The organism is Synechococcus sp. GEYO (assembly GCF_900473955.1).
Lineage (GTDB): Bacteria > Cyanobacteriota > Cyanobacteriia > PCC-6307 > Cyanobiaceae > Synechococcus_C.
Genome location: NZ_UCNL01000011.1, coordinates 97,668 through 143,316, shown reverse-complemented (window position 1 = coordinate 143,316; position 45,649 = coordinate 97,668). Strand labels below are relative to the sequence as shown.

Annotated in this window: 70 protein-coding genes; 41 read left to right on the top strand and 29 right to left on the bottom strand. The window is 54.2% G+C overall.

Going from position 1 to position 45,649, the window contains the following annotated elements:
- Nucleotides 1-296 precede the first annotated feature (296 nt).
- Nucleotides 297-620: a Nif11-like leader peptide family natural product precursor gene (locus DXY37_RS11840; protein WP_115126841.1), complete on the bottom strand. Its 324-nt coding sequence runs from the start codon at nt 618-620 to the stop codon at nt 297-299.
- 292 nt (nt 621-912) lie between these two features.
- On the opposite strand from DXY37_RS11840, the gene DXY37_RS11835 reads away from it, so the two are divergent.
- The 3 genes from DXY37_RS11835 to DXY37_RS11825 all read left to right on the top strand — a co-directional run bounded on the left by DXY37_RS11835 (nt 913) and on the right by DXY37_RS11825 (nt 4,814).
- Nucleotides 913-1,965, top strand: coding sequence for a helix-turn-helix domain-containing protein (locus DXY37_RS11835; RefSeq protein ID WP_244277124.1), 1,053 nt, complete (start codon nt 913-915; stop codon nt 1,963-1,965).
- A gap of 56 nt (nt 1,966-2,021) precedes the next feature.
- Complete coding sequence (locus DXY37_RS11830; protein WP_371638168.1) at nt 2,022-2,912, top strand: helix-turn-helix domain-containing protein; 891 nt, start codon at nt 2,022-2,024, stop codon at nt 2,910-2,912.
- A 672-nt stretch (nt 2,913-3,584) separates the two neighbouring features.
- Nucleotides 3,585-4,814 carry a HEAT repeat domain-containing protein gene (locus DXY37_RS11825; protein WP_115126840.1) on the top strand — a complete coding sequence of 410 codons (1,230 nt, stop codon included), beginning with the start codon at nt 3,585-3,587 and terminating at the stop codon, nt 4,812-4,814.
- Between the two features lie 35 nt (nt 4,815-4,849).
- Here DXY37_RS11825 and gap read toward each other — a convergent pair whose 3' ends face one another.
- A complete protein-coding gene (gene gap / locus DXY37_RS11820) occupies nt 4,850-5,854 on the bottom strand; it encodes a type I glyceraldehyde-3-phosphate dehydrogenase (RefSeq protein ID WP_115126839.1) in 1,005 nt (334 codons plus the stop codon).
- Between the two features lie 106 nt (nt 5,855-5,960).
- Between gap and DXY37_RS11815 the strand changes: the two genes are divergently transcribed.
- Nucleotides 5,961-6,434 (top strand): HIT family protein, encoded by a 474-nt coding sequence (locus DXY37_RS11815; RefSeq protein ID WP_244277122.1) that lies wholly within the window; start codon nt 5,961-5,963, stop codon nt 6,432-6,434.
- A gap of 24 nt (nt 6,435-6,458) precedes the next feature.
- Here the strand turns inward: DXY37_RS11815 and DXY37_RS11810 are convergent, their stop codons facing one another.
- From DXY37_RS11810 to nth, 7 genes are all read right to left on the bottom strand, one after another.
- Nucleotides 6,459-6,683, bottom strand: a complete 225-nt coding sequence (locus tag DXY37_RS11810; protein ID WP_115126837.1) for a hypothetical protein — start codon at nt 6,681-6,683, stop codon at nt 6,459-6,461.
- A 17-nt stretch (nt 6,684-6,700) separates the two neighbouring features.
- Entirely contained in the window at nt 6,701-7,540 is an 840-nt protein-coding gene (locus DXY37_RS11805; protein ID WP_115126836.1) for a PfkB family carbohydrate kinase, read from the bottom strand.
- Between the two features lie 4 nt (nt 7,541-7,544).
- Nucleotides 7,545-8,051: a hypothetical protein gene (locus DXY37_RS11800; RefSeq protein ID WP_115126835.1), complete on the bottom strand. Its 507-nt coding sequence runs from the start codon at nt 8,049-8,051 to the stop codon at nt 7,545-7,547.
- A gap of 81 nt (nt 8,052-8,132) precedes the next feature.
- Nucleotides 8,133-8,402 carry a hypothetical protein gene (locus DXY37_RS11795; RefSeq protein ID WP_115126834.1) on the bottom strand — a complete coding sequence of 90 codons (270 nt, stop codon included), beginning with the start codon at nt 8,400-8,402 and terminating at the stop codon, nt 8,133-8,135.
- Nucleotides 8,403-8,476: 74 nt separating this feature from the next.
- Nucleotides 8,477-8,713 (bottom strand): high light inducible protein, encoded by a 237-nt coding sequence (locus tag DXY37_RS11790; RefSeq protein ID WP_067093010.1) that lies wholly within the window; start codon nt 8,711-8,713, stop codon nt 8,477-8,479.
- Between the two features lie 49 nt (nt 8,714-8,762).
- On the bottom strand, nt 8,763-9,581 hold the full coding sequence (thiD, locus tag DXY37_RS11785; protein WP_170951891.1) for a bifunctional hydroxymethylpyrimidine kinase/phosphomethylpyrimidine kinase: 819 nt from the start codon (nt 9,579-9,581) through the stop codon (nt 8,763-8,765).
- Complete coding sequence (gene nth, locus DXY37_RS11780; RefSeq protein WP_115126833.1) at nt 9,581-10,234, bottom strand: endonuclease III; 654 nt, start codon at nt 10,232-10,234, stop codon at nt 9,581-9,583. The genes thiD and nth overlap by 1 nt, the downstream gene beginning before the upstream one ends.
- Nucleotides 10,235-10,312: 78 nt before the next feature.
- Here nth and DXY37_RS11775 point away from each other — a divergent pair, with 78 nt between their 5' ends.
- The 3 genes from DXY37_RS11775 (at nt 10,313) to DXY37_RS11760 (ending at nt 12,064) form a co-directional block, all read left to right on the top strand.
- Nucleotides 10,313-10,519 (top strand): hypothetical protein, encoded by a 207-nt coding sequence (locus DXY37_RS11775; RefSeq protein ID WP_115126832.1) that lies wholly within the window; start codon nt 10,313-10,315, stop codon nt 10,517-10,519.
- A gap of 147 nt (nt 10,520-10,666) precedes the next feature.
- Complete coding sequence (locus tag DXY37_RS11770; RefSeq protein WP_115126831.1) at nt 10,667-11,125, top strand: hypothetical protein; 459 nt, start codon at nt 10,667-10,669, stop codon at nt 11,123-11,125.
- Nucleotides 11,126-11,728: 603 nt separating this feature from the next.
- A complete protein-coding gene (locus DXY37_RS11760) occupies nt 11,729-12,064 on the top strand; it encodes a hypothetical protein (RefSeq protein ID WP_115126829.1) in 336 nt (111 codons plus the stop codon).
- Nucleotides 12,065-12,146: 82 nt separating this feature from the next.
- Here the strand turns inward: DXY37_RS11760 and DXY37_RS11755 are convergent, their stop codons facing one another.
- Together DXY37_RS11755 and DXY37_RS11750 are read right to left on the bottom strand one after the other, a co-directional pair.
- Nucleotides 12,147-12,590 carry a hypothetical protein gene (locus DXY37_RS11755; protein ID WP_136975614.1) on the bottom strand — a complete coding sequence of 148 codons (444 nt, stop codon included), beginning with the start codon at nt 12,588-12,590 and terminating at the stop codon, nt 12,147-12,149.
- Between the two features lie 308 nt (nt 12,591-12,898).
- Nucleotides 12,899-13,108, bottom strand: coding sequence for a hypothetical protein (locus DXY37_RS11750; RefSeq protein WP_115126827.1), 210 nt, complete (start codon nt 13,106-13,108; stop codon nt 12,899-12,901).
- A 140-nt stretch (nt 13,109-13,248) separates the two neighbouring features.
- On the opposite strand from DXY37_RS11750, the gene DXY37_RS11745 reads away from it, so the two are divergent.
- Together DXY37_RS11745 and DXY37_RS11740 are read left to right on the top strand one after the other, a co-directional pair.
- The gene (locus DXY37_RS11745; protein ID WP_115126826.1) at nt 13,249-13,551 is read left to right on the top strand and encodes a hypothetical protein; all 303 of its coding nucleotides are present in this window, start codon (nt 13,249-13,251) and stop codon (nt 13,549-13,551) included.
- A 38-nt stretch (nt 13,552-13,589) separates the two neighbouring features.
- Complete coding sequence (locus DXY37_RS11740) at nt 13,590-13,838, top strand: hypothetical protein (protein ID WP_067093021.1); 249 nt, start codon at nt 13,590-13,592, stop codon at nt 13,836-13,838.
- On the opposite strand, the gene DXY37_RS11735 is transcribed toward DXY37_RS11740, so the two are convergent.
- On the bottom strand, nt 13,823-14,359 hold the full coding sequence (locus DXY37_RS11735) for a rhomboid family intramembrane serine protease (RefSeq protein ID WP_115126872.1): 537 nt from the start codon (nt 14,357-14,359) through the stop codon (nt 13,823-13,825). The genes DXY37_RS11740 and DXY37_RS11735 overlap by 16 nt on opposite strands.
- A gap of 139 nt (nt 14,360-14,498) precedes the next feature.
- Between DXY37_RS11735 and DXY37_RS11730 the strand changes: the two genes are divergently transcribed.
- Both DXY37_RS11730 and DXY37_RS11725 read left to right on the top strand, forming a co-directional pair.
- A complete protein-coding gene (locus tag DXY37_RS11730; RefSeq protein ID WP_115126871.1) occupies nt 14,499-16,034 on the top strand; it encodes an NAD(P)/FAD-dependent oxidoreductase in 1,536 nt (511 codons plus the stop codon).
- Nucleotides 16,035-16,138: 104 nt separating this feature from the next.
- Nucleotides 16,139-16,804 (top strand): methyltransferase domain-containing protein, encoded by a 666-nt coding sequence (locus tag DXY37_RS11725; RefSeq protein WP_115126825.1) that lies wholly within the window; start codon nt 16,139-16,141, stop codon nt 16,802-16,804.
- On the opposite strand, the gene DXY37_RS11720 is transcribed toward DXY37_RS11725, so the two are convergent.
- Both DXY37_RS11720 and DXY37_RS11715 read right to left on the bottom strand, forming a co-directional pair.
- Complete coding sequence (locus DXY37_RS11720) at nt 16,790-17,032, bottom strand: TIGR02450 family Trp-rich protein (protein ID WP_371638163.1); 243 nt, start codon at nt 17,030-17,032, stop codon at nt 16,790-16,792. The two genes, DXY37_RS11725 and DXY37_RS11720, sit on opposite strands and share 15 nt — an antisense overlap.
- Before the next feature lie 71 nt (nt 17,033-17,103).
- The gene (locus DXY37_RS11715) at nt 17,104-17,772 is read right to left on the bottom strand and encodes an SDR family oxidoreductase (RefSeq protein ID WP_115126824.1); all 669 of its coding nucleotides are present in this window, start codon (nt 17,770-17,772) and stop codon (nt 17,104-17,106) included.
- Between the two features lie 282 nt (nt 17,773-18,054).
- On the opposite strand from DXY37_RS11715, the gene DXY37_RS11710 reads away from it, so the two are divergent.
- Together DXY37_RS11710 and DXY37_RS11705 are read left to right on the top strand one after the other, a co-directional pair.
- Nucleotides 18,055-18,255, top strand: coding sequence for a hypothetical protein (locus DXY37_RS11710; protein ID WP_067093164.1), 201 nt, complete (start codon nt 18,055-18,057; stop codon nt 18,253-18,255).
- 226 nt (nt 18,256-18,481) lie between these two features.
- A complete protein-coding gene (locus tag DXY37_RS11705; RefSeq protein ID WP_115126823.1) occupies nt 18,482-19,606 on the top strand; it encodes an NAD(P)-binding protein in 1,125 nt (374 codons plus the stop codon).
- A 349-nt stretch (nt 19,607-19,955) separates the two neighbouring features.
- Here DXY37_RS11705 and DXY37_RS11700 read toward each other — a convergent pair whose 3' ends face one another.
- Entirely contained in the window at nt 19,956-20,186 is a 231-nt protein-coding gene (locus DXY37_RS11700; RefSeq protein WP_115126822.1) for a hypothetical protein, read from the bottom strand.
- A 173-nt stretch (nt 20,187-20,359) separates the two neighbouring features.
- Here DXY37_RS11700 and DXY37_RS11695 point away from each other — a divergent pair, with 173 nt between their 5' ends.
- The gene (locus DXY37_RS11695) at nt 20,360-20,548 is read left to right on the top strand and encodes a hypothetical protein (RefSeq protein ID WP_115126821.1); all 189 of its coding nucleotides are present in this window, start codon (nt 20,360-20,362) and stop codon (nt 20,546-20,548) included.
- 568 nt (nt 20,549-21,116) lie between these two features.
- Here DXY37_RS11695 and DXY37_RS11685 read toward each other — a convergent pair.
- Nucleotides 21,117-21,551: a DUF1499 domain-containing protein gene (locus DXY37_RS11685; protein ID WP_244277120.1), complete on the bottom strand. Its 435-nt coding sequence runs from the start codon at nt 21,549-21,551 to the stop codon at nt 21,117-21,119.
- A gap of 91 nt (nt 21,552-21,642) precedes the next feature.
- Between DXY37_RS11685 and DXY37_RS11680 the strand changes: the two genes are divergently transcribed.
- Nucleotides 21,643-21,993, top strand: coding sequence for a hypothetical protein (locus tag DXY37_RS11680; protein WP_115126819.1), 351 nt, complete (start codon nt 21,643-21,645; stop codon nt 21,991-21,993).
- A 29-nt stretch (nt 21,994-22,022) separates the two neighbouring features.
- On the opposite strand, the gene DXY37_RS11675 is transcribed toward DXY37_RS11680, so the two are convergent.
- A complete protein-coding gene (locus tag DXY37_RS11675) occupies nt 22,023-22,955 on the bottom strand; it encodes a bestrophin family ion channel (RefSeq protein ID WP_115126818.1) in 933 nt (310 codons plus the stop codon).
- Between the two features lie 130 nt (nt 22,956-23,085).
- Here DXY37_RS11675 and DXY37_RS11670 point away from each other — a divergent pair, with 130 nt between their 5' ends.
- Nucleotides 23,086-23,355, top strand: a complete 270-nt coding sequence (locus tag DXY37_RS11670) for a cupin domain-containing protein (RefSeq protein ID WP_067093031.1) — start codon at nt 23,086-23,088, stop codon at nt 23,353-23,355.
- 33 nt (nt 23,356-23,388) lie between these two features.
- On the opposite strand, the gene DXY37_RS11665 is transcribed toward DXY37_RS11670, so the two are convergent.
- Nucleotides 23,389-23,637 carry a DUF1651 domain-containing protein gene (locus DXY37_RS11665; RefSeq protein WP_115126817.1) on the bottom strand — a complete coding sequence of 83 codons (249 nt, stop codon included), beginning with the start codon at nt 23,635-23,637 and terminating at the stop codon, nt 23,389-23,391.
- A gap of 249 nt (nt 23,638-23,886) precedes the next feature.
- Between DXY37_RS11665 and DXY37_RS13520 the strand changes: the two genes are divergently transcribed.
- From DXY37_RS13520 to DXY37_RS11655, 3 genes are all read left to right on the top strand, one after another.
- Nucleotides 23,887-24,057: a hypothetical protein gene (locus tag DXY37_RS13520; protein WP_170951890.1), complete on the top strand. Its 171-nt coding sequence runs from the start codon at nt 23,887-23,889 to the stop codon at nt 24,055-24,057.
- An 11-nt stretch (nt 24,058-24,068) separates the two neighbouring features.
- On the top strand, nt 24,069-24,305 hold the full coding sequence (locus tag DXY37_RS13515; protein WP_170951889.1) for a hypothetical protein: 237 nt from the start codon (nt 24,069-24,071) through the stop codon (nt 24,303-24,305).
- 104 nt (nt 24,306-24,409) lie between these two features.
- Nucleotides 24,410-24,640, top strand: a complete 231-nt coding sequence (locus DXY37_RS11655) for a hypothetical protein (RefSeq protein WP_244277118.1) — start codon at nt 24,410-24,412, stop codon at nt 24,638-24,640.
- 125 nt (nt 24,641-24,765) lie between these two features.
- Here DXY37_RS11655 and DXY37_RS11650 read toward each other — a convergent pair whose 3' ends face one another.
- Nucleotides 24,766-25,047, bottom strand: a complete 282-nt coding sequence (locus DXY37_RS11650; RefSeq protein ID WP_136975613.1) for a hypothetical protein — start codon at nt 25,045-25,047, stop codon at nt 24,766-24,768.
- Between the two features lie 160 nt (nt 25,048-25,207).
- Between DXY37_RS11650 and DXY37_RS11645 the strand changes: the two genes are divergently transcribed.
- Entirely contained in the window at nt 25,208-25,942 is a 735-nt protein-coding gene (locus DXY37_RS11645) for a peroxiredoxin-like family protein (protein ID WP_115126814.1), read from the top strand.
- A gap of 13 nt (nt 25,943-25,955) precedes the next feature.
- Nucleotides 25,956-26,516 (top strand): pyridoxamine 5'-phosphate oxidase family protein, encoded by a 561-nt coding sequence (locus DXY37_RS11640; RefSeq protein WP_244277116.1) that lies wholly within the window; start codon nt 25,956-25,958, stop codon nt 26,514-26,516.
- Here DXY37_RS11640 and DXY37_RS11635 read toward each other — a convergent pair.
- Nucleotides 26,506-27,039, bottom strand: coding sequence for a hypothetical protein (locus DXY37_RS11635; RefSeq protein ID WP_244277114.1), 534 nt, complete (start codon nt 27,037-27,039; stop codon nt 26,506-26,508). The two genes, DXY37_RS11640 and DXY37_RS11635, sit on opposite strands and share 11 nt — an antisense overlap.
- Here DXY37_RS11635 and DXY37_RS11630 point away from each other — a divergent pair.
- Nucleotides 27,025-28,275, top strand: coding sequence for a glutathione S-transferase (locus DXY37_RS11630; protein WP_115126812.1), 1,251 nt, complete (start codon nt 27,025-27,027; stop codon nt 28,273-28,275). The genes DXY37_RS11635 and DXY37_RS11630 overlap by 15 nt on opposite strands.
- 416 nt (nt 28,276-28,691) lie before the next feature.
- Here the strand turns inward: DXY37_RS11630 and DXY37_RS13510 are convergent, their stop codons facing one another.
- Nucleotides 28,692-28,973, bottom strand: coding sequence for a hypothetical protein (locus DXY37_RS13510; protein WP_170951888.1), 282 nt, complete (start codon nt 28,971-28,973; stop codon nt 28,692-28,694).
- A gap of 187 nt (nt 28,974-29,160) precedes the next feature.
- Between DXY37_RS13510 and DXY37_RS11620 the strand changes: the two genes are divergently transcribed.
- Both DXY37_RS11620 and DXY37_RS11610 read left to right on the top strand, forming a co-directional pair.
- The gene (locus tag DXY37_RS11620; RefSeq protein WP_115126810.1) at nt 29,161-29,460 is read left to right on the top strand and encodes a DUF2811 domain-containing protein; all 300 of its coding nucleotides are present in this window, start codon (nt 29,161-29,163) and stop codon (nt 29,458-29,460) included.
- Between the two features lie 432 nt (nt 29,461-29,892).
- The gene (locus DXY37_RS11610; protein WP_115126867.1) at nt 29,893-30,747 is read left to right on the top strand and encodes an NAD(P)-dependent oxidoreductase; all 855 of its coding nucleotides are present in this window, start codon (nt 29,893-29,895) and stop codon (nt 30,745-30,747) included.
- 20 nt (nt 30,748-30,767) lie between these two features.
- On the opposite strand, the gene DXY37_RS11605 is transcribed toward DXY37_RS11610, so the two are convergent.
- Entirely contained in the window at nt 30,768-30,983 is a 216-nt protein-coding gene (locus DXY37_RS11605; protein ID WP_115126808.1) for a chlorophyll a/b-binding protein, read from the bottom strand.
- A gap of 129 nt (nt 30,984-31,112) precedes the next feature.
- Here DXY37_RS11605 and DXY37_RS11600 point away from each other — a divergent pair, with 129 nt between their 5' ends.
- Both DXY37_RS11600 and DXY37_RS11595 read left to right on the top strand, forming a co-directional pair.
- Nucleotides 31,113-31,487 carry a nuclear transport factor 2 family protein gene (locus tag DXY37_RS11600; RefSeq protein ID WP_115126866.1) on the top strand — a complete coding sequence of 125 codons (375 nt, stop codon included), beginning with the start codon at nt 31,113-31,115 and terminating at the stop codon, nt 31,485-31,487.
- Nucleotides 31,488-31,729: 242 nt separating this feature from the next.
- Nucleotides 31,730-32,251 (top strand): DoxX family protein, encoded by a 522-nt coding sequence (locus tag DXY37_RS11595; protein WP_115126807.1) that lies wholly within the window; start codon nt 31,730-31,732, stop codon nt 32,249-32,251.
- A gap of 18 nt (nt 32,252-32,269) precedes the next feature.
- On the opposite strand, the gene DXY37_RS13505 is transcribed toward DXY37_RS11595, so the two are convergent.
- A complete protein-coding gene (locus DXY37_RS13505; RefSeq protein WP_170951887.1) occupies nt 32,270-32,425 on the bottom strand; it encodes a hypothetical protein in 156 nt (51 codons plus the stop codon).
- 47 nt (nt 32,426-32,472) lie between these two features.
- On the opposite strand from DXY37_RS13505, the gene DXY37_RS11590 reads away from it, so the two are divergent.
- From DXY37_RS11590 to DXY37_RS11570, 5 genes are all read left to right on the top strand, one after another.
- On the top strand, nt 32,473-32,655 hold the full coding sequence (locus tag DXY37_RS11590; protein WP_115126865.1) for a hypothetical protein: 183 nt from the start codon (nt 32,473-32,475) through the stop codon (nt 32,653-32,655).
- A 15-nt stretch (nt 32,656-32,670) separates the two neighbouring features.
- Nucleotides 32,671-33,312 carry an SOS response-associated peptidase gene (locus DXY37_RS11585; RefSeq protein WP_115126806.1) on the top strand — a complete coding sequence of 214 codons (642 nt, stop codon included), beginning with the start codon at nt 32,671-32,673 and terminating at the stop codon, nt 33,310-33,312.
- A gap of 222 nt (nt 33,313-33,534) precedes the next feature.
- Nucleotides 33,535-33,786, top strand: coding sequence for a hypothetical protein (locus DXY37_RS11580; protein WP_136975612.1), 252 nt, complete (start codon nt 33,535-33,537; stop codon nt 33,784-33,786).
- Nucleotides 33,783-34,007, top strand: coding sequence for a hypothetical protein (locus tag DXY37_RS11575; RefSeq protein ID WP_115126804.1), 225 nt, complete (start codon nt 33,783-33,785; stop codon nt 34,005-34,007). The genes DXY37_RS11580 and DXY37_RS11575 overlap by 4 nt, the downstream gene beginning before the upstream one ends.
- A gap of 256 nt (nt 34,008-34,263) precedes the next feature.
- The gene (locus DXY37_RS11570) at nt 34,264-35,766 is read left to right on the top strand and encodes a SagB family peptide dehydrogenase (RefSeq protein ID WP_115126803.1); all 1,503 of its coding nucleotides are present in this window, start codon (nt 34,264-34,266) and stop codon (nt 35,764-35,766) included.
- On the opposite strand, the gene DXY37_RS13500 is transcribed toward DXY37_RS11570, so the two are convergent.
- Nucleotides 35,763-35,933 carry a hypothetical protein gene (locus DXY37_RS13500; protein ID WP_170951886.1) on the bottom strand — a complete coding sequence of 57 codons (171 nt, stop codon included), beginning with the start codon at nt 35,931-35,933 and terminating at the stop codon, nt 35,763-35,765. The genes DXY37_RS11570 and DXY37_RS13500 overlap by 4 nt on opposite strands.
- The gene (locus DXY37_RS11565) at nt 35,933-36,442 is read right to left on the bottom strand and encodes a hypothetical protein (protein ID WP_115126802.1); all 510 of its coding nucleotides are present in this window, start codon (nt 36,440-36,442) and stop codon (nt 35,933-35,935) included. Before DXY37_RS11565 ends, DXY37_RS13500 begins: the two co-directional genes overlap by 1 nt.
- A gap of 111 nt (nt 36,443-36,553) precedes the next feature.
- Between DXY37_RS11565 and DXY37_RS11560 the strand changes: the two genes are divergently transcribed.
- The 4 genes from DXY37_RS11560 to DXY37_RS13490 all read left to right on the top strand — a co-directional run bounded on the left by DXY37_RS11560 (nt 36,554) and on the right by DXY37_RS13490 (nt 38,186).
- The gene (locus DXY37_RS11560) at nt 36,554-37,360 is read left to right on the top strand and encodes a prohibitin family protein (RefSeq protein ID WP_369818414.1); all 807 of its coding nucleotides are present in this window, start codon (nt 36,554-36,556) and stop codon (nt 37,358-37,360) included.
- A gap of 88 nt (nt 37,361-37,448) precedes the next feature.
- A complete protein-coding gene (locus DXY37_RS13495; protein WP_170951885.1) occupies nt 37,449-37,625 on the top strand; it encodes a hypothetical protein in 177 nt (58 codons plus the stop codon).
- Nucleotides 37,626-37,738: 113 nt separating this feature from the next.
- Entirely contained in the window at nt 37,739-37,912 is a 174-nt protein-coding gene (locus DXY37_RS11550; RefSeq protein ID WP_074160695.1) for a Nif11 family protein, read from the top strand.
- Nucleotides 37,913-38,027: 115 nt separating this feature from the next.
- Nucleotides 38,028-38,186 (top strand): hypothetical protein, encoded by a 159-nt coding sequence (locus DXY37_RS13490; RefSeq protein ID WP_170951884.1) that lies wholly within the window; start codon nt 38,028-38,030, stop codon nt 38,184-38,186.
- Here DXY37_RS13490 and DXY37_RS11545 read toward each other — a convergent pair.
- On the bottom strand, nt 38,177-38,554 hold the full coding sequence (locus DXY37_RS11545) for a DCC1-like thiol-disulfide oxidoreductase family protein (RefSeq protein WP_115126800.1): 378 nt from the start codon (nt 38,552-38,554) through the stop codon (nt 38,177-38,179). The two genes, DXY37_RS13490 and DXY37_RS11545, sit on opposite strands and share 10 nt — an antisense overlap.
- 141 nt (nt 38,555-38,695) lie before the next feature.
- Here DXY37_RS11545 and DXY37_RS11540 point away from each other — a divergent pair, with 141 nt between their 5' ends.
- Nucleotides 38,696-39,007, top strand: coding sequence for a TIGR03894 family protein (locus tag DXY37_RS11540; RefSeq protein ID WP_115126799.1), 312 nt, complete (start codon nt 38,696-38,698; stop codon nt 39,005-39,007).
- A gap of 139 nt (nt 39,008-39,146) precedes the next feature.
- Nucleotides 39,147-39,455: a hypothetical protein gene (locus DXY37_RS11535; protein ID WP_115126798.1), complete on the top strand. Its 309-nt coding sequence runs from the start codon at nt 39,147-39,149 to the stop codon at nt 39,453-39,455.
- Nucleotides 39,456-40,162: 707 nt separating this feature from the next.
- Here the strand turns inward: DXY37_RS11535 and DXY37_RS11530 are convergent.
- The 3 genes from DXY37_RS11530 to DXY37_RS13485 form a co-directional block, all read right to left on the bottom strand.
- Complete coding sequence (locus tag DXY37_RS11530; RefSeq protein ID WP_115126797.1) at nt 40,163-41,611, bottom strand: glycosyl hydrolase family 57; 1,449 nt, start codon at nt 41,609-41,611, stop codon at nt 40,163-40,165.
- Nucleotides 41,612-42,234: 623 nt separating this feature from the next.
- Nucleotides 42,235-42,435, bottom strand: a complete 201-nt coding sequence (locus DXY37_RS11525; protein WP_115126796.1) for a hypothetical protein — start codon at nt 42,433-42,435, stop codon at nt 42,235-42,237.
- A gap of 273 nt (nt 42,436-42,708) precedes the next feature.
- Entirely contained in the window at nt 42,709-42,867 is a 159-nt protein-coding gene (locus tag DXY37_RS13485; protein ID WP_170951883.1) for a hypothetical protein, read from the bottom strand.
- 137 nt (nt 42,868-43,004) lie between these two features.
- On the opposite strand from DXY37_RS13485, the gene DXY37_RS11520 reads away from it, so the two are divergent.
- From DXY37_RS11520 to DXY37_RS13480, 4 genes are all read left to right on the top strand, one after another.
- On the top strand, nt 43,005-43,259 hold the full coding sequence (locus tag DXY37_RS11520; RefSeq protein WP_067093057.1) for a hypothetical protein: 255 nt from the start codon (nt 43,005-43,007) through the stop codon (nt 43,257-43,259).
- Nucleotides 43,260-43,326: 67 nt separating this feature from the next.
- Entirely contained in the window at nt 43,327-44,271 is a 945-nt protein-coding gene (locus DXY37_RS11515; RefSeq protein ID WP_115126795.1) for an N-acetylmuramoyl-L-alanine amidase-like domain-containing protein, read from the top strand.
- A gap of 250 nt (nt 44,272-44,521) precedes the next feature.
- Nucleotides 44,522-45,346 carry a peptidoglycan recognition family protein gene (locus tag DXY37_RS11510; protein WP_115126864.1) on the top strand — a complete coding sequence of 275 codons (825 nt, stop codon included), beginning with the start codon at nt 44,522-44,524 and terminating at the stop codon, nt 45,344-45,346.
- Between the two features lie 70 nt (nt 45,347-45,416).
- On the top strand, nt 45,417-45,593 hold the full coding sequence (locus DXY37_RS13480; protein ID WP_170951882.1) for a hypothetical protein: 177 nt from the start codon (nt 45,417-45,419) through the stop codon (nt 45,591-45,593).
- Nucleotides 45,594-45,649 lie beyond the last annotated feature (56 nt).

The window sequence follows — 45,649 nt, the reverse complement described above, 5'->3', positions numbered from 1 at the left end:
ACGATTCAGGTCAACTGAATCGGAAAGCCCCCTCTCACGAGGGGGCTTTTTGCTGCTTGTTCTTCAGGAAAGACACTGCAGCATCAAGGACTGCTTTTCGCTCATAATGACGAGCTAGATGACTAGCTATAAGAGCACTTCAGTTTTCGCAAGCGGTGAAGTTCAACGCTTTGACTAAGACAATTGTGGTTTTAGTCTAAATAACAAGCGACCAGAACAAGCAGAACATTAGCAACGATCTGCTTATGATAAATGAATAGATTGTATTGTTGGACCGTATTGAGGAATGCGGCTATTTAGTATTTTTTGCCGGATCTGAAATCGTGCTCTTCTTCTTTTAATTCAGATGAACTGCAGGTTGATTGTGCATAGTGGATAAGGTTTTGATAACCTTCTGGCACTAACCCAGGGCAAAGAATGCCCACTTCGATTGCCTGTGGGCAGAAATAAACACCAGCCCAGCGATTGATAAAGCGACCCTTGATTTCATCGGAAAAGACAAAGCCGCTTTGAGCTGCAAAATCAATGATCTCTTGAGGCCCGAGCTCTGACAATTGATCTCTGAAAGATTGATCGGCTCTGGCTCTGTCGATGAAAGCGTGTAATGCTGCCTTGCTCATCGAACGATGGCTTCTTCTATATCTCTACTTGGAAAAGCGATTCCAATGGATGGCTAATCGTAGAATTACAGTTATTACTGGCGTTAGTGCGCATTTATGAATTCTGCTCTTGCGCTGTAGCTTCTGATGGTCTGCAAGCGTCTTTTCGCCTAAAACCCCTTTCCTTAACAACTGTAACGCATGGGTTGCTTGCTGAGGTCGCGTCTTCTATTTGCTCTGGCTTGATTTCAAGGTTGACTCAATGATTGACGACTCAAGAGATTTATTATAGATTTATCTCAATGAATTTTATTTGAATGGCTTAGAGTTAGATATGAAGGCAAGGAAGGCAAAAGAATATGTGTTTGGCGATTTGCTTGGCATGGAAACACATTGCCAGAATCATTACGCTGAATATTTTTCAAAGTCTAATTTCTCTTGTAATGTCACTCAGTTGAGTAAAGGAGAACTTTTAACAAGTTCAATTTGTGCACCAATTAAGAATGTCCACTTAGAGGTCTTTAAGTCGAATCAGACACTGCTTTACGAAGAGGATGCTAATCAGAATTCAGTGGCATTCTGCTGGATTAAAGGGCAAGACACGATGTCGGGTTCCAGTACAATTATTGGCGGCCATAAGATGCGCAGCCCAAGTATTGCAGGATTCAACCGCTTGAATAAAGCGGGTGGCAATACTTGGGACATTGTTGGTGCTCATACAGTGTTATGCTGTATGAGCTTGAAGTGGGAGAAATTAAAGGATCAGATTGATCAAATGAATGCCTATAACGCTTATGCTCGTTTGGAAGAGTGCATCGGAATTGACACTGAGAGTGATTGTACTCATCAATTAAGGCGTCTGTTTGAACAGCATTTTGAGTTCGGGCTGAAATGTGGGCAGGCTTTTTACGATCTGGCGATTGCAACGCTTGAAGAATCTTCTGATAATGAAAATCTCATCACGGAACGATCTGACCAAACTGATCTGATTGAGGATCTCGTTAAGTTGTTGCATGAAGATCGATTGGGCTTGCCTCCCTTGAGGATTGGGGAGATTACAAAATTCCTGAATGCAGAAGAGAAGTCATTGAGTGAGGTGTGCCGGTCAAATTTTGATATGAGCATCCTTGAATTGATTAAGAGTATCAGGCTTGAGCAAGTTAAAAAATCATATTTGAATTCACATGTTCCAACAGGACTGCGATATTTCACGATGAAAAAAAATGCTGAATATTATGGATTTAAAAATTGGAATACCTTCGAACGATTGTATTTTAGAACTTTTTCCCAAAGTCCCGAGGAAACGATTGAGAAGGCAAGTAAGTCAACAGTCTTTGTTTCGGATTTGTTGAGGTCTAGAAGTTGATAGAATTATCTCTTCCTTATTCAGACCCTCTTCAGATTTCGGAAACACTGAATGAGATGGGTCAGTTGACCAGAATCACGCAGTTTGATTCTGGAGCTGGAAACTACAGCATGACTCATTCCATGGTGTCTGGAATTTCAATCGCAGAAATTAAGGCATCAAAAACACTTCTTTATGAGGGATGGGGGACTGATTGGTCCGTTGACTTTAATTGGATTACACCGCTGAAAAACTCGCTTGCTCCAATGGGGATTTGCGAAGGTTATGAGATGAAAGCCAATAGCCTTGGAGGTTTTAATACGTATAATGGATCGACGGGTGGTTCATGGGGAAAGTATTCTCCACTTTGCTCTTCTACGGCTTGCATGCTTGACAAAGCCTCGTTAATGGAGGCAATGATTGCTTGTAATGCTCATGTAGGTATTGACAACTTGACCAGCAACAAGGGACTGGAAGTATCGGATCAATTGAGTCATCAGCTTAAAAGACTAGCAAGGAAAGATCTCCAAGCCGGAATATCTAACCCCTCGAAGTATTATGATCTCATTATTTGTTGTTTAGAAGATGGTAAGCCTCGTGCTTACAAAAAAGGTGAAACTAAAAATCATGCGCTCTTGTCAGAGATTGTTCGCTTGTCTCACGACACGAAGAAAATGTCCTCTCCTATGACATTGGCTGATGTCTGCCAATTCCTGGATACTGGCCAAGCATCACTCTATAGAGTTTGCCAGAAATATTTTGGCATGGGAATTATTGAGATGATGATGCAAGTCCGTCTTGAAGAATCAAGACGTGCTTTATTGAGATGTCAGGATCAGTCGGCAGCTGAAGAAAGCATGATTCGTGAAGTGGCTATTCAATATGGCTTCAAGCATGCAGGACGCTATGCCCGTAGATACTTCAACAGCTTCGGAGAATTACCCAGTCAGACTCTGCTAAACGCATAGTGCGCCTTGATCCAGCTTGGTTTTTGCTAATTGCGTCAGGCCTGCTCTCAGGCTTTCCTTTTCTTGTGATTCATTCGTGTCGTCTTGAGGAAAGGAGGCTCGATCCATGCGTTATCGCTGTTTAGCTTTGTAAACTGAACGATCGCCGGTATCCATTTCTTATCAAAAGATCTAAAATGGGTGCAAATCGGGTTTTGTCGTGTCTCGCGCTCTCTTCGTGACAGTTGTCTGCAAATGAAAAGAGTCACGTTTGAGCTTAGCGAGGAACTCCATAAGAAGCTAAAGCTCCTTTGCTATACCGAATCTGTTTCTATTGGTCATATCCTACGTGAGTGTGTTACTGACTTCTGTAATAAGCATGATGCCCATCTTATTGAATTGATTGACCGCCGCTCCAAGTAGTCGTTTAAGTCAGCTGATTTAATAGTTCTGCTTTCAGTCCTGGCTGCTGCAGTTTCTTGTGGGATGACTACGCGGGCAAAGGATTTGATGCTTTTGTGCAATTGTGTTGCTATGAATTTTGTTGCTCTGTTGGTCGCTTTGCTGCAGTTATGAAGCGATGTCTTACTTCTATTTGCGGTTGCGAGATGAGTAAAAGTGATTATATCAGTTGTATTTTTGCGTGATTTTGATTTTTATTTTTGATAGCTTCTTTCAAGCCTTTGTTGAGACATGGCAGAACGTTTTGATGTTTTAGTGCAAGGTATATCAGAGGCTGATGCCCTGTCGCTGATCTTTGCGGATACAGCTTCTGTTGAACGACCCTCAGATCGCTATTTTGCTGCGACTCGGTTAGGGCTTTGTGATTGCGATAAGACCCTCGAGGCTTTAATTCGAGCTACACATGAGCTCAAAGTCGATGAATTGTTTGATCGAATCACTAGGCGTAAGGTTGTTGAGGCTTTAGGTCGCAGAAAAGATCCAAGGGCCATCCCTGCTCTTGTTGATGTTCTGGGTTGTAGTGATACTGAGGCCGTGATTAATGCGCTGTCGGCTTTGACCAGAATTGGCTGGCGTCCGGGCGAGGTGGAAGAAGATTGTCTGCTTGGATTGTTGAATGGGGAAGTGACACAAATACGTGCAGTCATTCAAACATTCACAAGGCTTGGAATTCAGAGTCCTCGTTCGAAGTCTTGCATCATGGATTGTTGTGATCACAAAAGTCTGCTTGTCTCCGGTGCTGCAAGGGCTTACATGGCTTCGCTTTATGGCGAATGTGACTTAATGAAGCCATTAGTGGCGTCTCTTACAGATCTAGTTGCTGGTAAGAGGAGATCTGCAGTGATTGATATTGGTGATTCCGGTGATGAAAGCCTGCTGCCTATTTTAGTTCGCGCGCCGGTATCCATGTCTCTTCGAGCTAAAAGCTTCTTGCAAATCGTTGATGGTAACCAGTCTCTCTCGAAACCTGAAAACCAGGCTTTGTTTGAGCAGCTGCTCCGCGATGATCCTTTGTTGTTAGATATTCGATCGGAGTGGGAATGTGGATCAGATCCTGATGAGATCGAGCGGAATCTCAGCCATCGTGATGAAGCTCGACAGTATGGTGCTGCAGCGAGTTTGATGCGGATTGATCGCAGCGAATGCCTTGCAGTGATTGAAAGTATGCAGGAAAGACTCTGGTCTGATTATGTCACTCACTATTATCTAAGTTGTCTTGTTGGTTTGCGAAAGTTCAGCGAAAAGAGTGATCTTGTCAGGTCTGCTCTTGCCGAAACTACGCCCCAATATACGAAGTCGAGAATTGCAGCTGCCTGGGCTTGCGTTGAACTGCAACTTGATGACCAAATGGATCTTTTGTACGAGCTTTCTTCATCGGCTCCTTGGGTTCCGTTGCGTTGGACATGTCAGCAAGCATTGGCACGCTTGATTGAGATGCAACAGCTCGAAAGGACGTTATGAGATCTCTTGGCTGAACGATTTTTGCTCTCGATTGCTTAAGCAGAATGCTTGGCCATGTGCTGCATCAGGTCAATGCATTTGCAGCTGTAGGCCCATTCATTGTCGTACCAAGCCACCAGTTTCATGAACTGATCGTTGAGCGCCATGCCTGCTCCAGCATCAAACACTGAGGTGCAGCTTTCTCCCAGAAGATCATTGGACACGATCGGATCTTCGGTATAACCAAGGATGCCAGAAAGGCCGTTCTGTGATGCTTCTTTCATGGTTGTCTTGATCTCTTCGTAACTGGCTGGTTTGGCCAGATTCACTGTCAGGTCGACGACGGAGACATCAGGAGTTGGTACCCGGAAAGCCATGCCTGTGAGTTTTCCATTCAGTTCCGGAATCACACGACCCACGGCTTTGGCAGCACCCGTTGAGCTGGGAATGATGCTCTGCCCCGCCCCTCGTCCACCTCGCCAGTCTTTGAGTGAAGGGCTATCCACTGGCTTCTGGGTTGCCGTGGTGGCATGCACGGTGGTCATCAGACCGCTGACGATTCCGTAGTGGTCGTTCACGACCTTGGCGAGTGGTGCCAGACAGTTCGTTGTGCAGCTGGCATTCGACACGATGTCTTCTCCTGCATAGGAGTTGTGATTCACTCCCATGACGAACATCGGCGTGTCGTCTTTGGATGGAGCGCTCATCACCACGCGTTTGGCGCCGGCCTCAAGGTGTTGGCGGGCGGTGTCGGCGGTCAGAAAGAAGCCAGTGCTTTCCAGCACGTAGTCGGCTCCCACTTCACCCCAGCGCAGCTGGCGGGGGTCTCGTTCGGCCGTGACGCGAATGTGACTGCCATTTACCATCAAGTGGCCATCCACAACCTTGATTTCACCTGGGAAGCGGCGATGCGTTGAGTCGTAACGCAGCAGGTAGGCGAGGTAGTCGAGTTCGATCAGGTCGTTGATGGCAACCACCTCCACGTCGGGGCAGGCCATGGCCTGTCGGAAGGCCAGACGCCCGATGCGTCCGAAGCCATTGATGCCAATACGGATGGACATGAAGGCGAGCCCTTCTGCTTCCCTGACTTATAGAGCCCATTGCAATCGAAAACCCCCTCCTTTTCTGGGACGCAGACAGAGTGAGCTCAGGTCGTTGCCGATGCCCATGGTTTCTCCTCCAGCCGAAGCCTCTTGCCCCATCTGTGCCCTGCATGGCGATCAGGCTGAGCTGACGGCTCATGAGATCTGGCGCAATGATCTCTGGCTGCTGCGACACCATCCGCGCCCTGCTCCGTTGGCCGGTTGGTGCCTGCTGGATTCGCGTCGACACTGTGGTGGTCCAATCAACTTTGTCCCTGAGGAAGCGCAGGATTGGGGCGTTGTTGTCCAACGTGCCTCCCAGTTGGTGCGTGCGGTCACAGGCTGCGAACGGGTCTATGCCATCGCCTTCGGTGAGGGAGCCCGACATCTGCATCTGCATTTGATCCCACGTTCTGCTGATGATCCACGCACCAGTGCCTGGAAGATTGCTGATCTTTATCGCGATGTCGAAGCGGGAATGGTCAATGCAGCGTCTGCTGACTGTGTAAATGAATGGGTGTTGCGCGCCAGAGATTTGGCCTCAGCCGTTCTGGATTGACACAGGTCTTTGTAATTGCACAGCTCACCGATGCCAGTCGTCTCCAGTCACGCTTTTGTAGCGATCAAGCAGCATTTGCTCGGTTTGCTTGAACCGGTTGATGTTGTTCGTCAGTTCCTGCTCATTGTGTTTGAGATAGGCGTGATGACCCACTTTCCATAAAGTTCTGGCTTTTTTCCAGCGAACCTGTGCTTGCTTCGCAGCAGCAATTAATTCGCTGAACTCTTCGTTTGAGAAGTCAAATTTCATCCTTTGCATGGCCTTGATCAGTGTTCGCCGTAAGGCCCGAAGCGCGTTGCGCAGGCAGCACCGCAGCTCGCTCCCAGCGCGACCGCCTGTTGGGTGCTCCAACCTGCGCTTAGTCCAGCGGTGACGCCTGCGGCAAAGCTGTCGCCACATCCATAGGACTCCACCATCGGGCCTGGCAGTTGAACAGCATCAAAACGGCCGCCTGGAATCAGCACGCCTCCGGCCTCACCCTCCGTGGCGATTCGAACTGTGGGTGCTGGATTGAGACAGTTTTCGGGAACCTGTTCGCCGGGGTCCAGTGCGCTGCCGATCAGGGCGTCCAGAGGTACTGAAGCCTGCTGCAACACGGCGAGTCCGAGTCGTGGTGTTGCACTCAGAATCCTGGCCTGGCGTGCCCGACGCAGGCCATCGCAGTCGGTGGCCGAGACGAACACGCCGTCGCAGTCTGCAAGTCGTTCCCAGTTGAGGTCGTCTTCAGCGGTGGGCATCAAGCGCTCGCCAATCACCGTGATTGCACGGTCACCGCTGGGATCCATCAGGCTGATTCCGCGCCGACTGGGTTGGTCGCGCCAGGCCACCACTGGTTCAACTCCCAACTCTCTGAGGCGTTGTTCGCTGCGTTGGCCAATCGCATCCCGACCGAGTGCTGTGAAAAATAGAACTCTTTGACCGGTGAGGCGTGCCAGCTGGACTGCGATGACAGCTCCGGCACCGGCAGGTTCTTCGAGGTCTCGAGAAGCTCGTCCGATCCTGCCTGGTCTGGGCAGTGCATCGACCTCCAAAAAGGTGACCCACTCCTGATGCCCTACCACCGCCAGATTCAAAGAGTTCAGCTCGCTATCTAAAGGCGTGGGCATTGCGTCAGGGGATGGGCAGGACGGATTTGGCGGCATTGCGCAGCTGCACGTTGATCTTGCCTCCAACAGAATCCACTCTCACTGCTCCGGTCACATTCAGCAGTTCCCCATCGGGAGTGCCGACCAGCACGGGACCTCCGTCGCTGCCGTTAACGGTCACCGGTGCGGTGACTTCTCCCACCGTGACAGCACCTTCAACCTTGACGGGTTCGGTCACGGCCACGTCGCCACTGACAGGCAGCGCCTTGACAGCTTCGATCGATAGAGGCTCCTCGCTCTTCACGCTGACCGGCGCAGAGAGCTGATCAACGGTGATGCCTCCCACGAGCCGCACAGGCAGCGGCTGATCGAGTGGCAAGGCAATCGGGATGGGTTGGCGAAGGATCTGAATGGCAGCCACGGCAACGGCCCATGCGGCGATCACCACAGCCAGCGGCCAGCGGCTGGCCATCATCAGAACGAACCAAAGGGGATTCGAGCTTGGTGAGGTCGATGGGCCCTGGTCTGCCATGGCTTGAATGAACTTGATGCACCGGTTGTACCGGCTTCCTGCGGCTCGGCCATGGGTGGCGCCAGGACCTACAGCTCAAGTTCAGAGCTCGTATTCCTCTTCGAATCGCGTCAATAACCCTTTGTAGAGAGCCAAGGTCCCCTCGCTCTCTTCGGTCACCCCTTCGGTGACGTAGAGCGCTGCCAGATGGCTGCAAGCGGCATGAACCTGAGCAAAGGCTTCTGCGTACTCGTTTTGAACGTCTTCTTCGCGGATGTCTCTGATCATCGCTGAGACGAATTCCACTTTCTTCTCGGCTGCTTTGATCTCAGCCTCCATCTCCTTGCTCAGTTTGCGTCGCTTGCGAGCCATGCCTCTGGTTCGACTGGCTTCAACCTAGGAGTGAGACCTGCAGGCGGAGTGAGACCTGCAGGTCTTCAGCCGAGTCAGAAACAGAACGGAAGATATTTGGCGCTGCAGGCGACGTAACCATCAACCAGTGGGCCGAGTCCGATCTGATGGACGATCCCCTGACCTGTGATGGCTTCAGTGAGAACGCCGATCACGATGCCCAACATGGCGGCACGGCCATTGAAACGCTCCACCCGATCGAGCTGCTGTTCATGGATGGCGCGGGCCGCTGAATCCTGGAACCACTTGTCGCTGGCTTGCTGCTGAGTCATGGAACCGTTGCGGATGTGTAGCAATGTAACAGCACATTGACTTTTGTTCTTAATCACTATCTCTAATGCTTCCGATCGCCGCCCAGTGGCAGATCGGGCCTTGCCCCTGACCGATGGCCAGAGCCTGCTTCAGGCCTTGCTTGACGTACGCACGCGCCGCCGTCATTGCCACATCGAGATCCTGTCCGAGAGCCAATCCTGCGGTGATGGCTGCTGACAACGTGCATCCTGTGCCGTGGGTATGGGGGGTATCCACCCAAGGCCCCTCAAGCCAGTGGGGTTGGCCGTCGAACAGCAAATCCCGGCCCCCCAGCGATCGTTCGCTGCCGCTTTTGATCAGAACTGCCGCAGGCCCCTGGGCGTGGATCGCGGCTGCGGCTGCTTCGATGTCACTGTCGTCGCTCAGTTCATGGCCGCTCAGCAACCGCGCTTCATGGCGATTCGGGGTCAGCAGGGTTGCCAGCGGAAGCAGGTCGTCGCGTAGCGCGGCGATCGCGTCATCTTCAAGCAGCACGGCGCCTGTGCGGCTCACCATCACCGGGTCGATCACCTTGGGGATGCTCCAGTGCCGTAAGAGTTCAGCGGTGGTTTGAATCAGTTCGCGATTCAGCAGCATCCCGGTTTTCAGTGCATCGACAGGCAGGTCGTTCTTGACGGCTTGCAGCTGTGCCTCCAGGCCTGCGGGCGGTATGGGATCCACTCGTGTCACTCCGCAGGTGTTTTGCGCGGTGACGCAGGTCAGGGCACTGCAGCCATGAACCCTGAAGGCCATGAAGGCGCGCAAATCAGCCTGGATCCCTGCACCTCCTCCTGAATCGCTTCCCGCGATGGTGAGGGCGATCGCTGGAGTGATGTGTTGAGCCTGCATCAGGGTTTACGCCAGACCACCGGCTTGCGGCGTTTCGGGTAGAGCTCTCGGCACAGCTTGCAGACTGTGCCATCGCAGCCGCGTGCGCTGCAGTGCTCGCGGCCGTAGAAAATGATCTGCAAATGCAGTCGATTCCATTGCTCCTTTGGGAAGAGAGCCTTGAGATCTGCTTCTGTTTTCACAACGCTGTCGCCTTTGCTCAACCCCCAGCGCTGAGCCAGACGATGAATGTGAGTATCCACGGGGAATGCAGGGACACCGAAAGCCTGCGCCATCACCACGCTGGCGGTCTTGTGCCCGACTCCTGGTAGCGCTTCAAGCTCTTCAAAACTCTGTGGAACGACTCCGTCGTGGACATTCACGAGGATGTGGGCGAGCTTGTGCACATTGCGCGCTTTGGTTTTGGCCAGTCCCAGCTGACGGATGTGGCGGTAGATCTCTGTTTCGTCGAGTGATGCCATGGCAGCGGGCGTTGGCCCGGCGGAGAACAGTGCTGGAGTGACTTCATTCACCTTTTTATCGGTGCACTGAGCACTGAGCAAAACGGCGATCAGCAGCGTGAAGGCATCGCTGTGATCCAGGGGAATCGGCGTCTCGGGGTAATGCTCGTTCAGCCGATCGAGGATCACTCTGGCTCTTTCGCCCTTGTTCATCACGGCTTGAGATCGACAGCCATGATTGCAGCGCCGTTGTTGGGATGAGAGATTGGCGAGTGTTCGAACTGTGGGTTCATGAGCCCTGAGCAGCGCCGAAACAGTTCTGATTCAAGCGACGCCTATGCACGGGCAGTGCGTCGGGAAGAGCAGCAACAGGAGCGTGAACAGCAGCAGCGTCGTCAGGACGACAAACCTCAGAACATTGCTGAACTCACTGAGATTGACGAGGCCAGCGATCTGTTTCGCCAGCACAGCCATCAACAATCAATGGAAGGTGGCTGAGTCTGGCTTGTTCTCGATCCCATCTCCAGGAGTTGCACAAGCTCCCAAGAGTGAAGACATTGAACCTGGTCTTTGATCGAATCGAGACGTATCAGCGTCCTGTTGAACAGCTCGAAAAGACATCAAGCTTCCAGATTGAATCAATTGATGGACGAAACATCTGATGGCAGCGTTTCGTGGGAAAGCATCAATTCAATTAGCATTTTCCGCTTGCATGTATTGGCTATAGTGATGTTGAGGCTTAAGAGAAACAGGATGAACCTTCGCAATCGATTGATCGCAGTTACTACTGTTGCTTTGGCGCTATCCACTGCCCACTCTATTTCCGCGGCAACGCTTCAAGACAAGGTTCGCTTTTCATACAGTATCGGCACGCAGGCTGGAAAACAGTATTGCGCCAATAAAGCAGCTCAAGAAGCGATGGAAAAAGGAACTGCTATTGCCATGGGTCAGACAAATATACCGATGTCAGTGATAAGCGAAATGGACTTTGAAGATGATCGCTACGCACTGCCTATGATTGAGGGCATGATTTCTTATGCCATTGATCACTGCCCGCAACGAGCAAAAAGACTATTCCCCGATCTCTATAAAATGGCTGATTAATCCATAGTGCTTAGGTGCTAGGCAGTGTTGGAATCCTTTTGAATCGATTGTGATCTTGGATTACCTGGTTGTATGGATCAAATCATTCATTGATTTCTCAGCCTGTGCTCAGGTTTGTGCTTTGCTGCGGGATTATTCAGATAGCAGATTCAAGCATGCCTCTATGTCAACGGCGATCCACTTCGACGCGCAGTATGGGTTGAGTGACGTGTTGCTACTTTCATTTTTGTTGACTGGTCTTTCCTCTGCTCCTGTTGGCTTTGTTTTGATTATGTGGTTTGACTTGCTCCCTTAGCCCGATGACAGCATCTCTGGCTTGGTTGCCTATGTCGGCCCCATGTCCTCTCGTTGTAGTCTCGGCCCATGATTCATTGAGTTGCATGTCGAATCGACGGATCGCTTTAGTGATTGGGACCGTTGTCGGCTTGATTGCGATCGTTGCCTGGGTCGCTGAGATTGACATTGTCTTTCAAGAGTCAGCGGAAGAACAAGAGCCGAATCAAAAGTCACTGGTGATTGATGAGTCTTCTGCTGAGTCAAAGGCTGTTGCGTAATGACATGACGTTCCGGCTTGATTAGTCTTCCTCTAGTTGCCATGCGTGCATGCTACAGACAATTGTTTTGGTATGTCTTGGCCTTGCATGGGCTTTTTATGTCAGAAGAACAAAGGCAATAATTAAAAATCTCAAGTCGCAGCTTCGAGATCATCAGCTTCAAGAACATGCTGCAATTAATTGGTGCTGCTGTGCTATTCAGCGTGCCGACAATAAGGATGAGCTGCTGAATGCTTTTTGCCAGTTTGTTGACACCGGTCGTGAAATTATTGACTATCCGGATCGTCTCGCTGAGTTTATGAGTATCAATGGGCTGACAGAAGTTCAGCACATGAGAAATATCATTGTGCTAGACAAGGTTCTGAAATCTTTTAATGAGCGTTGATTGATCGGGGTTGGATGTTCTCCTGAGCTGCCTTCTCAGTGAACCATTGCTCTTAAGCATGGATCTGCTGTCTGCGTGTTGATTACTTGGATGGATTGATCTCTATCGAGAAATTTTTATGTTTGCATTGCGCAGTGACGTCTGAAGCCTCGCCCGCCGGGATCAGGGCGATTCCTCCCCTCTGTCCATAGTCAGCTCCGCGATATTGAGTGATTTCTGCATAACCAGCTTTGCCTGCGTTGCAATCCACCGTGACGGCCACCAGTTGGTCACTTCTGACCTCAAATGTTTCTCCCAGTTTCTTGTCGAGGTCCGCTGATCTGCCCGTTTCAGTGCTCAGCGTTGTTTGAATGCTTGCAGGACTGCAGACACTGGTGACATCTGTTGGTGTGCTGTAGTCCGCTGCATAGCTGAATGGCAAGTCTTGAGGAAACACCGTGATGGAGACCTGCAGTGGATGGTCTTTCCCTTCCAATCGCTCGTACTGCATGGGGTAGGTGTCTCCAACGTCGTCGTAAACCGCCATTTGTAGGAGCGTTGGACTGCACCAAGTCACGACTGTCTGCAGTTTCGACCTGTCAATTCCGATGGTTCCCTGTTGGTAGGGGCCATTGCTCAGAAATGTTTTTTCTTCAAACCGATCTGATGCTGTACAGCCTGCAAGCAAAGTAGAGATCAAAAGAACGATGGCAACAAAGCTCTTCATGTGTTGATGAATGATTTCAATATTGGATTGTTTGTGCAGGAGTTTTGATTTCTTCAGGACATTCTTGTTTCAAGGCTTTCTGCATTATCTGCTTGCTGTATTCAAAGATGGAGCGCAATAAGGCTCATTCAAGAGCCAGGCTTGATCGCTTCTTTCACGGATTCAACGCCTTTCTGGATCGCTTCTGCGGGCACTCTGAGCTTCTGTTGCTGAGTAGTCGACCAGATGTTGACGGCGTAGACGATGGCGCCACCCACAATCAATGCGGCAAGAACAAGGCCAATCCCATTGCCCCCCTGTTGAATCACGACAGGCCTTTGCTGTTCCTGATCACTCATTGAGGCTCCTCTCACTGTTCATCACTGACATGGTTGTAGCCATTGATTGTTGTCTTGTCCGTCTGCGCCAATGGATTTGATCGCTGGCATCGTTGTCGCTATGACGAGCCATAACGTCACCAGTTCGGAGTGTTCGGGCCATGCTCACCACCAGCACCCGTCTGAAGCTGCAGTCAATCCTTCAGCGAGTGGCTGAGGGGGCCAGTGTCAGCCTGTCGGACCGTGTTTATCTTCAGAAATTCGCCGACCGAGATCGCACGGTCTCGTCCTGGCTGCGTCGTGCTCGGCGCCAACAACTTTCCGGGCGCCCTCTCGAAGGTCTTGACAGCCTTCTCGATGCTCTTGACCTGTGCAGTGCAGAACCCGACCAGCAGCACAGTCCCGAGGCTGATGACCTCGGTGATTGGTTCGCAGGGGCCGATTCCTGGCTGAGACGTGACTGAGGTTCGCTTAGCGTTGATTCAGCACCTGCTGTCTCGTCTTGAACAACACCTCGCGAGGAGTGATTTACGTTTCGGTCTGGGTGGTGATTTGGGGCACGGCCTCCTCACTCGTGGACTGGTTGCTTCTCCACGCTGATCTTTATCAAGAAGGCAGTTTTGGTCAGGCCGCCACTTTCATCGGCTACGGAGCTGCTGCCTCGGTTCTCGCGGTACGTCTTTCCAGTCGCTTTCTGTTCAAAGCCGAGGTTGCCGAGGAGAGTGCCGACAGCGATCAGTCAGCCAGCTGATCCGGCGATCGATGGACCGCCAGCGCAGCCAGCATTCCGGCTAGAAATCCGGATGCATGTCCGATCCAGCTCACGCCAGCTGGAGATGTCCAGGGAAGCAGGCCAGGCAGGGCGCTTCCGTAGAGCAGCAGCGCGATGGTGCTCAGCAGGATCGACAGAGGTCGTCGTTCCAGAAAACCGATCAGCACCAGATAGCCCAGCAACCCGTAGACCACTCCGGATAAGCCGTGAGAACCAACCGGCCAAAACAGCCAGACCGGAATCTCCAGAACGATCACTGCAATCCAGATGCTCAGATAAGTTCTTTGGCTTCTGGCTAGTACGAGGTAGCTCAGCGGCAGGAAGACCAGGCTGTTCGTGAGCAGATGGCCGAAGCCTTGGTGGCTGAATGGTGCTGTGAACAACGTCCACCAGGGTGTTCCAGGACCCATCGCCAGGTTCCAGCGACCGCCGAGCAGCAGTTGATCCACCAGTTCCTGAAGCCAGGCCAGGCCCAGCAGAATCAGAGGCAGAGCGATCAATCCATCCACACTTTTGCTCTGATCACTGAAGCAGTTTTTGGCCGATCTCGGTTCGCCGTGTTGGTGACAGCCGATGTTCATGTGTCGGAATTCAGCTCCGACCCGCTATGAACTGACCAGTCACCGTAAGGATCACACCATGACCACCAAGTGTGAGGTGATCGTGATCGGCAGTGGTATCGGTGGTCTCTGTTGTGCTGCACTCTGTGCCAGAGCCGGCCACGAGGTGATGGTTCTCGAAGCCCATGGCCATCCGGGTGGTGCTGCTCATGGATTTGAGCGGCAGGGCTATCAGTTCGAATCAGGCCCTTCTCTCTGGAGCGGACTTGGCCGATGGCCAAGCAGCAACCCGCTGGCTCAGATTCTCAAGGCCTTGGATGAACCCCTGGAGGTCATCCCCTATCGAGACTGGGATGTGTTGTTCCCCGAGGGGCATCTGCGTATCGGGGTGGGCGCTGACGGCTTCGAACGGGTTGTCGCTGATCTGCGAGGAACGGCAGCGGTCGAGGAGTGGCGACGTTTCGCTGAGGTGTTGCAGCCCATTGCAGCAGCGGCGGACGCACTGCCGTTACTGGCACTACCGCCGGGTGGACTCGAGGGGCTTGGACCACTGCTGCGACGCAGCGGTCGCTTGCTTCCCCATCTGCCGGCTCTGCGTCATCTCAGCGGTGCCTTCGGTTCGCTGGTGGATCGCCACCTTCAGGATCCCTTCCTGCGCCATTGGGTTGATCTGCTCTGTTTCCTGATCAGTGGAATGCCCATGGCGGATACCAATGCGGCAGCGATGGCAACACTATTTGGCGAATGGTTTGAACCTGAGGCCTGCCTTGATTTTCCCAAGGGCGGAAGTGCTTCCGTGGTGCAGGCCCTCGTCCGTGGTCTTGAGAAATATGGCGGCAGCCTGCGCCTTGGAGCCCGTGTGAAGCGGGTCCTGTTGGATGGAGATCGTGCTGTTGGCGTCGAGCTGGTCAACGGTGAACAGTTCGACGCCGATCATGTGGTCAGTAACGCTGATGCCTGGAGTACGGCGAAGCTGTTGCCTGAAGCGACATCGCCCTCCTGGCGCCATCAACGCCTAGAGACTCCAGCCTGCGCTTCCTTTCTCCATCTGCACCTGGGCTTTGATGCCAGTGGCCTTGACGATCTGCCCATTCATACGGTTTGGGTTGGAGACTGGGAACGGGGAATCGAGGCCGAACGCAATGCCGTGGTGGTTTCGATTCCGTCGGTGCTTGATGCCTCGATGGCGCCTGCCGGTCAGCACGTTCTGCATGCCTACACACCGGCCAATGAACCTTGGTCGTACTGGAGCGGTTTGGAACGTTCAACGGCTGCCTACGACAAGCAGCGTGAGCAGCGCTGTTCGGTGTTCTGGCAGGTGCTTGAGCAGCGCATCCCGGATCTGCGCAGCCGCTGTCGGATCGTGATGGAGGGCACGCCTCTCACCCATCGTCATTTCCTGTCGGTGCATCAGGGCAGTTATGGCCCAGCGCTGTCGGCGGCCAAGGGGTTGTTTCCTGGTGTGCAGACGCCAGTGCAAGGTTTTCTTCAATGTGGAGCCAGTACCTTCCCCGGTATCGGCATTCCGCCTGTGGCCGCCAGTGGAGCGATGGCTGCCCATGCGATCACCGGACAACGGGCTCAGAAGCAATTGCTGGAGAGCTTGTCTCTTTGATCAACTACACAACCTCTGCCAGCTGCTCATTGCAACGCACCTAGGGACGCGCTTAGTCGCTGGGTTCTTTAGCTTTCGGGTTGATTGGATGGTAGGAATTCCCCGTGGTCGTCCAGGTCTTGAACGACAACGAGCGCTTCAAGCTCGACGACAGCGATGATGCGCTGTTTTATAGCGACCCCCGTTTTGTTCAGCATCTCGATGCAGCGTTTCGTTTGCGCCTGACACAGCTTTATCGCGAGCGCATCCCCAGTTGTGCGGTTGTGCTCGATCTGATGAGCAGTTGGGTGAGTCATCTGCCGGAAGATCAACGCTACGAGCAGGTGATTGGCCATGGATTGAATGCTCAGGAGTTGGAGGCCAATCCGCGTCTCGATCGTCACTGGGTGCAAAACCTGAATCGCGACCAGACACTTCCCCTCGACGATGCCAGTGTCGACTGCACCTTGATCGTGGCCGGCTGGCAGTATCTGCAGCAGCCAGAGTCTGTGGCCGCCGAGCTGCTGCGCATCACCCGCCCCAAGGGGCAGGTGATCTGTGCTTTCAGCAATCGCATGTTCTTCACGAAGGCGCCTCAGATCTGGACCGATGGCGGTGACGGCGACCACCTTCGCTACGTGGCGGAGGTGATGATGGCGCAGGGATGGCCGAAGCCTGAATTGGTTGCTGAACAAACGCAGCAAACCGGACCTCTTGGTTGGGTCGGTGCGAAGGGAGACCCCTTTTTTGCAGTGATCGCCACCAAGCCCTTGGCTTCAGATTCCCTCTGAGTCGTCTGGAGGGATCGGCTGCCAGCCGCTCTGCCATTGCGCCTTGTCTTGAAGCTGCGTCCAGCTTTCTCTGAGTCGTACTTGAGGCTCCAGCAGTGAAGCCAGTTCAACCCAGCGTTCAGAGCCGCGTCCGCCCTGAAGAACAACGCGAAAATGACGTCGTCCTGATCGGGGGGTGAGGCTGGTCCAGGCTTCTGCTGGCTTCCAGGGCACAGAACTGCAGTACAACGGTGGAGAGAACGATCATGCCTCGCGTTCTGCCCTCTCGACGTTGTCAGGATTCGGTTGCCCCTAACGACTCAACAGCTGGCGATTGCTTCTTGCAAGCTCACCACGGGCTGCTGCTTAGAACTGGTGACCTCAAGGATTTTTCCGATCGAATCGGAGGTGTTCAAGGCTTCGATGCAGCAGCGTGCAACCAGACGACGAGGGATTGAATCACTTTCCTGCTTGTCTGCTCCAGTCCACAGCACGCCTTCCTCGTCAAGGTCGTCTTCGCGCTCGTTGAGTCCACCAGGTCGGATCACTGTCCAGTCGAGCCCGCTGTTTTCCAGATTGCGCTCACCAACACGCTTCCAAACCAGGATCAAGCCAAATAGGTTGAGAGGGTGTTTCCAACGCCCTGCGCATAAGGAACTGACCAGCACCACGCGCTGCACGCCGACGCGCTGGCAACTCTCGACCTGTCGCTCGACGCCCCAAGCATCCACTTTCATGGGCCCTGTCAGGTCAACGGATGGACGTGCTCCTGTCGCGATCACTAGAGCGTCCACGCCGCGCAGAGAGTCGTCCAGGGCGTTGGAATCCATCAGGCTGAGTCGGTGCTGCTCACAGCCCTCCAGTGATGATGGAATCTGGGATTCAGGACGCAGAAGCAGCCTGGCCTGATCGCCTGAAGCCATGATTTCTTCGGCAACACGGAAGCCTGTTTTGCCCGAGGCACCGCTTACGGCAATCGTGCGCGTCATAGTCGATCGAGGCGGGCATGAAACCTAGCCATAAAGCCCAGCCATAGACTTCGCTCCTGATACGGCAGCGGCGCTGGCCGGATCTTGACCAGCACAAACACTCAGTTACACAGCTTTACAAACGAGCTATGGTTCTTAACAGAAGTACACAAGCCAGTGATGACTGATTACTCCGCCGCCATTTATGGGCTCCTTGCTTTCACTGCTGTGATCACTGCAGGTGTGGTCTACGTGCTGGCTCAGCCGACCGACCTGCCTTCCGTTCAAGCAAAGGGTTGATTGATGTCGATTGATTCGCGTTGCAAGGAACAGCAGTCGGTTGCTGATCAGATGTTTATGGATTTCAAGTACACCAAGCCGGGTTCGAAGGAGCAGGTTCGTGCTTTGTCCACACTCAGTTTCCTTGTTGGCATGTGGTCTGATTTTCTGGTGAACGAAGAGAAAAGGATGTCCTCGGCTCTCGCTCTTGAAGCGAGTTCGTAGTTGTCGATCTCGGTTGCCTGCACAGGCCTGGATTCAAGACGTCGAATTGGACCTTGTCACGTTCAATGATTTGAGTATCGATTCCTAAGGCGCGTGGGTCTTCTGCACGCGATAAGGAGTGTGTACGGAGTTTTTCTCCGGTAAGCGCTTGGGGAGAATCAAGACGGGCCGCCACCCGTCTTTTTTTGTTAGCTCCTTCAGAATCAAGGTTTTTCCAGCGGTTTCAATGCCTGGCAAGGATGTTGATCTTGTTGTGATCGGTGCTGGGCTGTCCGGTTGCGCGTTGGTGGCAGCTCTGAGCAACAAAGGCTGGCGCGGGACCATTCAAATTCTGGAAGCTGGGCGAGGACCCGGTGGTCGCTGTGCCACCAGGCGGCGGCGCGATGCCCCTCTCTGGCGTCTGGATCACGGATCTCCGACCCTGAGTTTTCAGAGTGAGCCTCAAGGCCATTTGCTGGAGCTGATGCAGTCGCTGGAACAACGCGGCGTCATTCGTGTTGATGATGATCCTGTTGTTGGCCTGGACCATCACGGTGCTGTCGTTGCACCTCCCGATCACCCTCTGCTGCGCGGTCCGCGCTGGCGAGGCATCCCAACCATGGCCTCGGTTGCGGAGACGTTGCTGTCTGATGGCTCTGATCAAGTTGGTGTTTGTTTTGGGGAGCGGATTCAGACGCTTTCCAGAGATGGTGAGAGCTGGGTTCTTCCTGGTGGGGCTTGTGCCAGCAATCTCGTGCTCAGCGGGACGCTCCTTGCCCATCCCCGTTCGTTGGCCATGCTTGGCAGGAGCGACGTGCCCTTGCGTGACGCCGTTCCTGAGCGGCACGATCTTCTTCTTGATCAGGCACTGGCCTCGATTGCCGGCCTCAACGCGAGCATTCGCTGGAATCTGATGCTGGAGTTCCCGGCGATGGATCTTGATCCTTTGCCTCGGCAGATCTGGCTGACGCCTCGGGCGCAGCAGCAATTCGGAGTGGAACGTCTTGTGCTGCAGCGACAACAGCAGGGGCGTCTCGGTCTGTTGATCCACGGTCTTGACGATGGTTCGTTGATCACGCCTGAAACGCAGCCACAGCTTCTGATCATTCAGGAACAGCGATTGCTGAGTGTTTTGCCAGAGCTTCTTGGCTCCTGGCCATCACTGCAGAGGATGGTGTCCCATGCGCATTCGCTTGGCGTGATGCGCTGGGGAGCTGCTCAACCCTTGGAGCAAGGAATGCCAAAAGCGCTGCAGTGGTGCAGCAAAGCCCGTGTGGGGTTCTGTGGCGACTGGATTGCGGGACCCGGTTTCGGCATGGCGGAGGGAGCCCTTCAGAGCGGTCTCGATCTGGCCGAGTTGATTGCGTCCTGAATGGCGACTGCTTGTCGCTCAAGCATTACCCGTCGTTGGTTCATGCAAAACAATCACAGGATTGTGATAACTGCTGGCCGGAATCGGCGCAGCGCGTCACAACAGAGAAAAGGTCGTCTCCCATGCGCAGCCGATTTCAGCCTGTCCGGGTTCATGCCAGTGTTCATGATGATGAGCCATGCCAGTGCCAAGACTGTGTGGCCCTACGTCGTCGTTTGACCCAGATGGTCACTCAGACCAAACCGTTGCCTGGGCCGCATCGCCCCGTCTACGCCTGCCGGTGAGGAGAAACGTCTCCATGGTTGGACTTTGAAGGTTGATCCAGGGCTTTGACAAGCGTTTGAGCTGATCAGCCGTATTCGGGGCACCATCCAGCCTGGTCCTGCCAGGTCGGACACCAGAGCCGGCAGCGCTTGGTGAGATGGTCTCCCTGCTGGAGTTGTTGCTGTCTGAGCTTGCAGGCCACCATCGTTCGACAGGACGCATCCACTCCATAGGTGAAGTACTGGCAGGTCAGGCAAATCCGAGCCCCCTTCCAGTTCTGAAGCTCACTTGCGTCGACGTACTCCCACTCGTCCATAGCCTGCTAATAAATGGTACTGATGTACTAATGCATCCAATGGCGCCGGGTCAAGTGCCTTCAAAAAGCTTCTGATCGGCTCTGGGCCAGATCCCCGTCCGCAAGCAGCAATCGCACGAGCCGCCGCCGCAAGAGCAGCCATTGGCCAGAATCGATTCCCTTGATCTCAGGCCATGCGATGGTTGATTACTGCTCTGCTCTCCCTGGCAGCCTTTGTCCTTGTCTTGGCCAGCGGAGCCAAGGCCGATGTCACGATTCACGTGGGTTCAAGAACCCCACCGGCTGAGGCTCATTGCCATCGGGTTGGAATTCGCAGCACCGATGAAGGCAGGGTGCTGAGCGTGTATGCCTGCCGCCCATAAAAAAGAGGCAGAGTGCCAGCTCTGCCCCTGAGTTTTCTCGTCGTGCCACCCATGGCTGGGAGACACGCGAACCTTCTCGTCATCGCCGCAATGCGGTCGTGTGCATGGACACCAAATCGGCGGATCCGTTCATAGCGCAGCAGGAGTTGATGAGTTGAGTTGTTCGCTCTGAGTTTTGGTTGATTATTGGCCAAAACCCTTATTTGATGATTGCTTTTGAGCTTTCTTTGCTTTGGGCGCAGTTGTCTCCTCCACAGCAGAATCTTTGAAGAAGATTCCATCCAGCCAGACGGTGATGATGTAAACAACGATCAGAACTGGAATCAGAACAAGCCACTGATTCTCAAACTCATAGGGAAGTTTCTGAACCCCAAAGATCGCTAGGTATCCGGTGATCAGAGTGAAGATAAATCTGCGAATGCTGGAGGGATTCAAGGCAGGGCGTTGTCTCTGTTGAGCAGCTCATCTGAGAACTGCTCAGGTGTTGGGTTCAGTCAACACCTGTGCGACTCGTCAGGCATCCAGCTGTAACAACAGTGTTCGTTGAAGACGTTTGTCTGGGTTCGATTCAAGCTTCCGGAGTTTTGATCGTTGAGCCGAGGCTCTCCAGGCGTTGTGCATTCACGCCGAGGTCGGACTCTCCAAGGCGCGAGATGGAACGCGCCTCCAGAGTGACGGCATCGGTTGCAGAGAGTTCGACGTCGTCGACGAAACCGAAGATCCTGCTGCTGTAGGTGGCATGCAGATAGTTAGCCCTCTGCTCGACAATCTCGGTGCGAGGAGTGGCTTTGATTCGTTCAGACAGCTGTTTCAGAGCTGCAGAGGAATCTTTAACGATCCATTGGCTGCTTGCACAGTGCTCAGGGCCTGGGCAGGGACTCAGGTGACCGCCATCGGTCGCTAGGTCGGTTGGCATGGGTCCAACAACATGGAACAGCGCCAGAACAACCGGGATGGTGATCTGAACCAGAAACGCAGGCATGCTGATCAACTGTCCAGGCATGCAGTCATCCTATGGGGCTTCATCAAAGATAATTCCTTGATCCCAGTCATCTGAACTGAAGACCACATCTGCAGTCTTCTGCAATCGTCTAGTGGCTCCCGAGCAATTTCTTGAGGATCAGAACGAGTCAATCATTGGGCCACGGTTTCTCTTTGTGGCTATTGCTGGGGAAGCGGTCTCGTTGATGATGAAATTTTTCACTGTAATTCTGCTCGGCTTCTTGCTATTGGGTTTTGGGCCTATAGCTTTTGCCAATGATTTATCGATCTCCGCTAGCGGGCGAAACCGAGAAGTCACGCTGAACAAACTGCTTTCACAAGTTCCTGAAGGCGCAGCAATGACGGATGCATCGTGCAAAAGAATTGGCATCGCTGGCCTGAATTATCAGTATCGCTGTTCTGTGGCCTGGGAATTCAGGAATCAATACCTGGGATCCAGCTGACTGTGCCTTTCATGATGGTCCTGTTCTGATCAGGTCCAGCGCACGGGATCGTCCGATTTCAGGTGTTGCACGTGCTCGGTCGCGTGATCGAGCAGGTCGTGACTGATCGTGAGGCAGATGCTGTCCAGCGGCAGGGAAAAGCTGCTGCAATCTGCATCAAACGGACCTTCCACATAGGCACCGATTCGTTCGGCCATCAGGAACAGCACCACGATCACCACACCTCCAAAACGACTTTGTGAATCGGGACCAAGGTCGTGGAAGTACAGCAGCAGCAACAGGACGAACAACCAGTTCAGAAGTCTGACGAAAACTTCGTAAGAGGCTGGAAGCGGTGTGTTGCGGATTCGCTCCAAGCCGCCAATGGCATCGGTGCAGGCGTTGCCCACTTGCATCAGCTGCAGACGACCAAATCCATCGGTTAAGCCTTGGCGATGGAGATCTCCAATCCAGACGCCGCGTAGCTGTCCCAGCTGGCGAAGGTTGGTGGTGCTAGGCAGCCTCAGATCCTGCAGCAATTGATCTTGCAATTCCCGCAGGTCTCGCTGCCAGAAGTTGCGTAGCTGAAAGTTCAGTTGCCACACGATGGCAACCTGCAGACGCAACAACTTGCGTTCCTGACGTCCGGGCGGCCTGCTGCTGTCGAGATGGGCCCGCAGTGTGTCTGCCCAGTTTCGGCTCACGTTCACAACGGTTCCCCAGAGTTTGCGGGCTTCCCACCAGCGCCCGATTGCCTGGGTGTTGCGAAAGCCGAGAAAAATCGATGCCGCGATGCCCATGATCCTCACCACGCTTTCGTTGGCGGTCCAGCTGCGGGGGATCCAGTCGTTATGCACGAGAACGGTGATCAAGAGCAGCAGCAGCAAGTCGAAGCGCATGCGCCAGAGCAGCTGCAGCACAACAAGCACGTAGTCCTGTCTGCGGGTGCTAGGTGGATAGCCGTAGTCGCCAGACTCGATCATGGCCGCTCTTGCAGTGACTCGATTACAGCTGTGATCATCGCCGTCCAACCAAGGGGCCAATGGCCAAGGCTCGATGGGTGGGGCCGGCGCCGAGTAATCATGGTTTGCTGATGCCGCGACCAACCCCGCGATGATCTGTGTGACCTCCAACTGCCCGGAGAGTGTGATCCTGGCCCTGGGTGTTCGCGACTGGCCGGTCTGGGCCTGTGAAATCAGCTGTTTCCCCTGGCAGTACGACCAGCGTGAAACCTGTCTGCTGCTTGAGGGTGATGTCACGGTGACGCCAGAAGACGGCGAGCCGGTTCGATTCGGTGCTGGCGATCTCGTGGAATTCCCAGCAGGCCTGTCGTGCACCTGGCAGGTTCATCAACCTGTTCGAAAGCATTATCAGTTTGGCTGACGACAGATGCTGCGTCTGGCGAGTGTTGACGGCTCAGAATTCAGCATCAGCGGCCCACTGGGGCCTGCATGGAAGCCAACCGACACGTAGGAGTTCACCCCAGAGGCGTTCAGCCGTGTCCTGACTCAAATGCACACGTGTGGTCAACAGTGGTGCCTGGTCTGGAAAAGGTCGCCCTGAATCCACGAACACCCTCGGATCGCGGTTCCAGCTTTTTTCATCGGCATGGAACCGTTTCGTGTCCTGGGTGCTGGGATCCTGGATCCAACCATGGCTTGGCATCGTTTCCGTGGGGTGATCAGGGACGCACGCATCCACTCCTCAGCCTTGAACGGTGCATAGGGGGAGCTCGGAGCCATGGATCCTCTGCTGATACATCTGTTCTAGTGCTGTAGTACAGATGTGTCAACGCAAAGCTTTGTTGTCTTTTGGATGCTGCCGTTGTTGGTGTCGTCCCGTTTCGGTCAATGCGTACATTGATGGTTCTGAGAACGGACTGCGATCCCTCAGATTCGAGCTGCTGCGACAACGATGATTTATCTGGCTTTCCGCTACGGCAATCTTGAGATGAGCAATCTCAGCGTTGTGGTGATTGCGGCTGCAGGGGTGTTGTCATTGGTGTTTTTTGTTGTGGCTTCCCTAAACACGGACACCCAGGGGCTGATTGATTCGGCAGTGCAGAAATTTGACGACGACGATTGAGGCCGATCTGGGTGATCGCAGGCTTTGCTGCCGATTTCAGCTGTTCAGACAGGGATTTCAGCCTCGATCTCCCAGCCTTGATCCGTGAGTTCTTGGATCTGCAATGGGGCTTCCTGGGATGGAACCTCAACAAGGAGGAAGTCCTTTCCCTGATGGCAGTAAATCCTGGTTTGACCGATCACGGCGGGGGCTCCCGGGTGACACAACGCCATCAAACCCAGTTTTGCGTCCAGAGACAAGAGGTCTGAGCCAGGCTTTCCTGTTTGCTCACATTGCCGCCTTGGAGCAGGCCCTGTTCGATGGCGTTTTCGCTTGACGCGATGGTGTCTTCATTGCTACTGCGCAGTCAGTGATGGATCAGTCAATGTCTCAAGCACGTGAACTGATTAATGCACACCTTTACCCAGTACTTTTGATCTTTGCCGTGATCTATGGAGCCATCCAGATCTCTCCGCTGGCGAATCAAGCGCGGTATTTCAATCACTGCGTAGACGAGGTGATTCGTGAAAGTAATGTTGAGAAAATGTCGTTTTCAGAAAAACGTGCGCTGGGAGTGAGGCTCTGCAATGGGACTTCTCTTTGAGGGATTGTCCTCGATGCATGATGGAAATTCTGAGCGCTTTCTTCTCCCTTCAGAGCAGAGGGGAGAGGCGTCTCCTGTCAGATTGTCATCATTGATCGACCTCTCGGGTTTCACTGAACATCGAGCTACGAGTCGAATTCTCGCTTGAAATAGTTGCTGGCAATCTCCTCGGGCTTGAATCCTTCCAGTACCAATTCAGCGAGTTCGATCAGCCATGTTCGTCGCATCATTTTCTGATGTGGCTGTCCATCAATTGTGCAGGGAAACATCACGTCATAGCCGCGATGCCCAGCGGGAGTTTTCTCCTCTCTGCGGGTGATCCGGTAGCCGGCTTCCTGAAGAATGTTGCGCGACAGCTCGTAAGGCGTGACCTGCCTTTGAGCTGCCAACCTCTGGACCCGTCCCATGCTCAGATTTGTCTGTGCTGTCCCCACGCTGCACTGACCACAGCTCGTCGGCAAGCTTCACCCGTTAGAGCCCTGGCGTCATCGATCACCGTTTGCGCTTGAAACTGTCCATGCTGTCGTTCAGGTCAGACCCCGAGTCGGCACTGTCGTTAGCCCAGTCATGAACGCACCACAAGCACTGCTGACACGGATTGGAGAGAGCCAAGGACATGGTCAGGGATTTAAACGTCTGGTTCTGCTGCTGACACAGCTTGGTGACTTTGATTCGATGGAATATGCCCAGGCGCTTGTGCCTGCGCTGCCCAGGCTCGAACAAGCAGGGATCCGCCCCCTCGCCATTGCGATTGGCGATCAGGCCGGGGCAGAGCGCTTCTGCTCGTTTACTGGGTTGCCAAGGGAGTTGCTTGAGGTCGAGCCTGATTCCGGCTTGCATCAGGCTCTTGGCTTGTCCCCCGGTCTGCAGGCACCGGGAGGGCCATGGCCTTCGCTTTTGCTGATGTGCGCTGGCATCGGTTCCCCAGGAACCCTTGCCGAGGTGTTGCGTGGTTACACCGGTGACCGTTCAGCGGCCCAACGCTTCGATGCTGATGAAACGGTGTCCACCGGCGTGCTGCCTCCGATACCTGCTGCTTTGTTCCGACGTGCTGGAGGCGATGGGTTTCAGCGGCCCTTTGAATTGGCCACCGTGCGGCTGCGCAACATGAACGAGGTGCTCCGCAACTGGAGCACTTACGTGCCGGATGATCGCTTCATCACCCAGCGTGGCGGCACATTCCTGCTGGATCGCGACGATTCAATCCTCTACGTCTACCGCGATCGTGGCATCCTTGGATTCTCGGCAACCATGCAGCGTCCGCTCGCGTTTCTCGATCCCTGGCTGAATGATGTCGAGTGATCACGAAACGGCGATGAGTCTTCCCCCTTGGCGATCACTTATGCGCAGTGCTCGTCAACGGGAGGGGCGATCTCCCGGCGCCACCTGGCTGCAGTTGGCGACGACTGCAGAAGACGGCACACCACGAGTGAGAACGCTGGTGTTCAGGGGTTGGAGCCCTCGTGGGGACTTGGAGCTGCTGACCGATGTGCGAAGTGAAAAGTCTTCTCAGCTGCCCAGTCAGCCGAGGGTTGAACTGTGCTGGTTGTTTCGCAAGGCTAAAGAGCAGTTTCGACTGAGGGGCAGGGCGCATCTCGTCACTGCTGAGCAGGAACCGGAGGCGTTGCTCGATCATTGGCAACGCCTGTCGCCATCCGGTCGCATGGTCTGGGCCTGGCCGTCTCCAGGTGAACCTTTTGATGCGCAAGGGCCCTGGCCCCAGGAGGTGGCTGATGACGAGCCGATCTCCTCGCATCTGCTGATCATGCGTGTTGCTCTGGAACGTGTCGAGCAGCTCGATCTCAAACCCCATCCCCACCTTCGCCGCAGCTGGGAGCTCCGAGATGGCTGGCATGAGCAACGTCTCAACCCCTGAGAGTCCAAAACGCCAGTCCGCCGCCTCTGCCCCGCGCGGCCATCCACCCCTCTGGGCTGCGGCTGATCAGGGCAAAAAACGGCTCTCGACCTTCTTGCGGTGGCGGCAACTCCTTCTTCAACAGCGTGAAGCGGCCGAGCAGCAGTTCCACCTGCTCAAAGCGGAACTTCAGCAGTGGTTGGCGGCCATTCAGTTCGCCTGGACCTGTGAACTGGAGGGTGAGTCCGGCGAGGTTCACGGCGTTACGCAGTTGAAGCCCGTCGCTGGATCCGCCGCTGATTTCGAGGCAGGCACCGATGCTGCGCAGCAGCCAGCCGTTGAAGGCATTGGCTTCGGTTTGACCCTTGGGCCATACGGTCTTGAGTTGCCAGTACCCCATCAGGTTTCCGGCGGTCAGTCCTGAACCGCTGCGACGAGCCTGCTTCTCGAGATCCAGTAGATGGCTGTGTTCGATGTCCACGGGTGATCCGCTCTGGCGATGATCATGCAGCGGTGCTCCGAGGATGCCATGACAGAAGTCCAACCTGGCGCTGATGCGCTCAGCTGGTCTGAGCTGGATGCTCTGGCGGCCCCAGCAGCCGAGCGCATCCAAGGACCTGCCAATTCCCAGGCCACCTTGCGCCTGTTTGGTCAGCCCGAAGACTCGATTCGGGTCACATTGTTCCGCGATCACCATGCCTGGTGCCCGTACTGCCAGAAAGTGTGGCTTTGGCTTGAGTTTCGCCGGATTCCGTACCGAATTCGCAAAGTGACCATGCGCTGCTACGGCCCCAAGGAGCCCTGGTTCACTGCTCTCGTTCCGTCGGGGATGCTTCCGGCTCTGGAGCTTGATGGCCGTCTGATCACTGAAAGTGATCGGATTTTGGAGGCTCTTGAGCGAAGCTTCGGGCCCGTTGGTGCTCCGATGGCCGACCGCAGAGTGCGTCGGCTTCGGGATCTTGAACGCCTGCTGTTCAGGGCCTGGTGCATCTGGTTGTGCACTCCCGGTCTGGGAGAGCGACAAGAACGTCAGGCCCGTGATCAGTTTCAGCGTGTCGCCCAGCAAATGGAGCAGGCGCTCATCAGCGGCGGCGGCAGCTGGTTGGATCCCGATGCACCTGATGGTCCGATCCCTGGCACAGCAGACCTGGTGTTCATTCCTTATGTGGAACGGATGAACGCCTCACTCGCTTATTTCAAGGGCTTTGCGTTGCGCGAGGAGCATCCCGCAATCGATCGCTGGCTCACGGCACTTGAGCACCTGGAGACCTATCGAGGCACCCAGAGCGATGTGCACACCCATGCCCATGATCTACCGCCGCAGATGGGCGGCTGCTGGGCTGATGGCAGCGAGGCACAGCAACGCATGTCTCTGGCGGTGGATAGCGGAGCCGGACTCAATGAGCTTGAACGTCGCTGGAGCTCGTCAAGCGAGATGGTGTCTGCAAAGGCGCGCGCTTTGGAGAGGGTGCTGAGGCATCGCAGCATTCTTCTGGCCAGAAACCCCCTTGGTGATCGCTTTGATCAACCGCTGAGGGCTGCACTCACAGCAATGGTTCTTGACCAGCCCGTGACACCGGAGACAGGTTCGGCCTCAGCATTGCGTTATCTGCGAGACCGGATTTCCGTGCCCCGGGATATGCCGCTGGAGAGCGCCAGGTTGCTGAGGAAGTGTCTGGAGTCCACTGCGGCACTGGATGGTGATCAGCATCCAGATGCACTGCCGTTTGAGCATCGTTTCGATCAGGATCCCAGGCCTTTTTTGACCCATCACAGCTGATGGATTGGTTCAGCAACTGGCGTTAGATCCACAAGATGAGAGAGACCCTTGCCATCAAAAAGCCACCGCCTTGGCAGTGGCTCGACTCTTGGCTCGGATCATTCCCATCACCCGGCCTTCTTCGGGAGAGTAGGGATCCAACACGCGAAATAGGTGTTCAGGCATACCTGGTCATCAATTTCAGCAGCGATGCACCATATGTGGCGTTGACGAGCCTGATGAGTGATCCCAAGATGTGGATCCCCATCACCCTGGCCCGGCTGCACTAGCAGTGGGGTCTTTTTTGTTGCTGTCCTGGGTTGTGGGACTGGAGCCAAGCTGTTTCGTTGTCCATGGATGGGGGCTGACCGCCCTTGAAGGTTCGGTTTCAGGCCCCGTTCCTGCAGGCGTTGGAATTCAGCTGAGCTTGTGAGCGATCAGAACATCGATGCGGATCGCGTTTGATCCGTATCGGACATGGAGAAAAAATAAGTAGCAAGCGCTACTCGCTTTCCCAAGCAACCTTGCCCCAGTTTATTTCTCAAATGTCTTTGCTCTTGGCGCGTCCTATGAGACTTCGAGGGATAAGCCTTGCTAATGGCGGGTTGTCCTGTGGAAAAAAAGGACGATTTTCCACTGGTCTCAAGAGCTTTTCCACAGAAAATCCCCGAAACAGCAGATGAAAATTGAAAATCTGTGGTTTTTGCTCCGAGTGCCATTCGCCGCTTGACAGAAAAGGAATTTCGCTTGAAAGGCAACTGTTGGACCGGATCGTCAAACCAGAAGCCACTGCAGTGAGACGAGTCTCGTCTGAGATCAGGGATTGCTGGTAATTCTGCGAGAGCTTTGACGTCCTTTGTGATTCATGGCTTTGTGGTGGCGAATAGCCGGACGTACGAAGACTGAATGGATCGCTATCAACTGGAAAGCTGCGTCAATCCGGCTCTGGTCGTTGCCACTGAAGAAGAGACTCCGTTTGTGAGTCTGGAATCTGAAATACCTGAAGTCCTTTTCACCGCCATGAAGGGGTTCATCGGTGCCAACCCCAACTGGGATCAATATCAGCTGATGAGCTCAGCATTGGCGCGATTCCTGTACCAGAACGGCTGTAGCGAAAGAGCAGTGACGGAGCGCTATCTCGATGACTTGTTCGCAACTCCGATCGCTGCATCCTCCAAGCAAGGGAAAGGCTCAACAACGACTTGAAAATTTCGTTTTCAAGTGATCACTTTTGATTGATTTAAGAACTGTTAGAGATGAATATCAGCGGGCATATTGATTGTTGCGAGCTAATCCTCAGAGGCCATCATTCCAGTTAGAAGAAGGCCTTCTTTTGGGTCAAATGCTGGGATAAGCGTTTGACAATCCCCAAATAGCCCAGGCTGCGATGTAAGCGAAGGTCAACGTGGCCAACGCTGTCGTGATTGAACTGGGGCGCTTGGACACTGGGAGCTGGATTTTTCTCGCCATCACTTGAGGCCAGACATCTCCCCATTGGTTGCTCAATCCGGCCTTGGTGACCACTGATGTGTTCGAGCTCTGACGGAGCACCTGACTGGCGCAGGCTCATCAAGGTGCATGCGCAGATCGAGCTGGACCGTCGCCTGTTGCAAGGTGGAGGAGATTTCAGGCTGCCTGATGACCACCATTACTTTGCTGGGTACTGGCCTTCTAGGCGCTGCAATCGGACAACGGCTGCTTGATGTGGGCTGCACGCTGAACGTGTGGAATCGCAACCCCACTCGCTGTGCTGGGCTTGTGCAGGCAGGGGCTCAGCAGCTGAACCTTCCCGGCGAGGGGCTGGACTCTTCATCCGTTGTGATCACAGTGCTGCGTGATGGTCCTGTTACCGCAGAGATCATCGGCAGCCTCGGCCCCCTAGCTGGGAGATGCATCGTACCGATGGGCACCATGGGCATCAGTGAGAGCGTCTCCCTCGCTGAGCAGGTAAGCCTGCAGGGAGGCTCTTATCTGGAAGCTCCGGTGCTCGGCAGTCGTCCTGAAGCGTTGAAGGGCAGTTTGTTGGTGATGGCCGGCGGCGAGCAGGATGTGTTTGAAGCTCAGTTTCCGCTCCTACGACAGCTGGCATCAGAGCCGCGATTGATGGGTGCTGTGGGCACGGGTGCTGCCTCGAAGCTGGCTCTCAATCAGCTGATCGCCAGCCTGACCCATGGATATTCACTGGCACTGCGTTTGGTTCAAGCCTCCGGTCTGGACGTCGATCGCTTCATGGAGGTTCTGCGTCCTTCAGCTCTTTATGCCCCCACCGTCGACAAGAAGCTTGAGCGGATGATGTCTCACCACTACGGCGATCCAAACTTCAGTACCAGTCTGCTGCGCAAGGATCTAAAGCTCTTTTTGCGGGAGGCGCGATTGGCTGGAGTGGACGCTTCTGCTCTGGACGGACTCGCGAGTTTGCTGGAACGGGCTACTGGCACGGACCTTGATGTTGGCGACTACTCCGCCCTGCATGAACTGACGGATGGACGATGAGTTGGCGGTTGTGTTGAAGCTCAGCTGAGGTACCAACGGATCATGGCCACCACCTGCCCGGCGGGACCATGGCCGGTGATCCACTCGCCGATGATCGCGGCTGCAAATCCCACCATTGCGGTGCGTCCATTGATTCGCTCAACGATCTCCAGAGCCGACGTGTTCCAGGGGCGATTGGTGGTGAGGCTTTCTCCGAAGGCTTCGATGGGTTCGTATTGATATCGCTGATCGGGCATGGGACGAGGCTCTGGCGCGGCCCAGAAGCTTATGCAATCTGCGCAGAAATCTGAATAGTGTGATTTTCCTTGTTGGGCCTTGCTGTGAAAGTTGATCGTCTGCGTGAACTGTTCACGAAGCCTTACGGCATGGCTGCTCCCACTGAGGAGCAGTGGCGAGAGCTGTATGACGAGAACGTGCGCTTCAAAGACCCGACTCAGGAGCGCAAAGGCATAAAGGCCTACGTGGAGGCCCAGGACGGCTTAATGCGGCGTTGCGATGACGTGTCTCTCACTCCCGCCGCCATCGCCATCGAGGGCGACACCGCATTTGTTGAATGGGAGATGGGACTCAAGATCAAGGGAATTGAGTTTGTCTACCCTGGCACGAGTCGGCTGCGATTCAACTCTGAAGGCAAGGTGGAGGACCACAGGGATTATTTCGATTTCGTGGGCCCAACCTTTGAGCCCGTTCCAGTGGTGGGTGGTTTTGTGCGCTGGCTTTACAAGCGATTTGTTGACTGAGCACGGCTCAGTTTCCAGAACAGCAGGCTGAGGGTCGCAGCCCCGAAGCCAAGGAACAAAGTGATGAGCACTTCGCTGGTCATGTCAAGCACTCGTAATGTTTCTTCATTCTGGAGGGTATCACCACGGGTCGCGACGCCGCTGCAGATGAGTATATCTGCTTATTTTTCGCCAGATCCGTTCTTTGGTCACACGAGACAGGGGGCTCGTCCCTTACGTTTCGTAAACTATCTTTTAGTTCTGTGATCAGGGCAATTCTTACTCGCTCATTCCTTGCTGACGCTGGTCTGCTTCTGCTCCGGGTGTTCACCGGAGTGCTCCTGATCCACCACGGTTACGAGAAACTCGCCAATATCAACAATTTTGCAGACGCGTTTGTCCGTCCTCTCGGGCTTCCCTTCCCCATCACGCTGTCTTACATCGCAGCTTTTTCAGAAGTTGGCGGCAGCTGGTTGCTGATCACAGGTTTGCTGACCCGTTTCGGTGCCCTGGCCATTCTCGGAACAATGACCGTGGCGATCTACCACGCTGTCAGCACCGCTGGATTCAATATCTACCTGCTTGAGCTTCTTGGTCTTTATTTCGCATCTGCCACAGCAATTCTGGCCGTGGGTCCAGGTCGACTTTCCGTTGACGAGCTGATTGCTCGCCGATTTGCACCCGATACACGTTCTCAGGCCGATCGTCTTGAAGCAGCTTTTACCGCAGATGCCGAGGCCGCTAATGACGTCAAAGCCGACGTTGTGGCTGACGGCGTCAGCTGAATTAGCTTTTGCTCTGCCTCAGTACACAGATTGAGGCAGGGTGAATCCACTGTTCATGTGCTCGAAATCGAGTAACACCCAGCTGAGCCAGATCACCAGCGCGACAACGCCAGAGACCGCAGCGAAGCGGGCGAAGTTGCGGGCAACCAGCTCAACAATGCTGATCTCCTTCATTGACCGGTGGCGAGGATCTTCATTTTGCTCGATTTGTCGCTTCGCTGATGCCTTTTCACCTCGACCCTCCAACATTCAGTTTGCTCGTGGTCGGTTCGGTCTTTGCGGGTCTGCAAGTCTGGTGGATTGGCTCACTGGTGATTCGCAACAATCGCCGTCGCGGAGAGCGACCTCTTTCCACTCAGCAGTTCAGACGCGATCTGGAACGTATCTTCCGTCAGGAATCCTGATCGAGCCAAGCTGAAATGTGCGGTCGTTATGCCCTCGCCACGCCCCTGAGCCAGCTTCCAAAGGTTTTGCTCGAGCGCATGGACCACGAACATCGCACTCGCTACGCACCACGCGATTTGATTGTTCCTGGCGAGCCCCTGCTGGCCTATCGCTCTGATCAGTCGGGTCCAGAAGCATCGCTGATGCTTTGGGGGTTGATTCCTGGTTGGCTGAAGGATCCTTCGCAGGGGCCCAGGCCTTTCAATGCCCGTTCGGAAACGGTCGCAGACAAGCCCAGTTTTCGAGGCTCCTGGCGTTATCGACGCTGTCTGATCCCTGCCAGTTGTTTCTTCGAAAAAGGTCGCGCGATCAGACGCATTGATCGCCAACCCTTCTGGCTTGCTGGCCTCTGGGAGCGTTGGTTGGGGAGTGATGGCAGTGAGGTTGATAGCTGCACTGTCCTCACAACGAGTCCGAATCAGCTCGTCAAACCACTGCATCACCGGATGCCCGTGCTGATTCCGCAGGGATTTGAAGAAGCCTGGATGTCAGCCTTGGATGGCCAGCAGTTGAGAGCGCTTGAGCCGCTGCTCAGTCCATGGGATCCCAGGGGCTGGGAAGTGGTCTCTGGCAAGGACAATGGCCAGCTTTCGTTGCTTTCTGCTTTGCAGAGCTGATCCGTTGGTGAACGGACGAAGTTTTCGGCAAGCCCCAATTGCTTTCAAGCCAATCCTGTTCGGACAGTGAGTTGACGGCTTGCGAAAAGACGTTCGACGGTGCCTCTCCTTTTGCGCCATTCAGCTTCGATCTGCATCAATTGAATCCCTCCCCTGGTCGAGGAGACCTTGCTTTGTGGAGCAATTGATACGGCACGGGGACGCGTGAGTATCAAAATCTAGTTGGCACTGATGATTATGGCTAACACGCAAGCTACAACTTTTCAGCGTCGAGTTGGAGAAGTGCTGATTGCTCAATTCTCCTCGAAGCTGCTGCTCAATCTGATTTTTCTCTTGACCTGGTTTTGGGGAATTTTCTGGATTGTCAATGCAGCGGAATCGGATTTCAGCGTTTTCATCGCGGGTCTGCCGGCAATGCTTCTTGTCGCCGGTGGATGGTTCACCTTTTTGAATAGAGGCTTTAACCGGAAATGAACAGCTCCACTCAGGTCACAACTGAATTGCCAAAGAATTTTCGGGCTTTTGGCTTTGCATTCTTTATGACTGGTGCTTGCTTCCATTGCATTGACTTTCTTGGTGCTGAAGACACTTTGATGTGGGGAATGGGGCTCGGATTTTTAGGAGCACTTCTACTGTCGTTATATTTTTGGGCTCGAATTGCTGTGAATAAAAAATTCTGGAAATATTTGGTTTGACGATTGCCTCAGGCCTTTTGGTCAAGGTTGCATGGGGTTCTGTTGGATCTCCGTCTTTCTCGGGAGATCCCGGTTTATATGTTCATCCTGTTTCGTTGAATCAGTGAGCTTGGGGTTGTCCTACCCTTTGGATTGTGCAGATGCTGAGTAGTCCTGGTTTTGGCGACTTTGATTGCGATTTTCATTGATGCATTGATTTGAGCCTGTTCTGATTGCAGCAATTGTGTCGCAGGCACTTGAGGCTAGTGTTTGCAGGATGCTGAACTATCGATTCCGCGAGGGTGTTCACGTTGATTCGGGTGAGAACGCTGTTGTCATCACCAGTCCCTATGCCACGAGGCTGAACTCGATCCAGCAATGCCTGAAGATTGAAGACCCAAGTGATTCATTGATGAGTCTCTTGCATGATCTGTCTGCAAAAGGCGTGAATCGAGCACAGTTTTGCATCAATGATGATGCTTTATCCGCCATTGCTGATCAACAAGAGCTGTTTGATGAGCTTGAGGTTTTTTACGCCAAGGGATTGCTTTTCGTTGAAATTAGCGGATGCAAGGGTGCAGCGATCTGTCTGGATCCTGTGAAGCCGTTGCTAAACCGAAAGACTGTCCCTATTGGCGACTATCGCATTAGGTTTTCTCGGTTTGTTCATGTTCAGCCCCGGCTTGATGGGCTACAGATCACAACACCTTTGGCAGTGGCAACGGTGTTGCTGAAGGATCAAAGATTGTTCCCGATCCTCATGCAGCTCGTTTCGTCGTGCGACCGGAAGACCTTCCAGGACGCTCTGCCTGATGATCTGCGTGGGCACCATGAGGATGTTGTTTCTCTGTTGTTGAGCTCTGGAGTCGCAGGCGTCTGTGATGGCGAGGGTGTTGTTGATATCGACAAGGAAGCCGTCGATGCGGGCTGGACGCCTGAAGACCTCGCGTTTCACTGTCATACGCGTGAACAGATGATTGATGTTTGTCGCGATCAATCACTCCCGAAGCCTGTCAACCAACAGAGGTTTTCTGCGAAGCATCAAAGAATCGTTCTTTCTACGGTAGCCCTTCCTGAGCCGTCGCACATTCATCACAACCTGAGTTTTTTTCAAGTCGTTCGCGAACGTAAAACAATCCGGTCTTTTCACGAACAGCCCGTGACTGCAGGTGTGTTGAGTGATTTCCTCTGGTACTCCATGCACATTCGGGAGGAAATTCTCTGCGATCCAGGTTTATCGCGAGCGTATTCCGGCTTGTTGAGACCTGTCGCCAGCGCAGGAGCTCTTCATTCCATTGAGCTGTATTTATGCATCCACCGATGCATCGGTCTTCAGCCAGGGTTTTATAACTACGACTCCCTTAATCACTCTCTGGGAAAACTGAGTGATCTCGGCGAACCTTGTCTGCAGATGCTCGATCTTGCTGCTGCCTCCACCTGTCGTGCACCTCAGGCCGCTTCTGTATCGCCGGGCCAGGGCCAGCGACCGGATGTGCTTGTTGTGATGGCTGCCCGCTACGGCAGACATGCAAGTCTTCATCAGCACACCGGTTTGTCCTACGCGCTGATCCTCAAAGATGTGGGGTCGATCTACCAGCAGCTGTATCTGGTGGCGACGGCGCTTGGACTCGCTCCTTGTGGACTGAGTTTTGGCAGCAGCGAATTGTTCGAGCAGGCTTCAGGCCTTTCCGGACGGCTGGAATGTTCCGTGGGTGAATTCATGATTGGCAATCCAGCCTCAACGCATGGATTTGACCCTGGGGCTGCTGTTGTGGCTTAAAGCCTGTCCTGCCGCAGACGCCTCATGGTGTTTCTGGGCATCATCCGGTTGTCTTGCAGTGAGGGCATCCGATTTCCCGGCTGTCGTGCGCGCGGATGGAAGCCGATCAGCACCATGCCAATCAGCATCAAAAGGATCACCGCTCCGACTCGAAGCATCTGGAGCATCAGCTGATCTCGTCCTCCAGTCCAGGTTGCACCACACCCTGCTCGAGCGGCAGCAACTCTTCGTCGTCGCCGGCCCTGCTGCGCACCGGAGCGCTGAAGCCGCGAGCGCGTGGGTTTTTCACCTCAAACGGTCCTGGTGTTCCAGCCGGCACTGCCAGTCGCAGTGCAAAAGGGTGGTCTCCTGGAGACACATCGCCGATTGATCCCACGCGTGTGCGGTTCTGGAGCACCGGTTCGCCACTGCGATCCAGAATTCGGGCATACACATCCGTATCCACAACGGAGTTGCGGCCGGGGTTGTTGACGTTTCCGCTCAGCACGTAGCAGCTAGCTCCTTCCGGGCTGGTGATGTTGCTGCGTTGCCTGTTGCTGTTGCTCGGCTGTGAGCCCGGGTCGGCAGCGTCGCAGGGAGCGAGGCTCACGGAGGTGAGCCGCAGGTCTGCTGCCCATGCCGGTTGCGCCATCAACAGGAGGGCTGCAAACAGCAATGAGAACAGGCTTCTCAGCATGGGACCCAGACAGGATGGGCGGACGCTATCAGGGCTCAATCGCTCCCGCGAGCAGAGAGCGCCGCTCGTCGCTAGAAGAGAGCGAACTTCAGCGTCTGACGCATTCACTTCATGCAGAGCCCTTCGTCGATGCGATCGGTCACCCCAGGAGGTCCCGAAGGCGGTCTGGTGGCGATTGTTGCCCTTGTTCTGGCCGGTTTGCTGCTCTTGGGTCAGGCGCTGTTCGTTGTCCCGGCCGGTGAGGTGGCGGTGATCACTACTCTCGGAAAGGTGAGTGGTGCTCCGCGCCAGCCGGGGCTCAATGTGAAAGCTCCGCTGGTCCAGCAGGTGTGGCCATTCAGCATCAGAACCCAGGTGAGGCCGGAGAACTTCGCGACGCTCACCAAGGATCTTCAGGTGATCCAGGCCACGGCCACCATCAAATACGCCTTGCGCCCTGACGAAGCCGGCCGGGTTTACAGCACGATCGCCAGCAGTGATCGCGATGTTTATCCGCGCATCATTCAGCCTTCGCTTCTGAAAGCGCTCAAATCGGTGTTTTCCCAGTACGAGCTGGTCACCATTGCGTCTGAGTGGAATGACATTTCCTCGCTGGTGGCCTCAACGGTTGCTGAAGAACTTGACCAGTTCGACTACGTGAAGGTTGTGGGCCTGGATCTCACCGGTCTGGAGATCGCTGAGGAATACCGAGCTGCCATTGAGCAGAAACAGATTGCTGAACAGCAGCTGCTTCGCGCCCAGACCGAGGTCAAGATTGCTGAGCAGGAAGCGCTCCGTTATGACACGCTCAACAAAAGCCTCGATGATCAGGTTCTCTACAAGCTCTTCCTGGATAAGTGGGATGGCCAGACTCAGGTTGTTCCTGGTCTGCCAGGTGGTGCTGGCGGAACTCCTCCGGTGATTGTCGGCCGGAAGTGATGTTGCTTAAGCCGCTGGTCTTGAGCAGGTCATTTGCGCCGGGGAGGTTTGTCCTCCCGGTCGGTTGGCCTGCGAGGTTGGTCTGAGCATGAACCAACGCGCAGCTACAGGATTGTTGCTGGTGCTTCTGTTGGGTCTGATCACCCACTGCGCTGCTCGTACGCGGGTGAGGGTTCAGTACCGGGTGTTGCCGCAACAAGGACCTTTGCCGCAGGCTCCTGCTCCTTCACAGCAGCACAATCGGCGTCCAGGTGTGCTGATGTGATGCCGCTTGTCAGAGCAGCTTCCATGGCTCGTGTGTTGGGGAAGAAAAACCGATGGATGCGGATGTTCCCTTCTGGTTGGGTTAGCGGTGGAGAAACCCTCTGGAGGTTCCCCATGTCCATGAAACAGCTGGAGACTTTTCTCGCCAGGGCTAACGGCAACGACAACATCCGCCGCGAGGTTGAGCAGTGCGCTGGTGACACAACCTGCGTGGCCAAGGTTGGAATGCGCCATGGGCACAAGTTTTCCGCTGCCAACTTCAGCCGCTGGCAACGCGAGCACAAGTGATCATTCGGGCCGCCACTTGATCAGTTGGCGGCCCTTATGTAACGGCACATTGACGACATCCACGCCTTTTCCGTTGAAGCTTTTAGAACCGCTCGGTTGGATATTCGAGCGTTCCATGCAGATCAGCTTCAGCAGTGAACTGGCACATTCAATGGCTGTGATGCTGATGGAATTGCACGCTGAACTGGAAGAGTTTGCTTACCAGCAGGATCATGTGTCTGATCATGCTGAGCGGCTATCCACCAATCTGCTGGGAAGCTCGGCTCAAGCCTGATCTGGATTCACTGGCAGTCCACGCATTTTCAGAGCAATCTGTCTGGCTAATAGGAGCCCCGGATACAGGCGATTGGCTCGACCAGAATTGCTGAACAGACCATTTAAGAGGAGCAGCAGAGGATCGCTGGGAGACAGCTGCTGACAAAGCCTGGAGATGGCTTCACTGCCATGCCAAATCTGGTCTTCATCCATCAGCACAGCGCCGTTGCTGAGATTAAATCCTCGATTGCGCAGTTCAGCTCTCAGTGCATGGTCACTGCGGCCGTCTCTGATCACCAGGTCGGGAAGACCACCCATCAGTTCACTGCGGTGTGCGAAATGCCTGCAGAACGGGCAGCCGCCGTCATAAACGAGTGTGAGAGCCATGTAGACATCCTGGCGTGTTCAGATGCTGTTCAGCGGCAGTGGTAAGCAACGGTCTGCCGTCAATTCTCTGTTTAACGGAAGCGCGCTGCACTCTGAACGGTAGGTTGATGCCATCGATTAAACGGATCGCATCGGGCTCGAATGGCAGACAAGGAACTCCTCAGAGAGGTGGCGCTTGAGCTTTGGGGCTCAGTCAAGAAGCTGCGTCCAGGCCTACCAAGGGAGTCTCGGCTTGAGCTCACGCTCAAAGCCTTGATGGTGATCGGCGATCTGCATGACCAGGTGCAGGCGGCTGTGGTGGTTGGCGTGATTGCTGAACAGGAACCTCCTGAGAATGAGCCTGAAGGGCAGGATGTGACCAAGTCGGCAGACTCGGCAGACTCCGCTCCTGAAGTCGAACAAACACCTGACGGTCGCCGAGTGGTGCGTCGCCGCTCCCGCTCCACCGGTTGAGTTGGGCGACCGCGCCAGTTGTTGTTGATGCAGCAGTGCTGGGTTGGATTCGTTTTGGTGCTGTTGCCATTGGATCGGGTGACGACAGTCAGCCGTTCTGACCAGCTTCAGGACTGTGAAACTCCAATGATGTTCTCTAATGAGTGGTGGACTCTCGCTTGAATCGCTTAAAGAGCGACAACGGTATGCCGACTGGTATGAGGCAAAACCTGAGGAGGAACAGCTGCTGATCGATGAGATCGCAGACCAGACCGATTACATTCTTGGCGAAGATCAGAACAATGCATTTATCGTTCTTTTAAGGCAAAGCGGAATCAGAAATGCCGATCAGTTTGTTGATTCCTTTTGCGTCGAATATGAGGGTGTTGTCCAGTCTGATGAGTTTGTGGTCATTATTTTTGAGGGTAATTCATACTTTTTTAGAAGGTTGTGCAGTCGCTCCCAATAAAAACTTGGCCTGATGGATGAATGGGGTAAGCACCTAACCATGAGATCCCCATTGTAATAAAGGTGATGCAGCTCAGTCACACCAAGACCCACTTGATTTTGTTGGGATAAAGCGTCATGGACTCAGGCAGAAATTCCTGTTGATTCACAAGCGTTAGTGTGCTCCCAATAGCTGTTCATAAGCTTAGAAACGACCCCCTATTCCATCTACCACCAATGAAAGTCCCCCAAACCAAGGCCCCAGGGCGATCTTTGGCCCGTTTGTGGGATGCGCCTTCATCAGCCTTTCAGCGACGGTGCGTATGTTCACAATCAATCAATGAAAGGTCTTAAGTGTGTTGTTCACTGCTCTGCTGTTGGCGGTCTTCTGAGTGCGGTGTCGTTCTTCGCAGTAGATCCTGACATCAAAAGGCCCTGCATCTAGCATAGAGATATCATCTGGATTCTACAGATCTAAAATGACATTATCCACGGTTCTTGTTTATGTTTCTATCCCTTTCGTATTAGTCACCCTCTACTTCGGTACAAGAAACGGTTTTTACAATACAGATAAGTATGACGGAGACGGAACCGCCCATAAAGTACTGAAGTGATTTAACAAGAAAGGAAAGCGATGAAGACCCACGACATTCTGGTATTGATGGCATTTGGATGCTCGCCCGTGATAGAACCTATTGCCTGACCAATGAGGTCACAGTATTAGGCACATTATCGATTCAATAGCCGCATCCCTTGCTCGTAGATGTCAGTTGCGTACTGGGTCCATTGGCCTTGCCCCCAGTACCTAAAGCAGCTGGTTTCCAGCAGCAGCAGATGCATCAGTGCATCTCGGAAGTCAGGTGACTGCGACAAGCCTGGCTGTTCAGAGAGCTGCTGATCGAACTGCTGGTGAAAGCTTGCGCTGAAGCGCTGCATCGGTTGGAGCACATTGTCGTATCCCTCAACCCAGCTGAGGTTGTTGGTCCATGAAGCACCCTCCATGGAAAAACCGTCGTTGGCTGAGCTGAGCTCATCGATACTTGTGGCAACGCTTTCCACGTCACCCGAGTCACCCGCCTTCTGCCATAACCGATGTTGGTGCACGGCTTGGATGCGGGGATGGTCACTTGTTTTCAGTCCCATTGCCTCGAGTTGTTCGAGGTATTCCGATCCATTGAGTGCGGCTGTGTCTGGTTGGCTCTCGCGAATGCGGTGATTGGCTTGACGGAAGGCTTCCGGAAATTCATTCATCATCACACCACCGTTCTCTCCGTCAGCGATTTGGCTGACGAGAGAGGGGATCTCAACGTTGCCAAGTCGTTGGCGACTGAGACCAAACGCTTCCTCACACGGTTGCATTTGCCCGACGAGTTTGGTGTCGGACCCCTGGGTCTTGATCAAGGCTGTGATGCTGACTTCTTCGCCTGAGCAGGAACGAGCCACCAGCCTGTTGGGAACAAAACGTTGTTGGGAACTGAGGGGAGATCCATCCAGCTGTTCCACGCTGTGTTCCTGAACGAGCAGCCAGCGATAACCGGCTTCGAGCAGGCTGTTCACCAGCGCAAACAGGGTGTCCGGGTGATTGGGCAGGTGCATTTCCGGCAGTGAGAACCCACGCACGCGCTGGAGAGCGGCGTCGCCAAATAGGTCGGCGAACTGGTGTTGCCATGCGCTGATCTGCAGAGCCAGATCTGGAATGGGCGTGGAGGGCGCAACAGCATGGCCCCAGAACGTGCCCAGCCATTCCACATGTCTTTCCATCTCGGCATCACAGGCCAGGTAATGAAGAGCCTCGGTGATGTCTCGGCGTTGCATCTGCGTGACGCCCCAGAGAAGATTTCCTGAGTAATCGAGCATGATCCGCGGATTGCAGCCCTCTCTAATCAACTCCGGGATCAACGTCGCCATGCGCCTGTAGCACTCAGCGAAGGGTTCAGCGTTGTGGTTATCGCCTTCATTGGGGTGTTCCAGCATGTACTGCAGGTGGGAGATCAATGCTCCATTGGGACCTGCGGGCACCGTGGGTTGATGCATATGCAGCGCACAGGCGAAGGCCGATTTCAGCCCCTGAGCTCCGTGCTCGGTTGATGGCCAGTTTCGAGTCGACTCCTGCATCAAAGTGCGCAGCTCCTGCTCTCTTCCACAGATCACAGGGTGGTGTGCTGACTGGATCGTCATGAACGCCTCTCTTGTTGAGCAGGATGTGATTGATGCTGGTCGCGGTCAGGAGATGTCTCGCTCCCTGACCGCGACAGCTGTTTGAGTCGGCATGAATGAACCCCCGGAATTCAGAGTTGGTGCTGAATTCCGGGGGTTTTTGCCAGCAATTTGCTGGTTTGGTGACCGCACCATCCGGATGAATGGAACGGCCTAACTCGCTCGTTTGTTCATTGGCTTCCTGTCTGAATCTGAACGTGATCCTGTTTGAATTCGTTGCGAAGGACAGTGAGTGAAGCGAAGGAAAGTAGAAGCGAACAATCCTGCTGTGAGCCTCTTGAACCAGATTTCTGTGAGGCTTGGCTGATTGGATCGGCTTTGATGCCCCGATCAATTGCACCTCATGTTGGTTGAGAGAAACGTTGGAGCAGTGAAGAACAGCCGAATCGCTTCTCAGATCTGCTCAGGTGGAGTGTCTGCCGTCATCCGGTGCCTCCGATTGGATGACCCCAGTGTTGATGTTGTATGGCCCCCTAGGCAATCAGTGCAATCACGCATTGTTCTGGGGTGAGACCTGCGTCAGGCTGAATTCATAGTGGCCACTGCTTCGCCCCGATTCCGTCTTGCGGAGTGATGCAGATGTTTCAATCTTTGGCCCAGCGCTGATTGCACCTGCTGGAGCAGTTCATGTCCCCATCCGAGTAGCTGTAACCAGCTTTGCGGTTATCCTTTTCAACTTCCGCTGGGCTTGAACCACTGAAGTTTCTGGTGGTTTTGGCCTCGACAGCGATGGTGGTTGCCAGCAACCCAGTGGCAGTGACCAGAGCGAGGCTGAATGCGCGCATGATCAGAGTGAAACGGAGTTGATCCTCTGGTTTTCAGGCATTCAGGTCAAGAAATGGCAAGCAATCGTGTGAAAGGGCGATCTCAATCCCAGGCTTGAGAAATGGGATTACTTCACTGTCCACTCTGTATGGGCCTGGCTGTTTTGTCGGCGCTTCGCTTCTCTGCTCACGCTGTGATGGTTTTTCAGCTGGAGAGGCAACGGCTGGAACGTTCGTCCCACGTCGATCAATCGATGGCAATGCTGCTGCGCCTGTGATACAAACGATTCGTGGTCACTGCTCCGAGACCACCCAGGCTGTTGCAGCCCTTTGGCGGAAATAGAGGTCAGTGAGTTCCCGAGCCAGAGATTGAAGCTCGTGCACATCAGTGGTGGCATCAATCATCCGCTTGAGCGACTCGGCTTCGAACTGCTGAGAAAGATTGACCTGCATGAGAAAGCCGGTTGTTGGCGGGAGCTTAAAAAAATGTCACGACCGTTCGCGAGAGCCCTTGTCCGGTAGATCTGCGATGGCACTCGCGGTGGCCTGCTGCGAGCGTCATGATGTAACAACTTCGTTACAAATCTCCGATGACCCTCGGCGAGCTATTCCTTGAAAGCCTTTCCACAGGGGTGATTACAGAAGATGAAGTGGATTGGCTGGCTTCTCATCAACATGTTTTTTCGCGAGCCGAGGAGGCCGCTGCAGTGCGCCTTGGACGCTTGATGGACGATGGCGTGGTCAACCTCGGTTGCCGAGTTCCGCCTCAGTGGCTTCAGCATCGGGATGTGGTTGAACACTGGATTGAGCCTCTCGGTCGGCGGCGTCATGCGGCGCAGGCTTGATGCGATGTTGCAGCCGAGTGAATGAGCATCCGAAAAGTGAGAGCGTGAATTCTTCAAGCATGCCGATATGGACTTCACTGCGCTGCTCTTCGCCGGGCTGACAACGCTTTCTCTTTCTGTTGGTCAGCAGGATTCGGGGATCATTCCGTCAGGCGATCTTCAGCAACTGCCTGCTGGTGGAGCCACGTCCAGCTTGTTCCAATTCATTGAAGAGAGCGTTGTTGTTGAAGGCACCAGGTCAAAATTTGAACGGGCTCGATCCCTGATACGAGGATTGCCTGTGAATGAGGCGATTGCCCGTCTCGCTGAGTTGTTTCTTGGCAGCCCCTATCTGGCCATGTCTCTCGATCAATCCGGTCGAGAACAGTTGCGTCTTGACCTGACCCAGTTCGATTGCATGCTGTTTGTCGAACAGCTGCTCGCCATCGTGTCGGCTGATTCGTTTGATGGTTTCGCTGAACTGACTCGGCGCCTTCGCTACCGAAACGGCGAAATCAGTTATTGCACACGTCAGCATTATTTCCACGACTGGGTTGGCTCGGCGCAGCTTCAGGGAGTGCTTGCGGCGTCTCCCGCTTGGCCCGGGCAGGCCAGGCGCCATCTGTCGCTCAATTTCATGTCGAGCCATCGCGATCGATACCCCGCCCTGCAATCGCCTGCTCTGTTTGATTGCATCGCTGAGCTGGAGCAGGGAAGGCGGATTGATCAGCATTACCTGCCGCTTGCGGCGCTCGATGATGCGCTTACCAGTCTTCAGTCCGGCGATATTTTTGCTGTGGCAACGCGGGTCGAAGGTCTTGATGTGAGCCACACCGGGGTTCTGGTTCGAGATGGCTCTCGGCTAGATGCCATCCATGCAGCCCCCGGTCGAGGCGTGATGCGTTCGCGATCATTCACCACTTACCTTCGCTCAGTGCCTGATGCAATCGGTGCAGTGATCGTGAGGCCGCAAAGGATCAGTCAGTTTCATTTCTGCGGCAATGAAGCGCTGACCTCGAAGTCCTGTCGTTGAAGATCTTTGATTGAAGACCAGATTGCCATCGTTGTGTCTGTGGTTCGTTGCAATGAAGCGGTTCCAGAAATCTCGTTGATCTTCTGATCGATTAGTTGATGAGTTGAGTCATGAATTAATTGATGAATTGCTCGATCAGCAGGCAGATGACCTGATTTGCTTGCTCAGCAAGATGATTGATGTCGCAGTTGCTGAGCATTCGATCAAGCATGAGATTGTTGATCACGTATTGAACGTGCCCAATGCTGTGATGAGATCACTGCCGCATCAGTTCGCGATTTCACTGGTGATTGGCCTTTGCAGCTGTTCGCTTTTGGACGGCGATTCCGGTGGCAAAGGTGTGTCTGACACGGCTGTTGGAGTTCCGCCATCTCTGGATCGGCCTCCTCTGATGCGCCTGGGAGAAAGCCGTGTCGCTGCTGCGTCGCTGGAGGTGATTCAGGCCTGTGAAAAGCGTCTTGGCCTTGCTGCGGAAGATGTTCAGTTGGCTCACCCAACCAATTTCGGAGAACGCAAGGTCAGGGATTCGTGGGGACGCGTGTTGCAGGTGAAGCCGATGGTGATCGTGCTGCACGAAACAGTGATCAGCGAGCCTCAGGCCCTTGGCCTGTTTCAGACCAACCATCCGGACGATGATCAACAGGTGAGTTATCACATGCTGATTGGCCGGGATGGGCGCCGTGTGCGGATTGTTCCTGATCAGAAGCGTGCCTACGGCAGCGGCATGTCGGCCTTCGGTGACATCACGATGAGGGATCGGCCCGGCAGTGTGGGATCGATCAACAACATCGCTTTGCATCTCAGCTTGGTGACGCCGTCGGATGGTCGCGGCGACTCACATGGCCATTCTGGTTACACGAACGCGCAATACAAATCGCTCGCAGAGCAGGTGTTGCTTTGGCAAGCGACATTCGGGATCCCCATCACGCGCCTGACCACGCACGCGGCCGTGGATCGAAGTCGCAGTCGATATGACCCGCGCAGTTTCCGTTGGGATCGTTTTGACCCTCATTACAACCACGCAGCAGAGCTCTGTGGGCTCAATCAGTTCAACAACGAGCAGGCAGGTCCGTGAACGAACAAAGCCTGGGAGGAGTGATCTGCGCGGCATCTTCTAAATTCAACGCTGCTCTTGCGTTAATGCCGTGCCGCTGATTCCCCGCTGGCGGTACATGACCGACGACAGCAAGGCGCTGGTAAAGCGTGGTGCTGTGAGTCTGCTGGTTGTGTTCGTCGCCGTGATTGTGTTGCGTGCACTGCTGCCCTGGGTGTTGCTCGGCGTGATTGCCTGGTTCGTCTGGTCTTGGGTTGCGCGGCGTTGATTGGCGCTGCCAGTCGACATCCCTTGAACGATGTCGATGAAGGTTCGTCGTTGTTG

What these genes read in the sequence shown, in the direction of transcription:
- DXY37_RS11840 (WP_115126841.1), bottom strand. Translation starts at nt 620, where the DNA reads ATGAGCAAGGCAGCATTACACGCTTTCATCGACAGAGCCAGAGCCGAT.
- DXY37_RS11830 (WP_371638168.1), top strand. Translation starts at nt 2,022, where the DNA reads ATGGGTCAGTTGACCAGAATCACGCAGTTTGATTCTGGAGCTGGAAAC.
- DXY37_RS11825 (WP_115126840.1), top strand. Translation starts at nt 3,585, where the DNA reads ATGGCAGAACGTTTTGATGTTTTAGTGCAAGGTATATCAGAGGCTGAT.
- gap (WP_115126839.1), bottom strand. Translation starts at nt 5,854, where the DNA reads ATGTCCATCCGTATTGGCATCAATGGCTTCGGACGCATCGGGCGTCTG.
- DXY37_RS11815 (WP_244277122.1), top strand. Translation starts at nt 5,961, where the DNA reads ATGGTTTCTCCTCCAGCCGAAGCCTCTTGCCCCATCTGTGCCCTGCAT.
- DXY37_RS11810 (WP_115126837.1), bottom strand. Translation starts at nt 6,683, where the DNA reads ATGAAATTTGACTTCTCAAACGAAGAGTTCAGCGAATTAATTGCTGCT.
- DXY37_RS11805 (WP_115126836.1), bottom strand. Translation starts at nt 7,540, where the DNA reads ATGCCCACGCCTTTAGATAGCGAGCTGAACTCTTTGAATCTGGCGGTG.
- DXY37_RS11800 (WP_115126835.1), bottom strand. Translation starts at nt 8,051, where the DNA reads ATGGCAGACCAGGGCCCATCGACCTCACCAAGCTCGAATCCCCTTTGG.
- DXY37_RS11795 (WP_115126834.1), bottom strand. Translation starts at nt 8,402, where the DNA reads ATGGCTCGCAAGCGACGCAAACTGAGCAAGGAGATGGAGGCTGAGATC.
- DXY37_RS11790 (WP_067093010.1), bottom strand. Translation starts at nt 8,713, where the DNA reads ATGACTCAGCAGCAAGCCAGCGACAAGTGGTTCCAGGATTCAGCGGCC.
- thiD (WP_170951891.1), bottom strand. Translation starts at nt 9,581, where the DNA reads ATGCAGGCTCAACACATCACTCCAGCGATCGCCCTCACCATCGCGGGA.
- nth (WP_115126833.1), bottom strand. Translation starts at nt 10,234, where the DNA reads ATGAACAAGGGCGAAAGAGCCAGAGTGATCCTCGATCGGCTGAACGAG.
- DXY37_RS11775 (WP_115126832.1), top strand. Translation starts at nt 10,313, where the DNA reads ATGAGCCCTGAGCAGCGCCGAAACAGTTCTGATTCAAGCGACGCCTAT.
- DXY37_RS11770 (WP_115126831.1), top strand. Translation starts at nt 10,667, where the DNA reads ATGGACGAAACATCTGATGGCAGCGTTTCGTGGGAAAGCATCAATTCA.
- DXY37_RS11760 (WP_115126829.1), top strand. Translation starts at nt 11,729, where the DNA reads ATGCTACAGACAATTGTTTTGGTATGTCTTGGCCTTGCATGGGCTTTT.
- DXY37_RS11755 (WP_136975614.1), bottom strand. Translation starts at nt 12,590, where the DNA reads ATGGCGGTTTACGACGACGTTGGAGACACCTACCCCATGCAGTACGAG.
- DXY37_RS11750 (WP_115126827.1), bottom strand. Translation starts at nt 13,108, where the DNA reads ATGAGTGATCAGGAACAGCAAAGGCCTGTCGTGATTCAACAGGGGGGC.
- DXY37_RS11745 (WP_115126826.1), top strand. Translation starts at nt 13,249, where the DNA reads ATGCTCACCACCAGCACCCGTCTGAAGCTGCAGTCAATCCTTCAGCGA.
- DXY37_RS11730 (WP_115126871.1), top strand. Translation starts at nt 14,499, where the DNA reads ATGACCACCAAGTGTGAGGTGATCGTGATCGGCAGTGGTATCGGTGGT.
- DXY37_RS11715 (WP_115126824.1), bottom strand. Translation starts at nt 17,772, where the DNA reads ATGACGCGCACGATTGCCGTAAGCGGTGCCTCGGGCAAAACAGGCTTC.
- DXY37_RS11710 (WP_067093164.1), top strand. Translation starts at nt 18,055, where the DNA reads ATGTCGATTGATTCGCGTTGCAAGGAACAGCAGTCGGTTGCTGATCAG.
- DXY37_RS11705 (WP_115126823.1), top strand. Translation starts at nt 18,482, where the DNA reads ATGCCTGGCAAGGATGTTGATCTTGTTGTGATCGGTGCTGGGCTGTCC.
- DXY37_RS11700 (WP_115126822.1), bottom strand. Translation starts at nt 20,186, where the DNA reads ATGGACGAGTGGGAGTACGTCGACGCAAGTGAGCTTCAGAACTGGAAG.
- DXY37_RS11695 (WP_115126821.1), top strand. Translation starts at nt 20,360, where the DNA reads ATGCGATGGTTGATTACTGCTCTGCTCTCCCTGGCAGCCTTTGTCCTT.
- DXY37_RS11685 (WP_244277120.1), bottom strand. Translation starts at nt 21,551, where the DNA reads ATGCCTGGACAGTTGATCAGCATGCCTGCGTTTCTGGTTCAGATCACC.
- DXY37_RS11675 (WP_115126818.1), bottom strand. Translation starts at nt 22,955, where the DNA reads ATGATCGAGTCTGGCGACTACGGCTATCCACCTAGCACCCGCAGACAG.
- DXY37_RS11670 (WP_067093031.1), top strand. Translation starts at nt 23,086, where the DNA reads ATGATCTGTGTGACCTCCAACTGCCCGGAGAGTGTGATCCTGGCCCTG.
- DXY37_RS11665 (WP_115126817.1), bottom strand. Translation starts at nt 23,637, where the DNA reads ATGCCAAGCCATGGTTGGATCCAGGATCCCAGCACCCAGGACACGAAA.
- DXY37_RS13520 (WP_170951890.1), top strand. Translation starts at nt 23,887, where the DNA reads ATGATTTATCTGGCTTTCCGCTACGGCAATCTTGAGATGAGCAATCTC.
- DXY37_RS11655 (WP_244277118.1), top strand. Translation starts at nt 24,410, where the DNA reads ATGGATCAGTCAATGTCTCAAGCACGTGAACTGATTAATGCACACCTT.
- DXY37_RS11650 (WP_136975613.1), bottom strand. Translation starts at nt 25,047, where the DNA reads ATGGGACGGGTCCAGAGGTTGGCAGCTCAAAGGCAGGTCACGCCTTAC.
- DXY37_RS11645 (WP_115126814.1), top strand. Translation starts at nt 25,208, where the DNA reads ATGAACGCACCACAAGCACTGCTGACACGGATTGGAGAGAGCCAAGGA.
- DXY37_RS11640 (WP_244277116.1), top strand. Translation starts at nt 25,956, where the DNA reads ATGAGTCTTCCCCCTTGGCGATCACTTATGCGCAGTGCTCGTCAACGG.
- DXY37_RS11630 (WP_115126812.1), top strand. Translation starts at nt 27,025, where the DNA reads ATGACAGAAGTCCAACCTGGCGCTGATGCGCTCAGCTGGTCTGAGCTG.
- DXY37_RS13510 (WP_170951888.1), bottom strand. Translation starts at nt 28,973, where the DNA reads ATGGCACTCGGAGCAAAAACCACAGATTTTCAATTTTCATCTGCTGTT.
- DXY37_RS11620 (WP_115126810.1), top strand. Translation starts at nt 29,161, where the DNA reads ATGGATCGCTATCAACTGGAAAGCTGCGTCAATCCGGCTCTGGTCGTT.
- DXY37_RS11610 (WP_115126867.1), top strand. Translation starts at nt 29,893, where the DNA reads ATGACCACCATTACTTTGCTGGGTACTGGCCTTCTAGGCGCTGCAATC.
- DXY37_RS11605 (WP_115126808.1), bottom strand. Translation starts at nt 30,983, where the DNA reads ATGCCCGATCAGCGATATCAATACGAACCCATCGAAGCCTTCGGAGAA.
- DXY37_RS11600 (WP_115126866.1), top strand. Translation starts at nt 31,113, where the DNA reads ATGGCTGCTCCCACTGAGGAGCAGTGGCGAGAGCTGTATGACGAGAAC.
- DXY37_RS13505 (WP_170951887.1), bottom strand. Translation starts at nt 32,425, where the DNA reads ATGAAGGAGATCAGCATTGTTGAGCTGGTTGCCCGCAACTTCGCCCGC.
- DXY37_RS11590 (WP_115126865.1), top strand. Translation starts at nt 32,473, where the DNA reads ATGCCTTTTCACCTCGACCCTCCAACATTCAGTTTGCTCGTGGTCGGT.
- DXY37_RS11585 (WP_115126806.1), top strand. Translation starts at nt 32,671, where the DNA reads ATGTGCGGTCGTTATGCCCTCGCCACGCCCCTGAGCCAGCTTCCAAAG.
- DXY37_RS11575 (WP_115126804.1), top strand. Translation starts at nt 33,783, where the DNA reads ATGAACAGCTCCACTCAGGTCACAACTGAATTGCCAAAGAATTTTCGG.
- DXY37_RS11570 (WP_115126803.1), top strand. Translation starts at nt 34,264, where the DNA reads ATGCTGAACTATCGATTCCGCGAGGGTGTTCACGTTGATTCGGGTGAG.
- DXY37_RS13500 (WP_170951886.1), bottom strand. Translation starts at nt 35,933, where the DNA reads ATGCTCCAGATGCTTCGAGTCGGAGCGGTGATCCTTTTGATGCTGATT.
- DXY37_RS11565 (WP_115126802.1), bottom strand. Translation starts at nt 36,442, where the DNA reads ATGCTGAGAAGCCTGTTCTCATTGCTGTTTGCAGCCCTCCTGTTGATG.
- DXY37_RS11560 (WP_369818414.1), top strand. Translation starts at nt 36,554, where the DNA reads ATGCAGAGCCCTTCGTCGATGCGATCGGTCACCCCAGGAGGTCCCGAA.
- DXY37_RS13495 (WP_170951885.1), top strand. Translation starts at nt 37,449, where the DNA reads ATGAACCAACGCGCAGCTACAGGATTGTTGCTGGTGCTTCTGTTGGGT.
- DXY37_RS11550 (WP_074160695.1), top strand. Translation starts at nt 37,739, where the DNA reads ATGTCCATGAAACAGCTGGAGACTTTTCTCGCCAGGGCTAACGGCAAC.
- DXY37_RS13490 (WP_170951884.1), top strand. Translation starts at nt 38,028, where the DNA reads ATGCAGATCAGCTTCAGCAGTGAACTGGCACATTCAATGGCTGTGATG.
- DXY37_RS11545 (WP_115126800.1), bottom strand. Translation starts at nt 38,554, where the DNA reads ATGGCTCTCACACTCGTTTATGACGGCGGCTGCCCGTTCTGCAGGCAT.
- DXY37_RS11540 (WP_115126799.1), top strand. Translation starts at nt 38,696, where the DNA reads ATGGCAGACAAGGAACTCCTCAGAGAGGTGGCGCTTGAGCTTTGGGGC.
- DXY37_RS11535 (WP_115126798.1), top strand. Translation starts at nt 39,147, where the DNA reads ATGAGTGGTGGACTCTCGCTTGAATCGCTTAAAGAGCGACAACGGTAT.
- DXY37_RS11530 (WP_115126797.1), bottom strand. Translation starts at nt 41,611, where the DNA reads ATGACGATCCAGTCAGCACACCACCCTGTGATCTGTGGAAGAGAGCAG.
- DXY37_RS11525 (WP_115126796.1), bottom strand. Translation starts at nt 42,435, where the DNA reads ATGCGCGCATTCAGCCTCGCTCTGGTCACTGCCACTGGGTTGCTGGCA.
- DXY37_RS13485 (WP_170951883.1), bottom strand. Translation starts at nt 42,867, where the DNA reads ATGCAGGTCAATCTTTCTCAGCAGTTCGAAGCCGAGTCGCTCAAGCGG.
- DXY37_RS11520 (WP_067093057.1), top strand. Translation starts at nt 43,005, where the DNA reads ATGACCCTCGGCGAGCTATTCCTTGAAAGCCTTTCCACAGGGGTGATT.
- DXY37_RS11515 (WP_115126795.1), top strand. Translation starts at nt 43,327, where the DNA reads ATGGACTTCACTGCGCTGCTCTTCGCCGGGCTGACAACGCTTTCTCTT.
- DXY37_RS11510 (WP_115126864.1), top strand. Translation starts at nt 44,522, where the DNA reads ATGAGATCACTGCCGCATCAGTTCGCGATTTCACTGGTGATTGGCCTT.